Annotated in this window: 52 protein-coding genes and 1 pseudogene (2 of these 53 running past the window's edge); 31 read left to right on the top strand and 22 right to left on the bottom strand. The window is 65.7% G+C overall.

The features are described from left to right. The 3 genes from ABJO18_RS16010 to ABJO18_RS16000 all read right to left on the bottom strand — a co-directional run. Positions 1-955: the 5' portion of a thiolase domain-containing protein gene (locus ABJO18_RS16010; RefSeq protein WP_348509164.1), read on the bottom strand. It extends 200 nt beyond the left edge of the window; 955 of the gene's 1,155 nt are visible here — the first part of the coding sequence; the start codon lies at positions 953-955; its stop codon lies beyond the left edge, outside the window. A gap of 27 nt (positions 956-982) precedes the next feature. Beyond that, the gene (locus ABJO18_RS16005) at positions 983-2,452 is read right to left on the bottom strand and encodes an MFS transporter (protein ID WP_348509163.1); all 1,470 of its coding nucleotides are present in this window, start codon (positions 2,450-2,452) and stop codon (positions 983-985) included. 133 nt (positions 2,453-2,585) lie between these two features. Next, complete coding sequence (locus tag ABJO18_RS16000) at positions 2,586-3,899, bottom strand: acyl-CoA dehydrogenase family protein (protein WP_348509162.1); 1,314 nt, start codon at positions 3,897-3,899, stop codon at positions 2,586-2,588. Positions 3,900-4,259: 360 nt separating this feature from the next. Between ABJO18_RS16000 and ABJO18_RS15995 the strand changes: the two genes are divergently transcribed. Continuing rightward, the gene (locus ABJO18_RS15995; RefSeq protein ID WP_348509161.1) at positions 4,260-5,432 is read left to right on the top strand and encodes an acetyl-CoA C-acyltransferase; all 1,173 of its coding nucleotides are present in this window, start codon (positions 4,260-4,262) and stop codon (positions 5,430-5,432) included. A gap of 84 nt (positions 5,433-5,516) precedes the next feature. Here ABJO18_RS15995 and typA read toward each other — a convergent pair whose 3' ends face one another. The 3 genes from typA to ABJO18_RS15980 all read right to left on the bottom strand — a co-directional run bounded on the left by typA (position 5,517) and on the right by ABJO18_RS15980 (position 9,180). Further along, positions 5,517-7,379: a translational GTPase TypA gene (gene typA / locus ABJO18_RS15990; protein ID WP_348509160.1), complete on the bottom strand. Its 1,863-nt coding sequence runs from the start codon at positions 7,377-7,379 to the stop codon at positions 5,517-5,519. Between the two features lie 61 nt (positions 7,380-7,440). Continuing rightward, on the bottom strand, positions 7,441-8,625 hold the full coding sequence (locus ABJO18_RS15985; protein WP_348509159.1) for a hypothetical protein: 1,185 nt from the start codon (positions 8,623-8,625) through the stop codon (positions 7,441-7,443). Between the two features lie 69 nt (positions 8,626-8,694). Next, a complete protein-coding gene (locus ABJO18_RS15980) occupies positions 8,695-9,180 on the bottom strand; it encodes a MarR family winged helix-turn-helix transcriptional regulator (RefSeq protein ID WP_348509158.1) in 486 nt (161 codons plus the stop codon). Between the two features lie 126 nt (positions 9,181-9,306). Here ABJO18_RS15980 and hppD point away from each other — a divergent pair, with 126 nt between their 5' ends. Together hppD and ABJO18_RS15970 are read left to right on the top strand one after the other, a co-directional pair. Continuing rightward, positions 9,307-10,398: a 4-hydroxyphenylpyruvate dioxygenase gene (hppD, locus tag ABJO18_RS15975; protein ID WP_348509157.1), complete on the top strand. Its 1,092-nt coding sequence runs from the start codon at positions 9,307-9,309 to the stop codon at positions 10,396-10,398. Positions 10,399-10,527: 129 nt separating this feature from the next. Continuing rightward, positions 10,528-11,061 (top strand): VOC family protein, encoded by a 534-nt coding sequence (locus tag ABJO18_RS15970; RefSeq protein WP_348509156.1) that lies wholly within the window; start codon positions 10,528-10,530, stop codon positions 11,059-11,061. Between the two features lie 66 nt (positions 11,062-11,127). Here ABJO18_RS15970 and ABJO18_RS15965 read toward each other — a convergent pair whose 3' ends face one another. Further along, a complete protein-coding gene (locus ABJO18_RS15965; RefSeq protein WP_348509155.1) occupies positions 11,128-12,351 on the bottom strand; it encodes a DUF2254 family protein in 1,224 nt (407 codons plus the stop codon). A gap of 85 nt (positions 12,352-12,436) precedes the next feature. On the opposite strand from ABJO18_RS15965, the gene ABJO18_RS15960 reads away from it, so the two are divergent. Beyond that, positions 12,437-12,904, top strand: coding sequence for a LuxR C-terminal-related transcriptional regulator (locus ABJO18_RS15960; RefSeq protein ID WP_348509154.1), 468 nt, complete (start codon positions 12,437-12,439; stop codon positions 12,902-12,904). Between the two features lie 96 nt (positions 12,905-13,000). Continuing rightward, the gene (locus ABJO18_RS15955) at positions 13,001-13,531 is read left to right on the top strand and encodes a DUF4199 domain-containing protein (RefSeq protein WP_348509153.1); all 531 of its coding nucleotides are present in this window, start codon (positions 13,001-13,003) and stop codon (positions 13,529-13,531) included. 7 nt (positions 13,532-13,538) lie between these two features. Here ABJO18_RS15955 and ABJO18_RS15950 read toward each other — a convergent pair whose 3' ends face one another. Continuing rightward, the gene (locus tag ABJO18_RS15950; protein ID WP_348509152.1) at positions 13,539-14,030 is read right to left on the bottom strand and encodes an SRPBCC family protein; all 492 of its coding nucleotides are present in this window, start codon (positions 14,028-14,030) and stop codon (positions 13,539-13,541) included. A gap of 25 nt (positions 14,031-14,055) precedes the next feature. After that, complete coding sequence (locus tag ABJO18_RS15945; protein ID WP_348509151.1) at positions 14,056-14,400, bottom strand: metalloregulator ArsR/SmtB family transcription factor; 345 nt, start codon at positions 14,398-14,400, stop codon at positions 14,056-14,058. Positions 14,401-14,552: 152 nt separating this feature from the next. Between ABJO18_RS15945 and ABJO18_RS15940 the strand changes: the two genes are divergently transcribed. Next, positions 14,553-14,924 (top strand): BlaI/MecI/CopY family transcriptional regulator, encoded by a 372-nt coding sequence (locus tag ABJO18_RS15940; protein WP_348509150.1) that lies wholly within the window; start codon positions 14,553-14,555, stop codon positions 14,922-14,924. Here the strand turns inward: ABJO18_RS15940 and ABJO18_RS15935 are convergent. The 3 genes from ABJO18_RS15935 to ABJO18_RS15925 all read right to left on the bottom strand — a co-directional run bounded on the left by ABJO18_RS15935 (position 14,921) and on the right by ABJO18_RS15925 (position 19,247). After that, complete coding sequence (locus ABJO18_RS15935) at positions 14,921-15,856, bottom strand: alpha/beta hydrolase (RefSeq protein ID WP_348509149.1); 936 nt, start codon at positions 15,854-15,856, stop codon at positions 14,921-14,923. The genes ABJO18_RS15940 and ABJO18_RS15935 overlap by 4 nt on opposite strands. Positions 15,857-15,969: 113 nt before the next feature. Next, the gene (locus ABJO18_RS15930; protein ID WP_348516006.1) at positions 15,970-18,336 is read right to left on the bottom strand and encodes a TonB-dependent receptor; all 2,367 of its coding nucleotides are present in this window, start codon (positions 18,334-18,336) and stop codon (positions 15,970-15,972) included. Continuing rightward, on the bottom strand, positions 18,333-19,247 hold the full coding sequence (locus ABJO18_RS15925; protein WP_348508535.1) for an alpha/beta hydrolase: 915 nt from the start codon (positions 19,245-19,247) through the stop codon (positions 18,333-18,335). The genes ABJO18_RS15930 and ABJO18_RS15925 overlap by 4 nt, the downstream gene beginning before the upstream one ends. An 83-nt stretch (positions 19,248-19,330) precedes the next feature. On the opposite strand from ABJO18_RS15925, the gene ABJO18_RS15920 reads away from it, so the two are divergent. From ABJO18_RS15920 to ABJO18_RS15900, 5 genes are read left to right on the top strand one after another with little or no spacing between them, the layout of a single operon-like run. After that, positions 19,331-19,939: a TetR/AcrR family transcriptional regulator gene (locus tag ABJO18_RS15920; protein ID WP_348508534.1), complete on the top strand. Its 609-nt coding sequence runs from the start codon at positions 19,331-19,333 to the stop codon at positions 19,937-19,939. Continuing rightward, a complete protein-coding gene (locus ABJO18_RS15915) occupies positions 19,936-20,718 on the top strand; it encodes an enoyl-CoA hydratase/isomerase family protein (protein ID WP_348508533.1) in 783 nt (260 codons plus the stop codon). Before ABJO18_RS15920 ends, ABJO18_RS15915 begins: the two co-directional genes overlap by 4 nt. Positions 20,719-20,741: 23 nt before the next feature. Then, positions 20,742-22,244 (top strand): AMP-binding protein, encoded by a 1,503-nt coding sequence (locus ABJO18_RS15910; protein ID WP_348516005.1) that lies wholly within the window; start codon positions 20,742-20,744, stop codon positions 22,242-22,244. Beyond that, on the top strand, positions 22,241-22,618 hold the full coding sequence (locus ABJO18_RS15905) for a MaoC/PaaZ C-terminal domain-containing protein (RefSeq protein ID WP_348509107.1): 378 nt from the start codon (positions 22,241-22,243) through the stop codon (positions 22,616-22,618). The genes ABJO18_RS15910 and ABJO18_RS15905 overlap by 4 nt, the downstream gene beginning before the upstream one ends. After that, positions 22,609-22,983 (top strand): phosphate acetyltransferase, encoded by a 375-nt coding sequence (locus ABJO18_RS15900; RefSeq protein ID WP_348509106.1) that lies wholly within the window; start codon positions 22,609-22,611, stop codon positions 22,981-22,983. Before ABJO18_RS15905 ends, ABJO18_RS15900 begins: the two co-directional genes overlap by 10 nt. 42 nt (positions 22,984-23,025) lie before the next feature. Here ABJO18_RS15900 and ABJO18_RS15895 read toward each other — a convergent pair whose 3' ends face one another. Next, entirely contained in the window at positions 23,026-23,919 is an 894-nt protein-coding gene (locus ABJO18_RS15895; RefSeq protein ID WP_348516004.1) for a LysR substrate-binding domain-containing protein, read from the bottom strand. A 106-nt stretch (positions 23,920-24,025) separates the two neighbouring features. Here ABJO18_RS15895 and ABJO18_RS15890 point away from each other — a divergent pair, with 106 nt between their 5' ends. The 3 genes from ABJO18_RS15890 to ABJO18_RS15880 all read left to right on the top strand — a co-directional run bounded on the left by ABJO18_RS15890 (position 24,026) and on the right by ABJO18_RS15880 (position 27,279). Further along, positions 24,026-24,889 (top strand): NmrA/HSCARG family protein, encoded by an 864-nt coding sequence (locus ABJO18_RS15890; RefSeq protein WP_348509104.1) that lies wholly within the window; start codon positions 24,026-24,028, stop codon positions 24,887-24,889. 33 nt (positions 24,890-24,922) lie between these two features. Further along, a complete protein-coding gene (locus ABJO18_RS15885; protein ID WP_348509103.1) occupies positions 24,923-25,396 on the top strand; it encodes an AtaL-like protein in 474 nt (157 codons plus the stop codon). A 251-nt stretch (positions 25,397-25,647) separates the two neighbouring features. After that, positions 25,648-27,279 (top strand): NAD(P)/FAD-dependent oxidoreductase, encoded by a 1,632-nt coding sequence (locus ABJO18_RS15880; protein WP_348509102.1) that lies wholly within the window; start codon positions 25,648-25,650, stop codon positions 27,277-27,279. Between the two features lie 199 nt (positions 27,280-27,478). Here the strand turns inward: ABJO18_RS15880 and ppa are convergent, their stop codons facing one another. The 3 genes from ppa to ABJO18_RS15865 all read right to left on the bottom strand — a co-directional run bounded on the left by ppa (position 27,479) and on the right by ABJO18_RS15865 (position 34,105). Continuing rightward, positions 27,479-28,012, bottom strand: a complete 534-nt coding sequence (gene ppa, locus ABJO18_RS15875; protein ID WP_271186169.1) for an inorganic diphosphatase — start codon at positions 28,010-28,012, stop codon at positions 27,479-27,481. Positions 28,013-28,157: 145 nt separating this feature from the next. After that, entirely contained in the window at positions 28,158-32,687 is a 4,530-nt protein-coding gene (gltB, locus tag ABJO18_RS15870) for a glutamate synthase large subunit (protein WP_348516003.1), read from the bottom strand. Beyond that, positions 32,684-34,105 (bottom strand): NAD(P)-dependent oxidoreductase, encoded by a 1,422-nt coding sequence (locus tag ABJO18_RS15865; RefSeq protein WP_348516002.1) that lies wholly within the window; start codon positions 34,103-34,105, stop codon positions 32,684-32,686. The genes gltB and ABJO18_RS15865 overlap by 4 nt, the downstream gene beginning before the upstream one ends. A 408-nt stretch (positions 34,106-34,513) precedes the next feature. Here ABJO18_RS15865 and moaA point away from each other — a divergent pair, with 408 nt between their 5' ends. From moaA to ABJO18_RS15835, 6 genes are all read left to right on the top strand, one after another. Then, positions 34,514-35,533: a GTP 3',8-cyclase MoaA gene (moaA, locus tag ABJO18_RS15860; RefSeq protein WP_348508929.1), complete on the top strand. Its 1,020-nt coding sequence runs from the start codon at positions 34,514-34,516 to the stop codon at positions 35,531-35,533. Between the two features lie 6 nt (positions 35,534-35,539). Continuing rightward, positions 35,540-35,791: a MoaD/ThiS family protein gene (locus ABJO18_RS15855; protein ID WP_348508930.1), complete on the top strand. Its 252-nt coding sequence runs from the start codon at positions 35,540-35,542 to the stop codon at positions 35,789-35,791. 1 nt (position 35,792) lies between these two features. Further along, positions 35,793-36,281, top strand: coding sequence for a molybdenum cofactor biosynthesis protein MoaE (locus ABJO18_RS15850; RefSeq protein ID WP_348508931.1), 489 nt, complete (start codon positions 35,793-35,795; stop codon positions 36,279-36,281). 13 nt (positions 36,282-36,294) lie between these two features. Next, positions 36,295-36,780, top strand: a complete 486-nt coding sequence (gene moaC, locus ABJO18_RS15845; protein ID WP_348508932.1) for a cyclic pyranopterin monophosphate synthase MoaC — start codon at positions 36,295-36,297, stop codon at positions 36,778-36,780. 93 nt (positions 36,781-36,873) lie between these two features. Continuing rightward, positions 36,874-39,363 carry a zinc-dependent metalloprotease gene (locus ABJO18_RS15840; protein ID WP_348508933.1) on the top strand — a complete coding sequence of 830 codons (2,490 nt, stop codon included), beginning with the start codon at positions 36,874-36,876 and terminating at the stop codon, positions 39,361-39,363. Continuing rightward, entirely contained in the window at positions 39,360-40,433 is a 1,074-nt protein-coding gene (locus ABJO18_RS15835; protein ID WP_348508934.1) for an oxidoreductase, read from the top strand. The genes ABJO18_RS15840 and ABJO18_RS15835 overlap by 4 nt, the downstream gene beginning before the upstream one ends. 39 nt (positions 40,434-40,472) lie before the next feature. On the opposite strand, the gene ABJO18_RS15830 is transcribed toward ABJO18_RS15835, so the two are convergent. The 3 genes from ABJO18_RS15830 to ABJO18_RS15820 form a co-directional block, all read right to left on the bottom strand. Continuing rightward, a complete protein-coding gene (locus ABJO18_RS15830; protein ID WP_348508935.1) occupies positions 40,473-41,138 on the bottom strand; it encodes a TorF family putative porin in 666 nt (221 codons plus the stop codon). A 233-nt stretch (positions 41,139-41,371) separates the two neighbouring features. Beyond that, positions 41,372-42,712: an ammonium transporter gene (locus ABJO18_RS15825; protein ID WP_348508936.1), complete on the bottom strand. Its 1,341-nt coding sequence runs from the start codon at positions 42,710-42,712 to the stop codon at positions 41,372-41,374. A gap of 574 nt (positions 42,713-43,286) precedes the next feature. Further along, on the bottom strand, positions 43,287-43,661 hold the full coding sequence (locus ABJO18_RS15820; RefSeq protein ID WP_348508937.1) for a YbaN family protein: 375 nt from the start codon (positions 43,659-43,661) through the stop codon (positions 43,287-43,289). Positions 43,662-44,095: 434 nt separating this feature from the next. Between ABJO18_RS15820 and ABJO18_RS15815 the strand changes: the two genes are divergently transcribed. The 9 genes from ABJO18_RS15815 to leuB are packed head-to-tail and all read left to right on the top strand — an operon-like array spanning position 44,096 to position 54,486. Beyond that, the gene (locus ABJO18_RS15815; RefSeq protein WP_348508938.1) at positions 44,096-45,829 is read left to right on the top strand and encodes a dihydroxy-acid dehydratase; all 1,734 of its coding nucleotides are present in this window, start codon (positions 44,096-44,098) and stop codon (positions 45,827-45,829) included. Continuing rightward, positions 45,826-46,854 carry a ketol-acid reductoisomerase gene (gene ilvC, locus ABJO18_RS15810; RefSeq protein WP_348508939.1) on the top strand — a complete coding sequence of 343 codons (1,029 nt, stop codon included), beginning with the start codon at positions 45,826-45,828 and terminating at the stop codon, positions 46,852-46,854. The genes ABJO18_RS15815 and ilvC overlap by 4 nt, the downstream gene beginning before the upstream one ends. A 21-nt stretch (positions 46,855-46,875) precedes the next feature. Then, complete coding sequence (ilvG, locus tag ABJO18_RS15805) at positions 46,876-48,594, top strand: acetolactate synthase 2 catalytic subunit (protein ID WP_348516001.1); 1,719 nt, start codon at positions 46,876-46,878, stop codon at positions 48,592-48,594. Positions 48,595-48,596: 2 nt separating this feature from the next. Continuing rightward, a complete protein-coding gene (locus ABJO18_RS15800; RefSeq protein ID WP_348508941.1) occupies positions 48,597-48,896 on the top strand; it encodes an ACT domain-containing protein in 300 nt (99 codons plus the stop codon). After that, positions 48,878-50,467 (top strand): 2-isopropylmalate synthase, encoded by a 1,590-nt coding sequence (locus ABJO18_RS15795; protein WP_348508942.1) that lies wholly within the window; start codon positions 48,878-48,880, stop codon positions 50,465-50,467. Before ABJO18_RS15800 ends, ABJO18_RS15795 begins: the two co-directional genes overlap by 19 nt. A 16-nt stretch (positions 50,468-50,483) precedes the next feature. Next, the gene (locus ABJO18_RS15790; protein ID WP_348508943.1) at positions 50,484-51,440 is read left to right on the top strand and encodes a branched-chain amino acid transaminase; all 957 of its coding nucleotides are present in this window, start codon (positions 50,484-50,486) and stop codon (positions 51,438-51,440) included. After that, positions 51,430-52,860, top strand: a complete 1,431-nt coding sequence (gene leuC / locus ABJO18_RS15785; protein WP_348508944.1) for a 3-isopropylmalate dehydratase large subunit — start codon at positions 51,430-51,432, stop codon at positions 52,858-52,860. The genes ABJO18_RS15790 and leuC overlap by 11 nt, the downstream gene beginning before the upstream one ends. Beyond that, positions 52,853-53,431 carry a 3-isopropylmalate dehydratase small subunit gene (gene leuD, locus ABJO18_RS15780; RefSeq protein WP_348508945.1) on the top strand — a complete coding sequence of 193 codons (579 nt, stop codon included), beginning with the start codon at positions 52,853-52,855 and terminating at the stop codon, positions 53,429-53,431. The genes leuC and leuD overlap by 8 nt, the downstream gene beginning before the upstream one ends. Then, positions 53,428-54,486 carry a 3-isopropylmalate dehydrogenase gene (gene leuB / locus ABJO18_RS15775; protein WP_348516000.1) on the top strand — a complete coding sequence of 353 codons (1,059 nt, stop codon included), beginning with the start codon at positions 53,428-53,430 and terminating at the stop codon, positions 54,484-54,486. Before leuD ends, leuB begins: the two co-directional genes overlap by 4 nt. A 17-nt stretch (positions 54,487-54,503) precedes the next feature. Here the strand turns inward: leuB and ABJO18_RS15770 are convergent, their stop codons facing one another. Both ABJO18_RS15770 and ABJO18_RS15765 read right to left on the bottom strand, forming a co-directional pair. Beyond that, a complete protein-coding gene (locus tag ABJO18_RS15770; RefSeq protein ID WP_348515999.1) occupies positions 54,504-54,941 on the bottom strand; it encodes a growth inhibitor PemK in 438 nt (145 codons plus the stop codon). Between the two features lies 1 nt (position 54,942). After that, positions 54,943-55,197 (bottom strand): type II toxin-antitoxin system Phd/YefM family antitoxin, encoded by a 255-nt coding sequence (locus ABJO18_RS15765; RefSeq protein ID WP_348507701.1) that lies wholly within the window; start codon positions 55,195-55,197, stop codon positions 54,943-54,945. A 484-nt stretch (positions 55,198-55,681) separates the two neighbouring features. On the opposite strand from ABJO18_RS15765, the gene ABJO18_RS15760 reads away from it, so the two are divergent. After that, positions 55,682-56,050 (top strand): GFA family protein, encoded by a 369-nt coding sequence (locus ABJO18_RS15760; protein WP_348507702.1) that lies wholly within the window; start codon positions 55,682-55,684, stop codon positions 56,048-56,050. 299 nt (positions 56,051-56,349) lie between these two features. Here ABJO18_RS15760 and ABJO18_RS15755 read toward each other — a convergent pair. Continuing rightward, positions 56,350-56,523 (bottom strand): annotated as a pseudogene (locus ABJO18_RS15755) (DUF3800 domain-containing protein); the annotation flags it as partial. A gap of 204 nt (positions 56,524-56,727) precedes the next feature. Between ABJO18_RS15755 and ABJO18_RS15750 the strand changes: the two are divergent. Continuing rightward, a protein-coding gene (locus ABJO18_RS15750) for a dsDNA nuclease domain-containing protein (RefSeq protein WP_348507703.1) crosses the window boundary here: on the top strand, positions 56,728-56,981 show its 5' end (the start). It continues 1,015 nt past the right edge of the window; only the first 254 of its 1,269 coding nucleotides appear in the window; it begins with the start codon at positions 56,728-56,730; its stop codon lies off the right edge, out of view.

The following is a 56,981-nucleotide window of genomic DNA, read 5'->3' as shown; positions in this document are numbered from 1 at the left end:
TATTGAAGGGCAGTTTGCCGGTGCCGGAGATCAGGTTTCCGTCGGCGACAAATTTGCCGCCCTCGCCCTTGGCGCAGAAGCCGAGATCCTCCAGCTGGATCAGCACGGTGATGGTGAAGCTGTCATAGATGGAGGCGTATTTGATGTCGGACGGTTTCACCCCGGCCTCGGCGAAGGCCGCCGGGCCCGAGCGTGCTGCGGCGGATGTCGTCAGGTCGAGCCCCAGCCCGCCGGACGGTCCTTTCGTCGCCTCGCCGGCCCCGCGCAGGGCGACCAGCGGACGCTTCAGCGAGCGTGCAATCTCCGGCGCCACCACGACCAGCGCGCCGCCGCCATCCGTCGTCACGCAGCAATCAAGCCGGTGCAGCGGATCGGCAATCATCGGGCTTTCCAGCACCTCTTCCACCGTGACCACCTTGGGCAGCATGGCGTGTTCATTGTGCTGGGCATGATGCGAGGCCGCGACCTTGATCCAGGCCAGTTGCTCGGACGTGGTGCCGTGCTCGTGCATGTGGCGCACGGCGCACATGCCGTAGGATGTGTGGTTGGTCAGCCCGACAAATTGCTCGAACTGGCCCTCCGGCGCCCCCGGGCGGAAACGCACGACATTCTCCGAACGCGGCCGGCCGGCCAGGGTGATCAGCGCCACCCTGCACTTGCCCAGCGCGATCGCCTCGGCGGCATGAGCGACGTGCTGGATATAGGTACACCCGCCCATCTCGGTGGAGTCCGTGTGACGGACCTTGAGGCCGAGATAGTCGATCATCGAGATCGGACCGAAGCCTGGCGCGTCGGTGGCGCAGAAATACCCGTCCACATCTTCCAGGCTCAGCCCCGCATCGGCCAGCGCACCGGCCGCGCACTCGGCATGCAGTTGCGGCGTCGACTTGTCCGGCGCCAGGCGGGTGGGGTGTTCGAACGCGCCGGCGATATAGGCGCGGTTACGCAGTGACATGGGGTCTCCCGGTATTCAGTGCGGTGGTCATGAGGTGGTGTTCTCGGTCAGCTGTGCGGCTTCCTTCGCCCGGATCGAGGCCAGGGTCGCCTCATGGCTGGCCCGATCGATCTTGTAGAAGCGCAGGAAGAAAGCCCCGGTCAGGTAGAGCACGGCGATCACAGGGATGTAGAGCTGGACGAGGTGAATGATCACTTCCGGCTCGACACCCGTACGGCGCGCACCATCCGGCATTCCGACAACGGAGAGCATGATGCCGGCGGCGAAAACACCCAGCCCGGACGAGCATTTCTGCATGAAGGAATTGGCCGCATAGAACAGCCCCTCCGCCCGGCGGCCGGTGCGCAGGGAGCTGTCGTCGATGACATCGCCGATCATGGCATGCACCAGGATCGCCGAGGAAATCCCGCACATCGTGTAGATCGCCGACAGGATGAAGAGCGCCGGCAGCAGCATCGGGCTGCCATTCTCAAAAAACAGACCCAGCAGGCGCAGCACATAGGGCGCGCAGGTGAACAGGATCGCGGTCAGCGCCAGCACAAAGGCCGCGCCCTTCTTGCCCAGGGATTTGGACAGGCGGGGCGCGAGGATCAGCGCCAACGTGGCACCCAGCGCCGCGTCGGCCGCCAGGATGGCAAGCTGGCCGGAGGACAGCTCCCAGAACAGCGAGCCGAAATACAGCGCCAGCGCCGAACTGATGCCCAGCCCCGTATATTTCAGCACGCCAAAGCCCAGGATCGCCAGAAAGCCGCGATGCGAGAAAGTCTGGCGCATCAGGTTCAGCGTCTGCAGCGGGTTGCGCCGCTGCGGCGCCGGCAGTTTGCGCATGTACTTGATGCGGTGATGCGTCCCCAGCGTCGACAGGAGCACGGTCGAGATCATGATCCCGGAGCCCAGAATGCCGAAGGGCAGATAGCCGGCCGGATTGGTGATGCCCAGCGGGTGTTCCGGCGTTGGCGGGAACAGCAGGGCCAGCGACAGGACATAAAGACCGATCCCGCCGATATAGCCGAAGAAGAAGCGATAGCCCGCAATCGTGGTGCGCTCGTCGTAATCCGTTGCCAGTTCCGGCGCCAGCGCCGAGCTGGGGATTTCGTAGAGCGTGATGAAGGTGCGCACCGCCGAGGCCAGGATCACCAGATAGAGGAAGAGACCGGTTCCCTCGAGCCCCTCCGGCGGCAGCCACAGGAAAAAGAAGGAGAGCGAGGCCGGGATCGCCGAGAGATACATCAGCGGGTGGCGGCGCCCCCATTTGGTGCGCAGATTGTCGGAGATCTGACCCACGATCGGGTCGGAGAAGGCGTCGATGACCAGCGCCACCATGATCGCCGCAGAGACCAGTGCGGCCGGGGCACCCACCACGAAATTATAGTAGTAGAGAAGGAAGACCCGAAAGGCCAAGTCCTTGATACCATACGCCATCGAGCCCAGACCGTAGAGAAACTTGGTCTGGAACTTCAGGGGCGGCGGCGCCGCGGGTGAAACTGTCTCAGTCATTTGTCCTCCACAGACATGTGCGGAAGGACAGACACTGACGGCCCCGTCATCGGTGTCGCCCTCCTCCCCGTTTCACGTGTCGCGCCGTTTTCGGCGTCTTGGTCGTGGCCGGCCCAGCACCGGCCCTGAAAACTCAGTCGGCGCCGGCTGTTTCCGCGATTTCGCGGACCGTGTCGGCGATATCCCCGTACGTCTCCAGCGCGGCTTCCTTGAGCTGCGGGATCGAGTAATCGGGGAAGATGGGATCGGAAATATTGCGGTATTCGCGCATGTGCTGGCGCGCCACGGTGACCTTATGCACCTCGGTCGGACCGTCGGCGATCCCCATCACGAAGGAGCCGATCACCTGCGCGGCAAACGGCATTTCCGGCGATACGCCCAGCGAGCCGTGAATGTGCAGGGCGCGGCCGGCTATGTCGCGATAGACCTTGGGCATCAGCGCCTTGATGGCGGCGATATCCTTGCGGACCTTCTTGTAGTCCTTGTACTTGTCGATCATCCAGGCCGTCTTGAGCACATAGAGACGGAATTGCTCCAGCTCCATATAGCTGTCGGCGATCTGCATCTGTACGGCCTGTTTGTCGGCGATCACACCGTCGCGCGTGCGCCGGCTGGCCGCCCGGCGGCACATCAGATCCAGCGCCCGCTTGCACGCCCCCACCGTGCGCATGGCGTGGTGGATCCGGCCGCCGCCCAGACGCGTCTGGGAGATCACGAAGGCACCGCCGCGCTCACCCAGGAGATGATCCTTCGGCACGCGCACATCGGTATAGCGGACATAGCCTTCCGACCCCTCCTGCTGGCCGTAGACGGCAACATCGCGCACGATCTCCACGCCGGGCGTCTTCGTCGGAACGATGAACATCGACATGCGGCGATAGGGATCGCCATCGGGGTCCGTCACCGCCATGACGATCAGGAATTCGGACCATTTGGCATTGGTGGAGAACCATTTCTCGCCATTGATCACCCATTCGTCGCCATCCTCGACGGCCGAACAGGTGAACAGAAGCGGGTCGGACCCGCCCTGCGGCTCGGTCATGGAGAAGGCGGATACGATCTCGTTGTTCAACAGCGGCCGAAGATACTTCGCCTTCTGATCCTCGGTTCCGTAGTGGGCGAGGATCTCGGCATTGCCGGTATCCGGCGCCTGGCAGCCGAACACGGTCGGCGCGAAACCGGACCGACCGAGAATCTCGTTCATCAGACCCAGCTTGACCTGGCCATAGCCTTTGCCGCCCAGCTCCGGTCCGAGATGGCAGGCCCACAACCCCTTCGCCTTCACCTCTTCCTGCAAGGGTTTGACGATGGCGCGGTGCTTCGGATTCTTCACATCGGCAGGATGAAAGCCGAGATGAACGAGCGGTTCGACCTTGTGCTTCACAAAGCTGTCGATCCAGTCGAGCTTCTCCTGGAAGTCCGGCTCGGTCTCGAAATCCCATGCCATGCCACCACCTTCACCGATCCGTTTTCGTATCTTGGGTACGAGCATACCTGTTTTTTGAAAACCGGCAAGACCGCCAGGTTTATAGGATTTTGAATGGGCCGGATGCGGATACGCGCAAGGGACTGTTCAATTTTGAAGACACGGTCCGGTTTTTTCTTGCCTGAAGCCGGTCCGGATGACAAAACCCTGACAGTCGCTCGCCCGCCAATCGCATCGGAACCGGTTTTGTTTTCGCACCGCTCTCCCTTCGCCGATCAGCAAGCCAGGTCTTCGAACCCGGTTTTCGAGCACGCCGTCCGCCGCCGGTCGACGCCGGACACCTGAACCCGATCCGATCACACAAAGAACGAGAGAACCTCCATGCGTGATGCCGTCATCGTCTCCACCGCCCGCACCCCGATCGGCAAGGCCTATCGCGGCGCCTTCAATGCCACGCCTTCGCCGACCCTGGCCGGTCACACCATCGCCGCAGCCGTCGAACGCGCCAAGATCGATCCGGCCGAAGTCCAGGATGTGGTCTACGGCGCCGCCCTGCAGCAGGGCGTGCAGCACACGATCGGCCGCACGGCGGCCCTGCGCGCCGGCCTGCCGGTCACCGTGGCCGGCATGTCGATGGACCGCCAGTGCTCCTCCGGCCTGATGACGATCGCGACGGCCGCCAAACAGGTCATCGTCGACCGGATGGACGTCGTTGTCGCCGGCGGCGTCGAGTCGATCTCCATGGTGCAGACCAAGGACATGCGCGTCGCGCCGGATCCGGCACTCGTCGCCATGCACAAGGACATCTACATGCCGATGCTGCAGACCGCCGAAGTGGTCGCCAAGCGCTACGGCATCTCGCGGGACCGCATGGACGAGTACGGCCTGCAGTCGCAGCAGCGCACCGCCGCCGCCCAGGCCGCCGGCAAGTTCGACGACGAGATCGTGCCGATGAAGTCGACCAAGATCGTTGTCGACAAGGCCACCGGCGAAACCTCGCAGCAGGAGGTTTTCCTCGAAAAGGATGAGGGCAATCGTCCCGAGACCAATCTGGAAGGCCTGCAGAGCCTGAACACCGTGGTCGAAGGCGGCACGATCACCGCCGGCAATGCCTCGCAACTGTCCGATGGCGCATCGTCCTGCGTGGTGATGGAAGCGGAACTGGCAGCCAAGCGCGGCCTGGCGCCGCTGGGCCGCTATATGGGCATGGCCGTGGCCGGCACCGAGCCGGACGAAATGGGTATCGGTCCGGTCTTTGCGGTTCCGAAACTGCTCGAGCGCTTCGGACTCAAGGCCGACGATATCGGCCTGTGGGAGCTGAACGAGGCCTTCGCCGTCCAGGTGCTGTACTGCCAGGACAAGCTGGGCATTCCGGCCGACAAGCTGAACGTCAATGGCGGCGCGATCTCGATCGGCCACCCCTACGGCATGTCCGGTGCTCGCATGGTCGGCCACGCCCTGATCGAGGGCAAGCGCCAGGGCGCCAAATACGTCGTCATCACCATGTGCGTCGGTGGCGGCATGGGCGCAGCGGGCCTGTTCGAAGTCCTCTAGGCGCGGCTTCGGCACAAATGAAGAAGGCGCGCGGGTCCGGCCCGCGCGCCTTTTCTTGTTCCTGGGTATGGGAGGGACATCACCCTACCCGGCGCGGCTGGCCTTCTTGCGCTCGTGCTCTTTCAGCCAGACCTTGCGGATGCGGATCGACTGGGGGGTCACCTCGACGAGTTCGTCGTCATTGATGAATTCCAGCGCGTATTCCAGCGTCAGGCGGACCGGCGGGGTGAGGACGATATTCTCGTCGGTGCCCGAGGCGCGCATATTGGTCAGCTTCTTGCCCTTGGTCGGGTTGGCGATCATGTCCTCTTCACGGGCATTCACGCCGATGATCATGCCTTCATAGACTTCCACGCCATGGCCGATGAACAGCTTGCCGCGTTCCTGCAGGTTGAACAGGGCGAAGCCCAGCGCCTTGCCGTCGATCATCGAGACAATCGCGCCATTGTGACGCTGGCCCAGCTCGCCCTGGCTGCGCGGACCGTAATGGTCGAAGGTGTGGAACATCAGGCCGGAGCCCGACGTCAGGGTGAGGAATTCCGAGCGGAAGCCGATCAGGCCGCGGGTCGGAACGATATAGTCGATCCGCACCCGGCCATTGCCGTCCGGCACCATGTTCTTCATCTCGGCCTTGCGCTGGCCGAGGCGTTCCATGACGGCGCCCTGGTTCACTTCCTCGACATCGACGGTGAGGCTCTCGAAGGGCTCCAGCGTCTCGCCATTTTCTTCCTTCAGCACCACGCGCGGCCGGCCCACGGCCAGCTCGAAGCCCTCGCGGCGCATGGTCTCGATCAGGATGGAGAGGTGCAGTTCGCCACGCCCGGAGACGGTGAACTTGTCGGCATCGTCCTGCTGCACGACTTTCAGCGCCACATTGTGGATCAGCTCGCGGTCGAGACGGTCCTTGATATTGCGCGAGGTCACGAACTTGCCTTCGCGGCCGGCAAACGGGCTGTCATTGACCTGGAAGGTCATCGACAGGGTCGGTTCGTCGACCGAGAGCGGCGGCAGCGCCTCGACATGCTCCGGATCGCACACCGTGTCGGAGATTTTCAGATCCTCGATACCGGTGAAGGTGATGATATCGCCGGCCTGGGCGCTGTCGCGCTCGACCTTTTCCAGACCGTGGAAGCCGAAGATCTGCAGGATCTTGCCCTTCACCTTGCGGCCATCGGCCTTGGCGACGGTGACAAGCTGGTTCTTCTTCACCCGGCCGCGGGCAACACGGCCGATGCCGATCACGCCGGTGAAGGAGGAATAGTCGAGCGCCGAGACCTGCAGCTGCAGCGGGCCGTCCGGATCGACATCCGGCTTCGGCGTGTGCGCCGTGATCATCTCGAACAGCGGCTTCATGTCGGTGCCGGTCTCACCGGCCTCGTTCGATGCCCAGCCTTGCAGGGCGGAAGCATAGACGACCGGGAAGTCGAGCTGGTCCTCATTGGCGCCCAGACGGTCGAACAGGTCGAAGGTCTGGTCGACAACCCAGTCCGGACGGGCGGAGGGGCGGTCGGCCTTGTTGACGACGACGATCGGCTTCAGGCCGCGCGCCAGCGCCTTCTTCGTCACGAAGGAGGTCTGCGGCATCGGACCGTCGACCGCATCGACGAGCAGCAACACGCCATCGACCATGGACAGCACGCGCTCAACCTCGCCGCCGAAATCGGCGTGGCCGGGCGTATCGACGATATTGATCGACCAGTCACCCCAGGTCACCGCGGTATTCTTGGCCAGGATGGTGATTCCGCGTTCCTTTTCCAGGTCGTTGGAATCCATCATCCGTTCGGACACATTGGCCCGTTCGCCCAGCGTACCGGACTGTTGCAGCAATTGGTCGACCAGCGTGGTCTTGCCGTGGTCGACGTGCGCCACGATGGCGATGTTGCGCAGCTTGTCGAGGGACGCGCTCATGGGCTCTACTTTTCCTGTGGTGAAAGGGCGCGCCCTCATACGCTGTGAGGCGCGGGCTGGCCAGTGCTTATTCCGTGGCAGGGCTTATCCGGTGCCGGTATTATTCCGGTGTCGCTTCCGTGCGGGCTGCCGGCCGGCCGGGCAGGCGCAGGGCCGGCAGGTAGTGCCAGACGAGGCTGGCCAACGCCGATACGACGAGCGCGGCGAAGAAGACAATCAGGAAGACCCGGCGCGTCCGTTCGGAAACCGTGGCCTCGATATCGGCCAGCGGCACGACAGACACGAAATACCAGTCCGGGCCGGCGACGCGGCTGAAGGCGATCATCTGTCCCAGCGCCTCGGCGCGCACAATGCCGCGCGGCCGCGGATCGTTGGCGAGATAGCCGGCCAGCGCGGCCGGGTCGACGCGGACGTCATCACCCTCTGCAGCCGGACGCCCGCGGGCGATCACCTGGAGTTCCCGTCCCAGCATCAGATTGACACCGCCCGCCGGCGGCTCTTCCAGGGCGCTTGCAAGGTGGTCGTTCATCATGATCGAGGTCCCGAACGCGCCCAGAAGGACATCGCCGTCCAGAACCGGCTTGCGGCAGGCCGTCGCCGAGCGCTCGCCCGCATCACGATAGACGAAGCGCGACAGCTGGGTGCACTGCATCACGCCGTCCGGATTGGTCTCGCGCGAGAACAGGCGCGGATCCTCGTCCGCCTGCAGCGGGAAGTCGGCCGGTGCCTCGAACCGGTAGAATTCCAGCCGGTCCTCGCGTTCGGGCGCAAACATCACCATCCGGCGGTCGGGGGTGAAATAATAGAGGCTGGAGAATTGCTGCAACCAGGCCTCGCCGACCGTACGCACGACATGAAGCCCCGCCAGATACCGCCGCTGCTCTTCCAGGGTCATGGCTTCGCCATCGCCGAGGAAGGCACCGATCCCGTAGGCGTTATCGCCGCCATCGAGATCCACACCCTCGAACAGCTCCGGCGCGCTGCGGCGGGTGCCGTCGCCATGGGGCGGAAAGAAGCGGTCGAACTCGGCCTCGACCTCTTCATCGCCCAGCGTTTCGAGCCGGCGCACAAAGGCGGACTCTGCCGCGAGGATGAAGGTCTCGGCCCGGTCGAACACCGCCTGCTCGCGATCGCCGCGCATGCGGATATAGGTCTGCAGGGTTTCCGCGCGCGCCGCATGCAGCACATCGCCGAGTATGCCCTGAACGCACGTCGCCGCCACAGCGGCAAGAGCCGCTGCGATGACAATATGCATCACAGCGATGACGAGGTTTCTGACCAGCACCGGCGCCTCCAGATATCGTCTATACACAAAGCAAAGCGGCCCGTGCGTGATATTTGATGAGCGCGTTTTTCAGCGGCTTTCGGGCGTGTCGGGCATGGTGTCCGCGAGCCGCCTGACGAGGGCACAAAAATCGGTCTGATCGGACGGCGCCAGCACCGCATTTGCCGCTTGGGCGACCGCTTCAACATGCGGACGCAGGCGCTGGTAGAGCGCGTCGCCCTTCTCCGTGAGATAGAGGTGGCTGACGCGGCCATCGACCTGCGAGGCCTCGCGCACCAGAAGGCCGGCCAGCAGCAGCGCCTTGGTGGCACGGCTGACGATCCCCTTGTCCATTGGCGTCATCGCCACGACCTCGACGGCGGTCCGGCCCGGCCGTTCCGCGATCGCCGCCAGCACCCGCCATTGCGACAGGTTGAGATCGCCCTCGCGCCGCACGATCTCGGCCGTGCGCCGTGAAATCAGGTCGGCCAGCACCGTGACCTGGTAGGGCCAGTAGCTGTCCAGCTGGATGGCATCGCCCGGTGTGGCGGCAGACAGGGATCGCGGTTCACTCATGCCATCATTTTAGTTGCGATCACAACTTGACGCAATAGCAACCAAACGCGTATTGTCCGGCTCCAATGGGCGTCGTGACGGCCTGTCAGGCCTTCGGCGCGGAACCCCAACCCCTGGAGACGAAACATGGCAGACCTGTTCGAAAACCCGATGGGCCTTTGCGGCTTCGAGTTCGTCGAGTTCACGGCGCCGGAACGCGGCCTCATCGAACCCGTCTTCAAGACGATGGGCTTCACCCACATCGCCAATCACCGCTCCAAGGACATCGAGCTGTGGCGCCAGGGCGATATCAATTTCCTGATCAATTACGAGCCCGGCACGCCGGCCGCCTTCTTCGCCGCCGAGCACGGCCCGTCTGCCTCGGGCATGGGCTTCCGCGTCAGGAATGCCAAGCGCGCCTACGCCATGGCCCTGGAAAAGGGCGCCCAGCCCGTCGAGACCGAAACGCGCGTCTCCGAGCTGCGCCTGCCGGCCATCCGCGGCATTGGCGGCGCGACGGTCTATCTGATCGACCGGTTCGAGGACGGCAAGTCGATCTATGACATCGACTTCGAATACATCGAGGGCGTCGACCGCCACCCGAAGGGCTGCGGCTTCAACGTGATCGATCACCTCACCCACAATGTCTACAAGGGCCGGATGGACTACTGGGCGAAGTATTACGAGGACCTCTTCAACTTCCGCGAGATCCGCTATTTCGACATCAAGGGCGAGTATACCGGGCTCCTGTCGCGCGCCATGACCGCCCCGGACGGTCTGATCCGCATCCCGCTGAACGAGGAGAAGTCGGACGGCGTCGGTCAGATCGAGGAGTATCTGCGCGAGTACAAGGGCGAAGGCATCCAGCACATCGCCTTCTCCTGCGACAATCTCATCGAGTGCTGGGACCGGCTGAAGGAATGCGGTGTGGAATTCATGACCCCGCCGCCGGACACCTATTACGACATGCTGGACGAGCGCCTGCCGGGCCATGGCGAACCGGTCGCCGAATTCCAGAAGCGCGGCATCCTGCTCGACGGCACGACCGAGGGCGGCAACCCGCGCCTGCTGCTGCAGATCTTCGGTGAGAAGGCCATCGGCCCGATCTTCTTCGAGTTCATCCAGCGCAAGGAAGACGAAGGCTTCGGCGAGGGCAATTTCAAGGCCCTGTTCGAATCGATCGAGCGCGACCAGATCAAGCGCGGCGTGCTGAAGACGAAAGAAACGGAAAACGCGTAGGCGGGCTTCAGGGACATGTACCTTGGGTACGTGTCCCCGACCCGGCGCGCCCCCCTTTCCCATCAAGGGGAAGGATGAAATGTCCCGGGACACGTACCCCAGGTACCTGTCCCTCATGAGGAGGCAGACATGAGCGTCAATCTCAAGCGCATCCACCACGTTGCCTATCGCTGCAAGGACGCCAAGGAGACCGTCGAGTTCTACCAGCGCGTTATGGGCATGGATTTCAAGCTGGCCATCGCCGAGAACGAGGTTCCCTCGACCAAGGCGCCGGACCCCTACATGCACGTCTTCCTGGACGCCGGCATGGGCAATGTCCTGGCGTTTTTCGAACTGCCCAACTCGCCGGAGATGGGCCGTGACGGCAATACGCCGGAATGGGTCCAGCACATCGCCTTCGAGGTCGAGGACATGGACACCCTGCTGGCCGCCAAGGCGCATATCGAGGCCGAAGGCCTGGACGTGCTCGGCCCGGTCAATCACGGCATCTTCAAGTCAATCTACTTCTTCGACCCGAACGGCCACCGTCTCGAACTGGCGGCCAATACCGGCACCGAAGAACAGATGGCCGAGCTCAAGCGCGTCGCTCGTCCGATGATCGACGAATGGAGCCAGACCAAGCGCGCGCCCAAGCACGCCGCCTGGCTGCACGAACAGGACTAGGGCTCTCTCCAGCCCTGACCCGAAACGCCCCGGTGCCCTCCCGCCGGGGCGTTTTCGTTTCCGGATTTATTTGAACGCCGCCGCCGCTTTCAACGCATCGACATCCGGGGCGTATTGCATGGCGGCCTCGGCCCGGGCCAGCGCCTCGCGGCTCATGGCGCGCGCCGGTTCGCCGAATACGGTCTCATCGACCGCGACAAGAACGCCGAGCGCCCTTTGCAGGCTGATCCCGACTTCCACCCGGTCCGCACCGTCACGGGCGACCGGACGGAAAGCGTTGGTGACCAGCACGGCCGGGTCCGGCGGCGCCATGAAGACACGATCGGCGGGATCGTCCGCGCGCGCATCGAACAGGCCGCACATCCGGGTCAGAAGACGGGTCATGGCCGTGATCGCCGACAGGGCCGAGCCGCTGTCATTGACGGCGTCGGACAGCGCGCGCGAGGCGATCTCCGCCAGCATGTCCAGGCCGAAGGCGGGGTCCTCCTCCAGCGTGCGGCTCGGGGCCGTGATGATCTGTTCCAGCACCGCGTCGCCGATCTCCCCGCCGCCCGTGACATGGGCAGCCGGTTCGCCCGGCCCGACATAGCTGCCCGGAGGCGACAGGATGTAGATGCGCGCATCGGCCTTCTCGGCAATCGCCTGCAGGGCCGCCACATCGATGGTCTGCACATGCCCGGCCCGCGCCGGGCAGAGCGGGCGCGCGCCGTCGGGGATATCGCCAAGCCGGCTGGCACCGAGATTGGGGCAGCCCTCGGCCCGTCCGAGCGCTTTCTCCGTCGCGGCCTCGATCACGGCGATGGCTTCCTCCACGCCGCCGAAACCGGACAGCCGGTGGATCCAGCGGATCAGCATCACCACGACATGGACGACGAGCAGAAGGGTCAGCGCGAGCAGAACGACGACCGCCGCCTCGCCATACAGGCCCGAATTGACGCCGATCAGGCCCAGCAGGCTGAACAGGAAGGCGCCGACAAAGGTCGAGATCGCGGTCTGGGCGGTGCGGTCCTGCGTCAAGAGCGGACGCGCGCGGGGCGTTGCCGAACTGGCGGCCGCCTGGAAGGCGGAAAACATCGTCGCCATCGAGAAGATGGCAACGGCCAGCATGCTGGAGGCCAGGATATTCAGGGTCGCGGCCAGCGCATCGATCTTGACCAGCGCGACCCAGCCATCGGGCAGATAGCCGCCGATCACCGGCGCCACGCCGACCGCCAGAACGGCGGCCACGGCATAGATGGCCGGCAGGAACCAGATCGATTGCCAGATGCGGCGAAGATAGAAGGTCAGCATGCTCCCCACTCTAGCGTAACGCAGCCGCCCACTGCGGGTTCCCGCAAGATTGATCAACCCGCCGCTTTCCGTCAGATTTTCCACTATGTGGCGCACCATCCTCCTCTCGGCCGCAGCGCTCGCGCTGGCGGTCTTTGCCTTGGAATGGCTTGAATACCGGTTCTGGGCACGCACGATCGGTATCGAGGCCTTTATCGCCATTGTCGGCGCGGCGTGTATCACGCTGGGCATGTGGCTGGGCGTGCGGCTGACGCGGCAGGCCCCGCCCGCCCCCTTCCAGCGCAATGACGCCGCGCTGGCCGCGCTGGGCATCACGCCGCGCGAATACGACGTGCTGCTGGCCATGACGGCCGGTGACGGCAACAAGGCAATGGCCCGCACGCTGGGCGTTTCGCCCAACACGGTGAAGACGCATATCGCCCGCCTCTTCGACAAGCTGGACGTCTCCAGCCGCGTGCAGGCGCTGGAGCGTGCCCGGCTTCTCAGACTGATCCCCGGTACCGGCGATGCGCAAGGCGACATGGCGGACAGCAGACCGCATCCGGACGGGTGAATTCCGCCCGATCACCCATCGGGGTGACGACGGGGCGATCCGGCAAAGGCAGGACATCCCGGTCAAGTGAACGCCAGAACCAGGGGGTATCCCGTCATGGCACGCATCGTCCTCACCTTCGGCATCATTGCCGGTCTCATCGTCTCGCTTCTGATGGTCATCGGCATGACCCTCCTGGCCGGCCCCGACGGGGTCGGCTCGGAGACGGCCGGCTATCTGACCATGCTGCTGGCGCTCGCCTTCATCTTCGTGGCGATCAAGCGCCATCGCGACATCAATCTGGGCGGAGTGATCCGCTTCTGGCCGGCGCTGGCGACCGGGCTCGGCGTCGCGGTCATTGCCGGCCTGTTCTACGTCATCACCTGGGAGATCTATTTCAACATGACGGGCGGCGCCTTCATGGACGCCTACATCACCGCCCAGATCGACGGCCAGCGCGAGCGCGGCCTCACCGCCGGCGAACTTGCCGCCTACGAGACCAGCCTGCGCCAGTCGATGGCACTTTATGCCAACTGGTGGTTCCGCATGCCGGTCACCTTCACCGAGATCTTCCCCGTCGGCGTGCTGGTCAGCCTCGTCTCTGCTGCCATCCTGCGCAATCCGAACGTCCTGCCCCGCCGCGCCTGAGACATCCTCAGGCGGTCGCCAAGCCTGCCAGAAGGCTGTCCAGACGGTCATAGCTGGCCCCGGCGCCTTCCCGCATCGGGCTGGCCGCCACGATGTCGCGGGCTTCGGTGCTTTCATAGGTGATGGTGATCTCGAAGGTCGTCACACCGGCCGCCTCGGTCAATCGCGTCGTGACGATGGCCGAGCCAGGATACCAGCTCATGTCGAACTGCTCCGTGTGCACGATCAGGTCCGGCCGCTCGATTTCCAGATAGCGCCCGCCCATGCCCATGTCTTCGCCGCGCTCGGCATGAGTCCAGACATAACGATAGAGGCCGTCCTCCTGCAGGTCGATCTCGCAGACTGACAGGATCCAGCCGTCCGGCCCCAGCAGCCAGCGCTTGACCAGGTGCGGCTCGGTAAGCGCCCGGAAGACCAGCGCGCGCGGCGCATCGAAACGGCGGGTCATGACAAGCTCGCGCTCGCCCTTCGGGGCGACCTCAAGTGTGTGTCGATACATGGGATTTCCTCCAGAAAGTTTGTGATCAGTGGTCGCGGGGGCCGGGCTCGTGGCCGGCCTTCATGTCGTCGAGCAGATCGTCGAGAGCCCGGAAGCGGGCATCCCAGAGCTTGCGGAATTCCTCCAGCCAGTACGTCGCCTGGGCCAGCGTCTCGGGCTGTATCCGGCAGGGACGCCGCGTCCCGTCACGGCTCCGGGTAATCAGCCCGGCCTTCTCGAGCACTTTGAGATGCTTGGAAATCGCCGGCTGGCTGAGCGTGAAGGGCTCGGAGAGCTCCATCACCGTCGCTTCGCCGCTGGCGAGCCGGGCGAGAATGGCCCGCCGGGTGGGATCGGCCAGAGCCGTAAAAGTCGCGTCGAGATCCGACATATTTCACCAATTGGTTATATATCTGATTGGTGAAATATATGACAAGCCTGCATCCGTCAACCCGGTCCGGCCCCGAAATTGCAAACAAAACCTTAACGGCCGCGCGTGTTGCAATTCGGGCCGCGGCGTACAAGGCTAAGGGGATGACGAAGATGGCGAACGAACAGACCCTCACCGAAGACGAGCACAAGACCATGCGCATCCTGTGGGACCGCGGCGGTGCGTCTGTGGGCGAGCTGTCGGTTGCGACCCGCCGTCCGGCCGGCGAGACCCTCGCCATGCTGCAGCGCCTGCGCCGCAAGGGCGCCGTCGACCGGCACCGCACCGCGCGCGAGATCGTTTATCGTCCCTGCCTCAATCGCGAGACCGCCCGCACCCACGCCCTCGGCCGCCTTCTGACGGCCGATGCGCCGGCGAATGATACCGGGCTGGGCGTGGTCGTGCTGCGCGAATGCGATGTCGACCCGCAGGACTGGGCCGACCTGCAGGCCGAGATCGCCGAGAAAGCTGCGGCGCGGCGCTAATTCGCGCTCAGGAAAGCCCGCACATCCTCCAGCGTCCGGTCGGGCGCTTCCTCGTGCGGGATGTGGCCGAGATCGTCATAGACGACGAGCTGCGCATCCGGCATTGCCGCCTCGAAACGGGCGGCGTGATCGACCGGCACCATCGCATCGCGGCCGCCCCACAGGATCATCGCCGGCACCGTCACCCGCGCGAGATCCGCCTCGGGTGCCGGCAGGGTGAAGACTTCCAGCCGCTCGACCAGCGCCTCGCCCACACCCTCGCCCTGCATCAACCCGTGCACACGGCCCGGCAGGTCCGGGTCCATGCGCGTGGGATCGCCGAACAGCGCCGCCGTCGCGCCGGCAACGACCGGCTGCGGGCCCTGGGTGAGGTAGAAGCGCACACCGACCGGCACATCGACCGGTTCCTCGGTAACGCCATTGATCGAGAAACCGCCCGGCGCGACGAGGACGAGTTTCTCGACCCGATCGCCATGATCGGCGGCATAGCGCCAGGCGACCAGACCGCCGAGTGAATTGCCCACCAGCGTCGCGCGATCGATATCCATCGCGTCCATCAGACCGCCCAGGAATTCGACCGTTTGCGGCACGGAGTAGCGCGCCTGCGGATCCGGGCCGGTCAGGCCATGGCCCGGCAGGTCCATGCGCACGACGCGGTAGTTGGCGGAAAGCGCGTCCGCCCAGTCATCCCAGCTCTCCAGCGAGAAAGAGAAGCCGTGGATCATCACGAGGACCGGTGCGTCGTCCGGTCCCTCGACGCGCACCCGCGCCGTGACACCGTCAACATCGACCAGCCGGTCCTGCGCACTCCACCAGGGCGAGTCGATCGCCGCTTCCGGGGCCGGCTCTGAGCCGCCACGTCCGAAGACGAACCAGGCGATCCCGGCGACCAGGGCCAGCAGGAGAAGAATGAGACCAAGCGTGCGCATCATGACGGGAGCTCCGGGCGGGAGAAAGGGAATGGCCGGCACTGCAGATCGCAGCGCCGGCCCAGTCTGGCAGCTTTCGGGCGAGCCGGGGAGGGATCGGCCCGCCCTGGCTGTGCCTAGTAGCGGAACGCGATGGTTCCGGTGATCGTCATCGGATTGCCGTAGTAGGCGGTCAGCGTGCCCGCCTGACCCAGCTCCGGTGCAAAGGTCGTGTTGTTGACGAAGTCATAGCCGGCGACGATGTATTCCTCGTCCGTCAGGTTGCGGCCATGAATGCCCAGCTGCCAGCGATCGTCGGCGCTGTCCCACACCACGGAGGCGTTGAACAGCGTGTAGGCTTCCTGGTCGAGCGCCTCGAAAGGCACTTCGAACTGGGTCGAGTCGCCGCGATGGCTCACCGTGCCCAGCATGGTCAGGTCGCCGCCCGCGAACGGCGTCATGTAGGTCAGCGTGGCGCTGGCCGTCATGTCCGGCGTGTTCTGGATTTCCACATCGTCGGAAATGTCGACACCGAAGGCGTTGATGAACTGGTCGTACTGACCGTCCAGAATACCGACGGCCCACACAAGGTTCAGATTGTCGCCCGGGGTGAAGAGATCGTCGGCAATGTCCAGCATGCCTTCATACTCGATGCCCTGGATGGTGGCGGCACCGGCATTGGTCGTCACGCCCGTGAAGGAGTCGTTGATACCGTCCCCATCCGTGTCGATCCCGACCGAACCCGGCACCTGTACGTCGGTATAGTCCATGTAGAAATAGGCCAGCGCGTGACGGTAGCGGCCATTCTCGTACTTCCAGCCGATCTCGTAGCTATTCACGATCTCCGGGTCGAAGCTCATGAACTCGTAGATGTCGTCCTCGTCTGCAGCCACAGTCACGCCGGACGGGCAGTAGCTCGGCGGCGCCAGGGGATTGAGCGTCAGGCCGACACAATCCTGGTTCAGGTCCGGTGCACCCGTGGTCTGGGCGCGCGGGTCGAAACCGCCGCCCTTGAAGCCGCGGCTGAAGGTTGCGTAGAAATTATTCTCCGCATCCGGCTGCCAGGCCAGCGAGACCGACGGGCTGAAATCATCCCAGGAATTGGTATCCAGGAAGTCAGAGGTCGGATTTCCGAACTGGACGCCCGAACCGCCGAAATACTCCGAGAAACCGCCCAGATAGGTGCGGCGCAGAACGCGCGAGGTGCGCTCGTCTTCGGTGTAGCGGCCGCCCACCGTCAGGCTCAGCTGGTCGGTGAGATCATAGGTGAAGTTGGCGAACAGCGACCAGGTCTTGGTGTCCACATCGCCATAGGTCTGGGCGTTGAGGCCGGCTATCGTCGTGTCCAGCAGCACGTCGAACACGGTGTAGGCGCTGGCGTCGAGATAGTAGTAGCCGATCACACCGTTCAGGCGCTCGCTGGAATAGAGCAGCTGGAGTTCTTCGGAGAACTGCTCGTTCTCGTAGATCGCCGGCACGTCGAAATCGCCTTCCGGCAGGCTGTCGAAATCGATCGGCGTGACCGAAGCATCTTCACGGCTGGACAGGATATTGCGCACCGTGAAGTGCTCGTTGATTTCCCATTCCGCCGTCAGCGAGAGGCCTTCGGCCTCGACGCTCTGCCGGACCACATCCAGACCGGCGCGGGTGTCGAAAACATCGTCCAGCACCGGATAGCTCGGCGTATAACCCGTCGCGGTCGGGATCAGGCGGTGGCCGCCGCGCGGATTGGACTCGTCCTCGACGCGGTCATAGGCGAGACGGAAGAACAGGTCGGGCGCCGGCTCCCATTCCGCGCTGACGCGATAGCCCAGCACGTCCTTGTTGTAGTTGTCCTGGCCGGTATAGAGATTGTCGCCGAAACCGTCGCGCTGCAGGTTGGCCACGGCGCCGCCGACGCGGAAGGTGTCGGTCAGCGGTACGCTGCCGGACACGATCTGGTCGAGCTGGTTGTAGGAACCGACATTGACGCGGGCATTCAGGGTCGGTGCATCCGGATCGAGGCGGCTGGTGACGTATTTGACGGCACCGCCGACCGTGTTGCGGCCGTACAGGGTGCCTTGCGGGCCGCGCAGCACTTCGATCCGCTCGACATCATAGATGTCCAGAACGGCCGATTGCGGGCGGTTGAGATAGACGTCGTCGACATAGATGCCGACACCGGCCTCGAAGCCGGCGACCGGGTCCTGCTGGCCGATACCGCGGATGAAGGCGGTCAGCGTCGAATTGGTGCCGCGGGAGACTTCCAGCGTGACGTTCGGCGTGACTTCCGCCACGGCGGTAATGTCGATGGCGCCGGTGCGCTCGAGCTCGGCACCCGACAGGGCGGAGACCGAAAGCGGCACATCCTGCAGCGTTTCCTCGCGGCGGCGGGCGGTGACGGTGATGACGTCGCGGGTTTCGGCCGCGCCGGCATCGTCCTGGGCCAGGACCGGCGCCGAAATCAGCGCGGCCGAGGCGACCGTGCTCGCAAGGAGGACGGCTTTGGTGATCGTTTTCTTCATGACGAGAAACTCCCCTCGATATGTTCTGGGTGGGTGACGCCGGCCTGGACCTGGCTGGCGAATTGCTGGACCGCTTCGGCGAACTCTTCGGGTTGCTCGAGATGCGGTGCGTGCCCGGATTGGGCGAAGGCCTTGCCCTGCGCGTTCGGCAAGGTGTCGACGAGATACCGGCTCGTGGCGGGGTCGTAGGCCTGGCTGGCCTCTCCCCAGGTCACGAGAACCGGCAGAGACATGGCGGGCAGGGCCGGACGGAAATCCTGTCCAGCCATGGATTCCCAGAGGGCCGCCATGGCTTCGGCGTCGCACTGGTGCAATTCCACCAGCACGCGCTGAATGAGATCCGGATCGCGGCTGGCGCGATCGCGGGAGAAGATGTGGCGCACAAAGGCGGCCGCATAGGCCGGCCAGTTCGAGCGCATCGCCTCGAGCGCGCGCTGGCTGCCGGCCGTATCCATGCCGCTGGACATGCCCAGCGACCAGTCGTCCGTGTTGAGAATGCGCGGGCTCATATCCTCGACGACGAGGCCGGCCAGTCGTGCAGTTCCGTGCCGTGCAATCAGGCTCCAGAGCACCTGGGCCCCCATCGACCAGCCCAGCGCGACAACGCGGGTCACCTCCAGCGCGTCCAGCAGCACGACGAGGTCGTCGGCCAGCGCGTCGATATCCGGACGGCCGGGCCCTGCCGGCGTCTGCCCGTGGGCCCGCAGGTCCGGAACGATGACGCGGAAATCCTGTTTCAGGAGGTCGACGACGGGATCGAAAAACCGTCCGGAAGCCGCCCAGCCATGCACGAGCAGCAGGACCGGCCCCTGCCCGGCATCCCGGTAGGCCATGTCCGTCCCATCCGGCAGTGCGAGGCTTTTCAGCACCCCGTCACGGCCGGCCGGATTGTCCGAGCGGATATTCAGCACGGTTCCGACAACTCCTGGATCCTCCCCCGCCCTGGCTTTCATGCCATATTGCGTGGGAAGCAATTTTGTGAAAACTGAATCATATGTCAACTTTGAACACGACACCGACGGCGAAAAAGCCGAAGACCGCGCGCGGCCAGCGCACCCGGGCGAAGCTGCTGGATGCGGCTGAAGGGGCTTTCGGGGAAGGCGGATTCCACACCACATCGATCGGCGACATCACGCGCCGGGCGTCGGTGGCTCTGGGCACCTTCTACGTCTATTTCGATTCCAAGGACGAGATTTTCCGCGCCCTCGTCGCCCATATGGGCGAGATGGTGCGCGGCTGGATCGCCGAACGGGTGAAGGGGGCAAAGGACCGCATGGAGGCCGAGCATCTCGGCCTGGTCGCCTATATCGAGTTCGCCCGCGCCCACCCCAATCTCTACCGCATCATCGAGGAGGCCCAGTTCGTCGCGCCGGACGCCTACAAGGCCCACTATGACAGCTTTGCCGAGCGCTATTGCCGCAACCTCACCGAGGCCGCCGAGCGGGGCGAGATCCGCGAGGGCGACGAGACGGTGCGCGCTTGGGCGCTGATCGGGATGAGCGTGTTTCTCGGTCTGCGCTATGGCATCTGGGACACAGACAGCAGCGCCGAGGACGTCGCCCGCAAGGCCGCCGACCTGATCCGCCGGGGTCTGGAAGCGTGAGCGCGGCCGCCGCGACATCGACCGGCACGGTCCGGACAGAGGTGCGCGGTGGCGTTCTGCGGCTGGTGCTCGACCGGCCGCACCGGGGCAATGCGCTCATCCCGGACCTCTTGGACGCCTGTCTCGATGCGCTGGACACCGCCGGCGATGTCCGCGCTGTCGTGCTGACGGGTGCCGGACGGGCCTTTTCCTCCGGCGGCGATGTCGGGGAATTCCGCGCCCGCGCGGACGACCGCGAGGCGCTGCTGGCCTATTCGGAGCGCGTGGTCGGCACGCTGAACCGGGTGATCCTGCGCCTGCGCACCATGCCCTGCCCGGTCATCGCCGCCGTCAACGGACCGGTGACCGGCGGATCGGTGGGCCTGATGCTGGCCGCCGACATGATCCTCATGGACGCGGCCGCTTTCATCCAGCCCTATTATGCCAGGATGGGCTTTGCGCCGGATGGCGGCTGGACGGCCCTGATGCCGGAGCGTATCGGCCGCGCCCGCACCGCACGCTGGCTCGCCTTCGACGAACGCCTGGACGCCCGCGAGGCGCTGGCCATCGGTCTCATCGACCGGGTCGTGGAAACGGGCGGCATGGATGCGGAGATCGACCGGCAACTCGCCCCGCTCGATCCCGGCCTTGCCCTGACATCCCGGCGCCTGCTCGACGCGCAGATTGCCGGACCGGACCTGGCCGGGCGGCTGGACCACGAAAAACGCGAATTTCTCGACCGTATCGCCCGCGAGGACACAAGAGCGCGCATGAACGCTTTCCTCGCCGGCGCGAAATAGCATGCCCATTCGGGAGGACTGGCATGGACATACTGACCGACATCACGGCGCGCCGCGCCGCGCTGGCCCCTGACGCGACCGCCTTCCACATCGTGGAGACCGGCGAGACGCTGAGCTATGCCGCGCTCGACCGGCGCAGCGCCTGCGCCGCCAGCCTGCTCGCGGCCGACGGGATCGATGCGGGCGACCGCGTCGCCATCCTGTGCCGCAACCGGGTCGAGTTCTTCGAGCTGCTGTTCGCCTGCGCCAAGCTGGGCGCCATCCTGGTGCCGCTGAACTGGCGCATGCCGGCCAGCGAGCTGGACGGGCTGGTTGAAGACTGCACGCCGAAGCTGATCGTTTTTGGCGATGAGGATCGCGAGACCGCGGCGGCACTGGCCCGCACGCACAGCCTTGCCAGCCTCGATCTGGAAACCGGTTATGCCGGCCGCCGCGATGCGCTGGAACCCCATGCCGGCCGCACGGCCTGGCCGGGCGAGGAGCCCTGGTATCTGATCTACACCTCCGGCACGACGGGCCGGCCCAAGGGCGTGATCCAGACCTATCGCATGGCGCTGGTGAACGCGATCAATATCGGCCAGGCGATCGGCCTGCGTCCGGGCGATGCGACACTGAACTTCCTGCCGCTCTTTCACACCGCCGGCATCAACCTTCACACCCTCCCGGTGCTGATAAGCGGCGGCAAGGTGCACATCCTGCCCGGCTTCGACCCGGCCGCAACGCTGGCCCTGATCGATGCCGGCGAGCTGGATGTCTTCATCGGCGTGCCGGCGGTCTATCGCGAACTGACCCTGCATCCCGATTTCGAAACCACCGAACTGACCCGGCTGCGCCACTGGTCCTGCGGCGGCGCACCTCTGCCGGACGTGCTGGTCGAGGCGATGGCCCGCAAGGGGGCGCTGGTGTGCAACGGGTTCGGCATGACCGAGACCGGCCCCACCGCCTTCCTCTCCGACGAGGCCAACGCCCTGCGCAAGATCGGCTCGGTCGGCAAGGCCCAGGTGCTCGTCGAGGCGCGCATTGCCGGACCGGACGGCCGCGCCCTGCCGCCCGGCCAGACCGGCGAGATCCAGTTCTTCGGCCCCGGCCTCACCCCGGGCTACTGGCAGCGCCCGGAGGAAACCGCCGCCCTGTTCACGCCCGATGGCTGGCTGAAGAGCGGCGATCTCGGGCGCTTCGACGATGAGGGCTATTGCTATGTCGCCGGCCGGATCAAGGAGATGTACATCTCCGGCGGCGAGAATGTGTATCCGGCCGAGGTCGAGAATGTGCTGTCCCTCCACCCGACCGTCCAGGAAGCCGCCGTCGCCGGCGTGCCGGACGAGAAATGGGGCGAGGTCGGCTGCGCCCACATCATCCTGCGCCAGGGCCAGAGCGCCGATGCGAAAACCCTGTCGGACTGGTGCCGCGAACGGCTGGCCGCCTACAAGGTGCCGCGCCATTTCCGCTTCACCGACGACCTGCCCCGCACGGCTGCCGGCAAGGTCCAGAAGCATCTCCTGCCCGTGCCCGAGGCGCTCACATGAGCCGCCGCGCCACGCTGGAGAAGACCTTCACCCAGGCCGATTTCGACGCTTTTGCCGCTCTCTCCGGCGACGATAATCCGATCCATGTTGACCCGGACTTCTCGGCCCGCACCCGGTTCGGCCGCACCGTCGCGCATGGCGCGCTCCTGTGCTCGGTGCTGCGCGGCCTGGTCGAGGAGATCGTGCCGGGCGGGCGTCAGATCCGCCAGGCGACCATGTATCCCGCCCCCTCGCCCGCCGGCGAAGCCCTGCGCTTTGAAGCCGAGACGACAGGCGAGACCGCCGACCGGATCACCCTCGCCCTCACCGTGACGCGGCTGGCCGATGGCGAAGTGACCTGCCGCGGCGAAACGGAGGTGGCCCCATGCCGCTGAGCGAAGGCCAGAGCGCACAGACCACGCGCACATTCACCCGCGCCGATATCGACGCCCTGCAGCGCCTGACAGGTGCACCGGACAGCGGCGCCAGCGTCCCCGAAGCGCTGATCAACGGGATGTTCTCCTACCTCCTGGGCGTCGACCTGCCCGGCCAGGGCACGAACTATCTCAAGCAGGAAACCGAGTTTCTCGCCGATGCCCCGCTGGACGCACCGGTGACCGCGACGGTCGAAATCACCCGCCTGCGGCCGGACAAACACCTCGTCGACCTCGCCACCACCTGCCACACCCACGACGGCAAACTGGTCGCCCGCGGCCGCGCCCTCGTGCTGGCCCGCGATGTCGCCGGCGCCTTTGCCTGACTGTCGCTTCTCATCACACTATTCATCACGCTGAGGCGCGCTCTATCTTCCAAGGTAGGCGGCGAGCTCGTCCGGCGTTCCCTTCGGGAAGGCTTCTCTCAGATGGTCGAGGAAGGCCGACACGCGGGCGCTCAGCAGCCGGCGCGTCGGGTAGAGCGTCCACAGCGAGATCTCCGATGCTTCGACATCGGCCCATTGGACCAGCGTACCATCGGCGAGATCGTGGCTGACAAGGGATATCGGCAGGCGTGCGGCTCCCACCCCCACCCGGACGGCATCGCGAACCATGACAAGCGATGACAGGCTGAGGACCGGACTGACGGAAATGCTCGCTCGGCCTGCCTTCGTCACCACGTTCCAGGACCGGGCCTCACTGTCCGGCCCGCGGATGACGGCGGGAACAATCCGGCCATCTGCCGGTCGCGGCAGATCGGGGCTTGCCACAATTACCAGCCGGTCGCGCAGGAAGATCCGGCCGACGAGGCTCTCATCCGGCTCCGGGTTGACCCGGATCACCAGATCATAGGCTTCCTCCACCATATCGACGGCCCGGTCCTCGGTCGTCACCTCGAGCCGGACCTCCGGGTATTTCAGCGCGAAACCGGCCGCCAGCTTTCCCATCGCGGTTTGAGAGAAGAGCAGAGGTGCGCTGATGCGCAACCTGCCGCGCGGACTGTGCCCACCCGAGGCGATCGCGGCGGTCGTCTCATCGATCTCCGTGAGCAGCTTGCTCGTCCGCTCGAACAGCGCGCGCCCCTCCTCGGTCAACTTCAGATCACGCGCACCCCGTTCGAACAGCCGCAGGTCGAGACCCGCCTCCAGTTCCGCCACGCGGCGGGACAATGTCGCCTTGGGACGCCCCGCGGCCCGGGAGGCCTTTCCGAACCCGCCGTGGCGGGCGACCAGATTGAAGTCGGCGAGAGCAAGAAGGTCCATAAACGTTCCACAAATGAGACAGTCTGTCTAAATATAGCGCCTATTGGTGTGAATATGGATCACTAATTTGAGGTCAGGCAAACACCTGAACTCAAGGATCAACACCATGACCATTCTCGTAACCGGCGCGACCGGTAATGTCGGAAGCAATGTCATCGAACAACTCGTTAACCGCGGCGCCGATGTCCGCGCCCTCGTGCGCGAGCCTGCAAAGGCCAGCTTTCCGGCTGGTGTCGATGTCGTCCAGGGCGACCTGCTCGACGTCGGCTCGCTGCGCACCGCCATGAAGGGCGTCTCGACGCTGTTCCTGCTGAACGGCGTCGTCGCCGACGAATTCACCCAGGCGCTGATCGCGCTCAACGTCGCCCGCGAAGCCGGGATAGACCGGATCGTCTATCTCTCGGTGATCCACAGCGACATCTATGTGAATGTCCCGCACTTCGCGGGCAAGTTCGGCGTCGAGCGGATGATCGAGCAGATGGGGATGGGCGCCACAATCCTGCGCCCGGCCTACTACATGGACAACGACATCACGATCAGGGACGCGATCACCGGCTATGGCATCTATCCGATGCCGATCGGCGGCAAGGGCCTGGCGATGATCGACGCGCGCGATATCGGCGAGATCGCCGCGATCGAGCTGATCCGGCGCGTAGCATCCCCTACGCCGCTCCCGCTTTCGCGCATCAATCTGGTCGGGCCCGATGTGCTGACCGGCGCGAGCGCGGCTGCCATCTGGAGCGACGTTCTCGGCCGCGAGATCGCCTATCCGGGCGACGACACTGCCGGCTTTGATCAGAACATGCGTCAGTTCATGCCGGGGTGGATGGCCTACGACATGCGCCTGATGGCCGAGCGTTTCGTATCCGACGGCATGCTGCCCGAGGCCGGCGATGTGGACCGGCTCACCGCACTGCTCGGCCGCCCGCTGCGCACCTACCGCGATTACGTCGCGCAGATCGCCGGCTGACGCCGCGAAGCCTCACCGACAAGGACCGAAATCATGATCTATTCGACTGCAACCGTTCCGGTGAACCCGGAAGGCGAAACCCCGCTCACCCGCGAGCAGGTCTGGAAGGGCCTTGAGCTGAAAGCGCGCGACGCCCGGCTCTTCCTCCCGCCCGGCCTGTGCACCCGCTGCCGCGTTACCGAGGAGAGCGCCACGCACTTCGTCCGCGACGCCACGATCGCCGGGGCCGATCTGCGCGAGATCATCGTGCTCGAGCCGCAGCGCAAGGTCACCTTCTTCCAGGCGACCGGCCCGCGCGAAGGCGCCATCGTCAACGAATTGTTCGAAGACGAGGCCAGCGCGCTTCAGCTCAAATTCTATTGCTACCTCGGACTGCGCGGCAAGGAAGCGAACGGCCCCGAGGAACAGGCCGAGCAGAAACAGTTCGACAGCGACAAGGGCTACAAGGCCGCCCTGCTGTCCACGTTGAAGCGTACTCGCGAGTTACTCGCCGAAAGCAAGTTGTGAAGCTCGCGCCCGCCAGCCCGGCGCCGGGCTGGCGGATTGCAGACCGTGCGAACCGGTATCCCCAAGGCTGCCGCGATGCCCTGCACGAGCTCACCGGCTGTATGATGCTCGACAGTCAGAGCTCGCGCATACGGCGTGGTTCTGTCATTCCTGTGAGCGTTCATCCGGGCTCTCCTTGCTGACGGCGGTGTCGCAACCACAACCTGCGCGCGGGATTGCGCTTTTTGCGGCGGCGTGGAAACTCGCCGCCCATGAACGCCCTGCCAAAGCCCGCCGCCCGGACCGCGCCGGACACCGATATCGTGATGATCGGCGGCGGCCATAACGGCCTCGTCTGCGCGGCCTATCTGGCTGCGGCCGGTCTCAAAGTCACCGTGCTGGAACGGCGCGACGTGCTGGGCGGGGCGGCGGTCACCGAGGAGTTTCATCCCGGTTTCCGCAATTCTGTCGCCGCCTACACTGTCTCCCTGCTCAATCCGAAAGTGATCGCCGATCTCGACCTGCACCGGCACGGCCTCAGGGTCGTCGAGCGCAAGGTCGGTAATTTCCTGCCGCTGGAAGACGGCTATCTGCTCGCCGGGCCTGGTCTGACGCATGACGAGGTCGCGAAATTCTCCACCCGCGATGCCGCCCGCCTTGGCGAATACGAAGCGCGTCTGGAGACCATCGCCGACACGCTGCGCCAGCTGGTGCTGGAAACCCCGCCCAATCTGCGTGAGGGCAGCCTGACCGGCGCCCTGCCCGACCTGTTCAAGGCGCTGGGACTGGGAGGCCGGCTGGGCGGGCTGTCGATGACCGCCAAGCGCGACCTGCTCGACCTTTTCTCCAAATCCGCCGGCGACTGGCTGGACGGCTGGTTCGAGAGCGCACCGATCAAGGCGCTGTTCGGCTTTGACGGCATTGTCGGCAATTTCGCCAGCCCCTACACGCCCGGCAGCGCCTATGTGCTGCTGCATCATCTGTTCGGCGAGGTGAATGGCAAGAAGGGCGCCTGGGGCCATGCTATCGGCGGTATGGGTGCGATCACCCAGGCGATGGCCGCCTGCTGCCGCGAGCGCGGCGTCGTGCTGCGCACCGGCGCCGCCGTGCGTGAAGTGATCGCCGAAAAGGGGCGGGCCCAGGGCGTGGTGCTGGAAAGCGGCGAGACGATCCGCGCCCGCGCCGTCGTCTCCAATCTCAACCCGAAACTCCTGTTCGGCAGCACCATGGTCGACGACGCCCAGCTGCCCGCCGACTTCCGTGAACGCATCGCCCATTATCGCTGCGGGTCCGGCACATTCCGGATGAATGTCGCGCTGAAGGACCTGCCGCGTTTCACCGCCCGGCCCGAACCGGGCGACCATCTCACCGCCGGCATCATCATCGCCCCCAGCCTGGACTATATGGACCGCGCCTGGAGCGATGCCCGGCGCGAGGGCTGGTCGCGCGAGCCGGTGATCGAGATGCTGATCCCCTCGACACTTGACGACACGCTCGCCCCGCCGGGACAGCATGTCGCCAGCCTGTTCTGCCAGCATGTCGCCCCCGTCCTGCCCGGCGGGCGCGACTGGGACGATTGCCGCGACGCGGTTGCCGATCACATGATCGCCACGGTGGAGCGCTGGGCGCCGGGTTTTTCCGATCTCGTTCTCGGCCGGCAGGTGCTGTCACCGAAGGATCTGGAGCGCACATTCGGCCTGGTCGGCGGCGACATCTTCCACGGCGCGCTGAGCCTCGACCAGCTCTTCTCCGCCCGTCCCGTGCTGGGCCATGCCGATCATCGCAGCCCGGTGAAAGGCCTCTACCAGTGCGGCTCCGGCACCCATCCCGGCGGCGGCGTCACCGGCGCCCCCGGCCACAACGCCGCGCGCGAGATCCTGCGGGATTTCCGGCGGCGGATCTGAGGCCTCGCCCTCACGCCAACGCCATTTTCCATGGACCTGTTCCGGGGCCTCGCGAAGCAGACAATGATTCACCGCCGCGGGTATTCGCCGGATCAACCAGGCCCCGGAACAGGTCCGGGGAAAGCAGGTATATCGAGGAGAAACAAAAAAGCCCCGGCCTTCCGACCGGGGCTTCTGACTGTCAGCGTCGAGCTTGTACCTACGCGTCCGGACCGGCGCGTTCGATCGATTCGAGGATCAGCTGGCGGGCCTTGGCGCTGTCGCCCCAGCCGGTGACCTTCACCCACTTGTTGGGCTCGAGATCCTTGTAGTGCTCGAAGAAATGCTTGATGCGCATCAGCTGCGGCTGGGCGACATCGCCATATTCCTTGATCTCGTCATAGAGCGGCGACAGCTTGTGGTGCGGCACGCAGAGGATTTTCTCGTCCAGACCGCTCTCGTCTTCCATCATCAGAACGCCGATCGGACGGGCGCGCACGACACAGCCCGGCACCAGCGTGGTGTGACCGATGATCATCACGTCGATCGGGTCGCCATCCTCGGACAGGGTGTGCGGCATGAAGCCGTAATTGCACGGATAGCTCATCGGCGTGTGCAGATAGCGGTCGACGAAGAGCGTACCGGCGTCCTTGTCCATCTCGTATTTGACGGGCTGGCCGCCCACCGGGACTTCGATGATGACGTTGATGTCCTCGGGCGGGTTCTCACCCGCGGAGATTTTGTCGATCCGCATCGCATGCTCCTTACGGCCGGTCGATCGGGGCCAGACGGGCACGCCGGCAAGCCGGCGCGCGAGGCCACGAGAAAAACTGGCGACCTCTTACGCTGTTCCCGGGCCGGAACCAATGCCTCTGCTGCACCGCAATACAGGTTTTTCGTCAGGCCGAGCGGCTCTCATTGGCCGGGGTCAGGCGGACACGTTCCCGCTTGACCACTTCCTCGCCGCGCAGGTGCACGAAATAGCCGCGCTCGGCCTCCCAGGCCGCCAGCAGACGGGCTGCCACGACCGATCCGGTGGCCTTCGCATGGGCCTCGATCAGCGCCAGGCAGCGCTGTTCGGCCTCGCCCTCCAGATCGAAGGCCAGCACGGTTTCCGGGTTGAGCCGGGCATCGAGCCGTCTGTCCGGATCATAGACGAAAGCATCGCCGCCGGTCATGCCGGCCGCGAAATTATCGCCCACCGGACCGAGGATCACGGCCGTACCGCCGGTCATGTATTCACAGCCGTTTGTGCCGCAGCCCTCGACCACCGTCTCGGCGCCGGAATTGCGCACCGCAAAGCGCTGGCCGGCACGGCCCGCCGCAAACAGGCGGCCGGAGGTGGCACCGTAAAGACAGGTATTGCCGATGATGGCGTGGGCCTCGTTGGCCGGGCTGGACCCGCCATAGGGCCGCACGATCAGGGTCGCGCCGGACAGGCCCTTGCCGACATAGTCATTGGCATCGCCATCGAGCTCGATGCGCAGGCCGCGGGCCGCGAACGCCCCCAGCGACTGGCCGGCCGAACCGCGCAGGCGCAGGGTGAGATGATCCTCGCCCAGACCGTCCGGCCCGAAGCGCGTGACAATCTCCGATGAGGTGCGCGTCCCCACCGTGCGGTCGGTATTCTTCACGCCATAGTCCAGCTGCATCTTCTCGCCGCGGTCGAAGGCCGGGGCGGCGTCGGTGATGATCTGCTCGTCCAGGCTGGGCGTGACTTCATTGCGCTGGCTGCGGGTCGAGCGGGCAGGCCGCTCCACCGCGTCGGCGCGCGACATGATCAGCGACAGGTCGAGATCGTCCAGCGATTCCGAGCCGCGCGAGACCTGGGCGAGAAGATCGGAACGGCCGATCACGTCTTCCAGCGAGGCCGCGCCGAGACCCGACAGGATCTCGCGCACATCCTGCGCCAGGAAGGTCATCAGATTGACCACATGGTCCGGGAAGCCGCCGAAGCGCGCGCGCAGATCCTCGTCCTGGGTGCACACCCCGACCGGGCAGGTATTGGAATGGCACTGGCGCACCATCAGACAGCCCAGCGCCAGGAGCGAGGCGGTGCCGATACCGAATTCCTCGGCGCCGAGCATGGCAGCGATCACCACGTCGCGGCCGGTGCGGATCCCGCCATCGGCCCGCAGGGTGACGCGTTCGCGCAGCCCGTTGAGCGACAGCATCTGATGCGCCTCGGCGAGACCGAGTTCCAGCGGTCCGCCGGCAAACTTGATCGAGGTCAGCGCCGCAGCGCCGGTCCCGCCGACCGAGCCGGAGATATTGATGATGTCGGCATTCGCCTTGGCGACACCCGCCGCGACGGCGCCGACGCCGGCCGCCGCCACCAGTTTCACACCGACGCGCGCTTTCGGATTGATCTGCTTGAGATCGTAGATCAGCTGCGCCAGGTCCTCGATGGAATAGATATCATGGTGCGGCGGCGGCGAGATCAGGCTGACGCCCGGCGTCGCATGCCGCATGCGGGCGATAAACTCGGTCACCTTGAAGCCGGGCAATTGCCCGCCCTCGCCGGGCTTGGCGCCCTGGGCGACCTTGATCTCGAACTCGCGGCACTGGTTGAGATATTCCGCGGTCACACCGAAACGGCCGGAGGCGATCTGCTTGACCGCCGAATTCATGTTGTCGCCATTGGGCAGCGGCTTGTAGCGGACCGGGTCCTCGCCACCCTCGCCGGACACCGATTTCGCACCGATCCGGTTCATCGCCACATTCAGCGCGCCATGCGCTTCCGGCGACAGGGCGCCCAGCGACATGCCCGGCGTCACGAAACGCCGGCGGATACCGTTGATCGATTCCACCCGGTCGAGCCCGATGCCCGGCCCCAGCGGACGCATGTCGATCAGATCGCGCAGATGGATCGGCCCCTGGGCGGTGACCGCTTCGCGATAGCGGCTCCAGGCCGCGGCATCGTTTTCCTTCACCGCCGTCTGCAGCTCGTCGATCACGCGCGCCGACAGGGCGTGCCGGTCGCCGGAGGCCCGCTGGCGGTAGAAGCCGCCGATCGGCAGGCGCGCCGCGCCCGCCCAGGCCTTGCGGTGCAGGTCGACCGTGCGCGCTTCCAGGCCCGGCAGGCCGATCCCGGAGATCCGGCTGACCACGCCCGGCAGATAGGCTTCCACCAGGGCACGCGACAGGCCCAGCACCTCGAAATTGCAGCCCCCGCGATAGGAGGAGATGATCGAGATGCCCATTTTGGACAGGATTTTCAGAAGCCCGCCATCCAGCGCGTTCTTCAGCCGGCGCGCCCGGCCCTGGGCCCAGGGGTCGCCGCCCACGGTCTCGCGTCCCGCGGTGACCGTGTCGAAGGCGAGATAGGGGTTCACCGTCGTCGCACCGAGGCCGACCAGCACGGCAGCGTAATGGGAGTCGAAACACTCCGCCGAACGCACATTGATCGAGCAGAAATTGCGCAGCCCCTCGCGGGTCAGCGTGGAATGCACCGCGCCGGCCACCAGGATCATCGGCAGCGCCGCGCGCATGTCGTCCTGGCGGTGATCGGTCAGCACCAGATGCGCCGCGCCGTCGCGCACGGCAGCGACCGCCTCGGCGATCACACCGTCCAGCGCCTTGCGCAGGGTGTGGCCATTGCCCGTCGCACCCTCGACCGGCAGCAGGCAGTCGATCTCCTTGACCGCCCCGCCCATATGCTCGCGCCAGCGTTCATAGGCGCCATTGGTCAGGATCGGACTGTCGAGCACCAGCACGCTGGCACGCGCCTCGCCCTGGGCCAGGATATTGCCGAGATTGCGGAAGCGGGTTTTCAGCCCCATCACCCGGCCTTCGCGCAGCGGGTCGATCGGCGGGTTGGTGACCTGGGAGAAATTCTGCCGGAAGAAATGCGAGAGCGGCCGGTAGTTTTCCGACAGCACGGCCAGCGGCGCATCATCGCCCATCGAGCCGACGGCTTCCTTGCCGTCCTCGGCCATGGCGTTCAGCACCAGCTCGATCCCCTCGAAGGAGAAGCCGGCGGCGGCCTGGCGCCGCGTGCGCTCGTCATCGCTGTAGGCTTGTGTTTCGGCACCCGGGCCGATCACCGGTTCGATGTCTTCCATCTCGCCCAGCCAGCGCGAATAGGGATGCTGTTCGCTCAGCTCGTCGAGGATTTCCTGCTCGCGGTAGAAACGGCCGTTCTCGATATCCAGCGCGATCAGCCGGCCCGGCGTGATCGAGCCGCGCTCGACCACTTTGGACTGGTCGATCGGCGCCATGCCGGTCTCCGACCCGGCGACCAGGACACCGTCCTGCGTCGTCGCATAGCGCATCGGCCGCAGCCCGTTGCGGTCCATGCCGGCGATGGCCCAGCGCCCGTCAAAGGCGGCGATCGCGGCCGGCCCGTCCCAGGGCTCCATCACGGCATTGCAGTATTCATACATGCGCGCCCAGCCTTCCGGCATCACATCGGCACGCTTGGACCAGGCCTCGGGGATGAGGATGGTCTTGGTCATCGGCGCCGAGCGTCCGGCCCGCACCAAGATCTCGAAGGCCTGGTCGAGCGCCGCACTGTCCGACGCGCCCGGCTGGATCACCGGCCGCACATCGCGCTCCTCGCCCGGGAAGGCGGTCTCGGCGATGTGGATCTCGTGGCTCTTCATCCAGTTGGTATTGCCGCGGATCGTGTTGATCTCGCCATTGTGCGCCAGCATGCGGAAGGGCTGGGCCAGGCGCCATTCCGGGAAGGTGTTGGTGGAATAGCGCTGGTGGAAAATGGCGAAGGGCGAGATGAAATCGCGGTGCCGCAGATCGTGGAAGAAGCCGTCAATGTCCTGGGCGCGGAACAGGCCCTTGTAGATCACGTCGCGCGAGGACAGGGAGCAGACATAGAGATCGCGCAGATTCTCCTCACGCGCCCGCCGCTCGATGCGCCGGCGCACGATGTAGAGCATGCGCTCGACCGTATCGATGTCGCGGCCGCGCGGATCGCGGAACAGAACCTGCTCGATTTCCGGCAGGGTGGCGCGCGCCTTGTCGCCGAGCACCGAGGTGTCGACCGGCGGCTGGCGCCAGCCATAGAAGGCAAATCCCTCGCGCAGGATTTCCGCCTCGATGATCGCGCGGGCGCGTTCGCGGGCGGCAAAATCGGTGCGCGGCAGGAAGACCATGCCAACGATGACATCGCCGCGCTCCGGCTCGTGACCGGTGCGGGCGACAGCCGCCTTGAAGAAGTCCTGGGGCACACCGACGCGCAGACCGGCCCCGTCGCCGGTCAGCCCGTCGGCATCGACCGCGCCGCGGTGCCAGACTGATTTGAGGGCGTCGATGGCCAGTTCCACAATGTCGCGGCGGGCACGGCCCTGCATGTCGGCGATCAGGCCGACGCCGCAGGCATCGCGCTCGTCTTCCGGACGCCACAGACCCGTGCTTTCGAGCAGGGACAAGCCGGCCCGCGTGCGGGCCTCATTCCAGGTTTGGTGTGTCATTCGGCAGCTCCCAGAACCTGAAGACGGTTCGACAGATAGCTCTCGATGGAGCGGGCGGCATCCATGCCGTCGCGGATCGCCCAGACGACCAGCGAGGCACCGCGATGCAAATCGCCGGCGACAAAGACGCCGTCCAGGCTGGTCATCTTGGTGGCCAGATCGCCATCGATACGGCCATCCCGGTGGGTTTCCAGATCCGGCGCCTGGAACAGCGCCGGAATGTCTTCCGGCGAGAAGCCCAGGGCCGAGATCACCATGTCGGCGCCGACATCAAAGGTGCGGCCCGGTTCCGGCTCCGGTGCGCGGCGGCCGGACACGTCCGGCGCGCCCAGACGCATGCCTTGTACGCGCACGGCGGTGATCGCATCGCCCTTGGTCAGCACGGCGAGCGGCGAGGACAGCCATTCGAAAACGACGCCCTCTTCCTCGGCATGTTTCACCTCGCGGGCCGAGCCCGGCATGTTCTCGCGGTCGCGGCGATAGAGACAGGTGACGGAAGCCGCACCCTGGCGCACGGCCGTGCGCACACAGTCCATCGCCGTATCGCCGCCGCCGATCACCACGACACGCTTGCCCTTGGCCGACAGGCGGTCGCCGCTGTCCGGCGCATCGCCCAGATCATTGCGATTGGAGCGGGTGAGATAGTCCAGCGCCGCGATGACACCGTCGCCCGCACCCGGACAGGTCAGCTGCCGCGCGGCATAGACGCCGGTCGCCAGCAACACCGCATGATGCTCATTGCGCAGATCGGCCAGCGTCGCATCGCGGCCGACCTCGAAACCGGTACGGATATTGACGCCCGCATCCGTCAGCCGGTCGAGCCGGCGCTGCACGACGGCCTTGTCCAGCTTGAAGCCGGGAATGCCGTACATCAAAAGCCCGCCGGCGCGGTCGGAGCGCTCATAGACCGTCACCGCATAGCCGGCCTCGCACAGCTTTTCCGCCGCCGCCAGGCCGGCCGGGCCGGACCCGACAATACCGACACTTGCGCCGCGCGGCGCGCCCGGGCGGATCGGCTTCACCCAGCCTTCTTTCCAGGCCGTATCGGTGATGTATTGTTCGACCGCGCCAATGGTCACGGCACCATGGCCGGACTTCTCCACGACGCAGGAGCCTTCGCACAGCCGGTCCTGGGGACAGATGCGGCCGCAGATTTCCGGCATGGTCGAGGTCGCCGAGGAGATCTCGTAGGCCTCTTCCAGCCGCCCCTCGCCCGCCAGCATCAGCCAGTCGGGGATGTTGTTGTGCAGCGGGCAGCCGGACTGGCAGAAGGGAATGCCGCATTGCGAACACCGCGACGCCTGGTCCTTCGCTTTCACAGGGTCGAACGGACGGTAGATCTCGTTGAAATCCTGCCGTCTTTCCGCCTCGGAACGCTTCTCCGGATAGGCCTGGTCGATGTCTACAAATCTCAGCAAGCGATGCCCCTCATCTGGTCACGAATTCGCTAGTGCAGCACAGACCCCGCCGCCGCACAAGATGGCGGCCACGCGATCTTTTAGCACTTTTTGCCCGATATCCCGATTTGAAGGGATGCTTATGCCTTGTCAGAAACGCAACAGCACATCAACTGCAATTTTATTCCTCGACCCGGCCGGCGGCGCTGCAGCGCAACACAAGATGGTTGGGTAATCTCCCGGTCACAGAGAACATTCGTTGAAACTTATCCCCGGTCACACCAGATCATGCGAGAATGGCAGTGCGCGCCGGAAAATCCTTCAGCGCGATCACACTTGCCGGAGGACGGCGTGAGGCCGGTCGTCAATCGCCGGCGCACCCGATAGGGTCAGGACCGGATACTCAAGCCAGGGCGAAAGACACAGGATTTGGACCGCACCCCCGCCTTTACCCCCGCCAGCGAGACACTGACCGACCGCTTCGGCCGCCGGATCGAGTATCTGCGCCTGTCGGTGACCGATCGCTGCGATTTGCGCTGCGTCTACTGCATGGCGGAACGGCCGGACTTCCTGCCCAAATCCGAACTCCTGACGCTGGAAGAGCTCACCAGCGTCGCGGAAACCTTCATCCGCCGCGGCATCCGGAAAATCCGCATCACCGGCGGCGAGCCCCTGGTCCGGCGCGATGTCGTCCGGCTGATCGAAAATCTCGGCCGGCATGTCGGCGGCGGGCTCGACGAGCTCACCCTGACAACGAACGCAACGCAGCTGGAACGTCACGCCAATGCGCTCGCTATGTCGCACCTGTGTCGCATCAATGTATCACTTGACACACTACAAGGTGACAGGTTTGCACGCCTCACCCGCGGCGGCGACATCGCCTGCACACTCAGGGGGATCGAGGCCGCCCGGCGCGCCGGAATCGGCATCAAGATCAACACGGTCGCCCTCAAGAACGAAAACGAGGACGAAATCCCCGCGATGATCGAATGGGCCCATGACCAGGGCTTCGACCTCACCCTGATCGAGGTCATGCCGGTCGGGGATGTGGGATCGGACCGGGCCGACCAGTTCCTGCCGCTCACCGCGATCCGCGACCGCCTGGAAGAGCGCTGGACCCTGACCGATCTGCCCGACAGCACAGGCGGTCCGGCCCGTTACGTCCGCATTGCCGAGACCGGCGGGCGGGTCGGTTTCATCACGCCGCTGACCTCGAATTTCTGCGCCGGCTGCAACCGGATCCGCATGACCTGTACCGGCACGCTGCACACCTGTCTGGGCCATGATGACGATCTAGACCTGCGCGGCGCTCTTCGCACCGGCGGCCTCGATGCGGTCGACCGGCTGATCGACACGGCGATGGCGATCAAGCCGGAAGCCCATGATTTCTCGATCGCCCGCGGCACCGCCCCGGCGGTCGCCCGCAACATGGCCCGCACCGGAGGCTGACCGCGCATGCAGATCACCGTCAGATATGTCGCCGCCCTGCGCGACCGGATGGGCCGCCCCGGCGACACGATCACCCTGCCCGCCGATACTGCCGACAGCGAGGCGGTGATCGCCCGCCTCCGCGAGACCGACGCCGCCGCCGAAGCCCTGGCACATCCCTCCGTCAGACTGATCCTGAACGACACCATCGTGCCGCGTCCGGCCATGCTGGCCGACGGCGACATGCTGGCCTTCTGCCCGCCCTTCACGGGAGGCTGAATTGGCGGGCATCGACACCGGCATCATCGATACTGGCATATTGGATACCGCCCTCGATCCGGCCGCCGAGCTGGCGCGCCTGGCCGGTGCGGATTTGTCTGCCGGCGGTGTCGCGAGCTTTCTCGGCCAGGTGCGCCAGGAAGACGGGCTGACCGCACTTGAACTGGAACATTATCCCGGTGTCACCGACCAGGCCCTCGCCCGGATCGCACAGACCGCCGCGGAGCGCTGGCAGCTGGACCGGGCCGTGATCCACCACCGGGTCGGCCGCATGACACCGGGCGAGCCGATCGTCTTCGTCGGTGCCGCCGCCCCGCATCGCCGGGCCGCCCTCGACGCGGTCGGCTATATGATCGACCTTCTCAAGACCGAGGCGCCCTTCTGGAAGCGCGTGCACACACACAGCGGCAGCCACTGGGTCGACGCCGCGGATACCGATCGCCGGGCCACCGATTTCTGGCTCGACCAGATGGCCAGCGAAGACGCATAGGAGCTGGAGCACGATGAGCGGACTGACACATCAGGACAAGGACGGACGCGTGCGCATGGTCGATGTCGGCAACAAGCCCGTCTCGGCCCGGCTCGCCATCGCCTCGGCCCGCGTTTTCATGAACCAGGCAGCCTTCACGGCGATCCGCGACGGGGCCGGCCCCAAGGGCGATGCGATCCGGACGGCCGAACTGGCCGGCATCATGGCATCCAAGCGCACCTCGGACCTGATCCCGCTCTGCCACCCCCTGCCCCTCACCCGCGCCCGCGTCGCCATCGAACCGGACGACGACGCACAGGCCTTTCTGGTGCGGGCCGAAGTCGCGACCGACGGCAAGACCGGCGTCGAGATGGAAGCGCTGACGGCCGCCTCCGTCGCCGCGCTGACGCTCTATGACATGGCCAAGGCGCTCGACAAGGCGATCCGCATCACCGACGTCCAGCTGGAGGAAAAGCGCGGCGGCAAGTCCGGCGACTATGTCCGCGGCACAACAGGCTGATCCGTGCCGGATCCCGGCGCGCGCCCATGGTGACAGGCGTCCGGCCAGTCGCTAGCGTGAGCGCCGAACAGGGGATCAGGAGACTTCAAGATCATGAAAACCGTTAGCCTTTGGCGCGCCGCCGGCTGCGCGCTCGCCTTCGCCATGGCCCCGGCCGCCCTCGCCCAGGACTGGTCGGAGGAAACCGATGGCCTCGAGCGCCGCGACGGCTTCTTCCCGCTGCATGTCGACACAGGCGACGGCCGCATCCTCGCAGAGTTCTCCGAACAGGAAGACGGCTCGCTGGGCCGCATGATCTACACCGCCCGCCTGACATCCGGCCTCGGCTCCAATCCGGTCGGCCTTGACCGCGGACTGGGTACGTCGTCCGAAATCCTGCGCTTCTTCCGCGTCAATGACCGAGTCTTCGCCGAGTTCGAGAATACCGGCTACCGCACGCTGGGTGCCGGTCCCGACGAAGCCCGCGCGACCCGCCAATCCTTCGCCCGTTCGGTCATCTGGAGCACCGATATCGTCGCCGAGGATGGCGAGCGCGTGCTGATCGACCTGTCCGGCTTCCTGACCCGCGACCCGGTCGGCACGGCCGGCCAGCTCTCCGATACCGGTCAGGGCAATTTCTCGATCGACAGCGATCGCAGCGCCCCGCTGACCGATCAGGCGCTGGCATTTCCGCTGAATGTCGAGATCGACGCCCTCCTGACCCTGTCCGGCGGCGATCCGGGATCGGAAGTCCGCGCCGTCACGCCCGACCCGCGCTCGGTGACACTGACCGTGCACCACTCCTTCTCGGCCCTGCCCGAGGCCGGCCAGGAAATCCGCGTGGCCGACGACCGCTCCGGCGCCATCACGCTCGACTTCTACGACATGGCTGCACCGCTCGACGAACCGGTCCGCCGCGCCTACGCGATCCGGCACCGGCTGGAACGCGTCGACCCGGCCGCCCAGAGCGGTCCTGTGGTCGAGCCCATCGTCTACTATCTCGACCGCGGCACCCCGCCGCTGATCCGCGACGCCCTGATCGAAGGCGCGTCCTGGTGGGCCGAGGCCTTCGAGGCGGCCGGCTATGAAGACGCCTTCCGGGTCGAGCTTCTGCCCGAAGATGCCCATCCTCTGGATATCCGCTACAACATCATCCAGTGGGTGCACCGCCAAACCCGCGGCTGGTCCTATGGTGCCTCGGTTGTCGATCCGCGCACCGGCGAGATCATCAAGGGGCATGTCATCCTGGGCAGCCAGCGCGTGCGGCAGGACCGGATGATTTTCGAAGGCCTGCTTGGCGCAGACGGTACCGGCTCCGGCGCGGCGGACGATCCGCTCGAACTGGCCCTGGCCCGCATCCGCCAGCTCTCCGCCCACGAGGTCGGCCACACGATCGGCCTTGCCCATAATTTCGCGGCCTCGGTCTCTGACCGCGCATCGGTGATGGACTATCCGGCCCCGCTCGTGACGCTGGACAATGCCGGCGAGATCGACACTTCGCGCGCCTATGACACCGGCATCGGCGAATGGGACAAGGTGGCGATCACCTGGCTCTATGGCGAATTCGGCGATGGCGATACCGAAGCTCACGCGCTGGACCGCATCCTCACCGAAGCGCGCGCCGACGGCCTGCTCTACATCACCGACCGGCATGCCCGCGGCAATGACAGCGCCCATCCCCAGGCCAATCTCTGGGACAATGGCCCCGATGCGGCGGAGAGCCTGACGGAGACCCTCGCTGTTCGCGCAGCCGCGGTCGAGACTTTCGGACCGAACGTGCTCGCCGAAGGCCTGCCCGCCAGTTCGCTGCGCGACGTGTTCTCGCCGATCTATCTCTACCATCGCTACCAGGCCGAAGCGGCTGCCAAGGCGATCGGCGGCGTGGTGTTCGACTATGAGCTCAACAGCGGCAGCCAGAACGGTCTGCGCCCCGTCGCACCCGCCGACCAGCGCCGCGCGCTGGACGCGCTTCTGGCGACACTCGACCCGCAAACGCTGGATATCTCCGACCGCATCCTGGCGCTGATGGCCCCGTCGCCCTTCTCCGACTATGACGCGGCCGCAACACGCGAACTGTTCGACAGCCCGGCCTATCCGACCTTCAGCCGTACGGCTGCCGCCGGCGCCGCCGCGCGGATCACCCTGGACGCCATGCTGGCACCGGGCCGCATGGCCCGCCTTGCCGATCAGCATGCACGCGACAATAGCCAGATGTCGCCGGCAGACCTGTTCGACCGGATCGAAGCCCAGCTCATGCAGACCCCGCGCGGGGAAGCCGGCCGCCTGCAGCCGGTCCGTTTCGCGATCCAGACCGAGTATGCCGACCAGCTGCTCGACCTGGTCGCCCAGGGCTCGCCGGCTGTTGCCGCACTGGCCCGCCAGCGCCTGGAAGCCCTGGCCGCCGAAGCCCCCGGCCGGCGCGATAGCGGCGCCGAGGCGGCGCACCGTCTCTGGCTGGCCCGCGCGATCGAGGCCGGCCTGGACCGGTTCGACCGCGGCGAGACGCCCAGCCTGACCAGCACCGACATCCCGCCGGGCAGCCCGATCGGTGCCGACACGTGCTGGCATTGCGACAGCGCCACGCTGCTGGGACTGGACGAATGAAACCGCTCCGCACGCTCCTCGCCACGAGCGCCCTTGTGTCCGCAGCGGCCTGCTCGCCCGGCGGCACGCCGCCGGCCCGTCTCGATGCGCAGGTGATTGCCCAGCACAGCGGGACCGACGCCAGCCTGCGCGGCCTTTCAGTGGTCGACGCGCAGACCGCCTGGATCGGTGCCCCCGACGGGCAGGTCCTGCGCACCACCGATGGCGGCGTGAACTGGACGCTGACCCGCATTCCGGGCGCTGAGGGTCTCGACCTGCGTTCGGTCCATGCCTTCAGCGCAGACCGCGCCCTGTTCTTCACGGCGGGGCAACCCGCCCGGCTCTATCTGACCGAGGATGGCGGGACGAGTTTCGAAACGGTCTGGGAGGACCCGACCGGTAAGGCCTTTTTCGACGGGCTGGACTTCTGGAACGATATCTACGGTATCGCCTTTTCCGATCCGGTCGATGGACGCTTCCTGATCCTGCTGACCGGCGATGGCGGTGAAACCTGGCAGGCCGTCGAGGACGCGCCGGAAGCCTTGGACGGCGAAGCCGGCTTTGCGGCCTCCGACAGCGCCATGGCCCTGACATCTTCCGGCTGCGCCTTTGTCGGCACCGGCGGAGCAGCGACGGCGCGCATGCTACGCAGCTGCGATTTCGGGGAAAGCTGGAGCGTCGCCGATACGCCCCTCGCGGCCGGACAATCAAGCGCCGGCGTTTTCTCCATCGATGCGACCGGCGAGCGGATCGTCATCGTCGGTGGCGATTTTTCGGCTGAGGACGACCGGACCGGCAATTTCGCCTGGTCCGACGATGGCGGCAACAGCTGGGACGGGGCCCTGGAGCCCCCGCTCGGCTATCGCTCGGCCGTCACCCACCTGCCGGGCCATCCGGACACCCTCATAGCGACCGGCCCCAACGGCACGGATATTTCCCGCAATAGCGGCGAGATCTGGGTGTCCTGGGATGCGGTGGAAGGCCATCACGCGATTGCCTTTGCGCCGGATGGCACCGCTGGCTGGGCGGTCGGGTCCGAAGGCCGGATCACACGGATCGAACTGGAAACCGCCCCGGACCGGACGGACTGACAGGAGCGGCGGGCAGGACTGTCCTGCCCGCCGTCCGTCTTATCCGCCGAAGGATTGCGAGATGGTGGCGAAAACGCCGTCATCACCGCCATCGGAAGCGCTGAAATAGCGGACGTCCCAGCCGACATTCTCGAACACCGTGCCGGAGATACCGAGCTGATAGTCCTCATAGTCGGCCGAGGACAAATCGTCGAACCGGCTGGCGCCGACGCGGGCATCGATCGAGACGGTGTCGTTGATCGGCAGGGCGAGACCCGTCGACACATACCAGCCCGGACCGATCTCGCCGTAGAATTCCGGCGAATAGGCCAGGCTGGCGTCCCATTCGAGCGGACCGAGCGCGTGACTCACACCGCCGTAGATTTCGAGAAAGTTCTGACCATCGGGACTGTCAGGATAGAGATAGTAGATGCCACCGACATCGAAGCCGAAGCCGGCCGCCTCCCAGCTCTGTCCGATATAGAGATCCAGCTCCATCGTCGTGTCGTCGGAGAAGTCGACACTGGATCCCCAGACGCCGGCATAGAGCCCGCTTTCCGCGGCAATGTCGAAGCCGCCGGAGACCGCGGGACCGTCGCCGGTCTGGGAAATGCCGCGGAAGACGTAATTGGTCGTCAGGGCGACATTGCCTTCAATGGTCTGGGCCGCGACCGGACCGGTCAGGGCAGCAAGGGCCAGGGCGGCCGTCAGGAAGTTCGCTTTCATCTCGTTACTCCTCGTTGATGTTCAGGCCTTGCTCGGCGGGCCATCGGCCGGGCGCGAGCGCAGCATTCCGGGTGCGCGCAGCTTGACTGGCGCGGATTTCAGGGACCGCGGCGGTCCGGGTCTGGACCGGAAGATGTCCGCGGCATTTCGGGATTGGGGTTCGGTCGGTTCGGCCCCGGGCAGACCGGCCGGATCGGCGACCGCACGGGTCGCCTCACCAGCCGGAATCCCCGCTACTCGGCCGGGGCCGTCGGCTTTCCCGGGTCGATCGCGGCGAAGATCGATCCAGCCGGATGACCCAGCTCGGACAGGTCGCCGCCGACATTCTCGGCATCCGGCGACAGGCGGATACCCACGGTGATCTTCAGGATCAGCCAGACCACGAAGCTGGACAGGAAGACAAAGGCACCGACGGCGCCGACGCCGACCGCCTGACCGAAGAAGGAGGCTTCGGTATTGGTCAGCGGAACCGCCATCGTGCCCCAGATGCCGGCGAAGAGGTGGACCGGAATGGCGCCCACCACGTCGTCAATGCGCACGGCCTCCAGGAATTTGGCACCGAAGGTCGCGATCACCGAGCCCACCGCGCCGATGGCAAGCGCTTCGAGGATGGTCGGCGTCAGGGGTTCGGCCGTGATCGAGACCAGGCCGGCCAGCGCGCCGTTCAGGCAGTAGGCGAGATTGGCCTTGCCACCGCCGAGCGCCATCGACAGGAGATAGGCCGTCACCACACCGGCCGCAGCCGCCATGTTTGTATTGGCGAATATCTGGGAGATTGCGACCGCATCGGCCGCCGAGCCCATCGCCAGCTGCGAGGCTCCGTTGAAACCGAACCAGCCGAACCAGAGGATGAAGGTCCCCAGCGTGGCGAGCGGCAGGGAGGATGGCACCATCGGTGTCGCGTTCGGACCGAAGCGGCCTGTACGGGCACCCAGCAGGATCGCGCCGGCGAGCGCGGCCCAGCCACCGGTGGAGTGAACCAGCGTCGAGCCGGCAAAGTCTGAGAAGCCGAAATCGCTGTCGAGCCAGCCGGCACCCCATTCCCAGGAACCCTGGACGGGGTAGATCACGGCGGTGAGCACCACGACGAAGATGAAGAAGGGACCGAGTTTGACGCGTTCCGCGATCGTGCCGGAGACGATCGAGGCCGCGGTCGCGACGAACACCATCTGGAAGAACCAGTCGGACGCTGCCGCATACCCGGTCTCCAGCGAGATTTCGGCGTCGCCGGCCAGTTCGGACGGCCCCCAGACTGCCGGCATGCCGAACCAGGGCGTCTCGCCGCCATACATGATCTGGTAGCCCACCAGATAGAACATGATGCCCGCGATCGAGTAGAGCGCGATATTCTTCAGGCAGATCGCGGCAGCGTGCTTGGTCCGCACGAAGCCGACCTCCAGCATCGCGAACCCGGCCGCCATCAGCATGACCAGGAAGCCGCCGATCAGGAAAAGCAGCGTGTTGAAAACGAATGCGGTTTCTTCGGACACCTCGGCCTGGGCCGGCCCGGCGACCAGGGCGCCGGCAGCCAGCGCGACAAGCGCGCCGCCAAGAAGTGTCTTTCGTGTCTTCATTGTGCCAATCATTGGGATCCCCCCGCTCTGGCAACCATCCCTTGAACCGCCTGCGGGTGAGCCTCGCGCACCGGTCGCATGCGGTGAAACCGTTCTTGATTGAACGGTCCGCTTGTTCGACTCGGATCGGACTTGTGCACGAATATTGCGCGCAATGGCGAAACACCTGTTTCGCCGGGCAAGTTGACCCTCACTACCCTCAGGCAGCGACGGACCCCATCAACGCGCTCTGTGATATGGCCGCGTCATCGCGGCTCGTTGTTTGACAACCCTATGACACCGAATGCTGCACCGCAACATTTTTCTTCAAGGCGACTTTTTAGGAGTTATTCGTGCGTATTTTTGACCATCTGGTCATTCTGCGGGATATTTTCCCGATCTGGGGAAAAGAGCTGGCGGCCGTCGCCGCCAGCAGTTCAATCCACAGAGTCGCGACATGATCGGATGCCGCGGGGAAATCAGCAGCCCTCGCCCGAAGCACGGTCAACCGGTTTCATGCAATTTTTTGCCGCAACACCACCATTGCCCGGAATTGAGACAGGCTGCCCGGATTTCGAGCAAGATGAACGGCGCATCAGCTTTCCGGGTGCCGCGGGCCGTCCGGACGGGTGAGAATGAAAGTCGCGGATGCGCCCAGAACCAGCGCCTGGATGAGCAGCAGGCGGGGGCCGACACCGACAGCCCAGCTGACCAGAAGCGCCACCAGCATGGCGGCGACGGCGAGCAGTTTAGAGCGGCGGTCAATTCCGCCATGCTCGCGCCAGTTCCGGATCATCGGGCCGAAATGCCTGTGATCGACCAGCCAGTCGTGCAGCCGCTGCGAACTCCGCGCGAAGGCGAAGACCGCCAGAAGCAGGAAGGGTGTCGTCGGCAAAAGGGGGAGCGCAGCACCGGCAATTGCCAGTCCGACGCACACACCTCCGAATGCCAGCCACAACAAGCGAACCATGATGCGTCAGCCTACCGCGAAACGCACGATTCTGCGCCTTGAAATTCCATTGCGCGGGAACCCTCGCCTTCGCTGTTTTTTGCTCGCACCGACCCCGATATGCGATTTGATGCAGAAATTTTCCAATTGAGGGGTTGCAATCGTAATCGAGTGCGGTCACGCTGCAGCGCAATAGGAAACGGGATCACCCCTGTCATGTCGATGAACGCCACTGCTCTGCCGGTTCTTCCGGCCGCCGCCCTTGAGGGCGCGCGGGCAGGTTCGCTCGGCCTCCTCCTTCTCGTACTCGTACTCGTACTTATTATCACCCCCATAACGGGAGTGGCGTACGCGCCTGCCGGCTAGGTAAAAACCAACGCAAAGGCAGACACGAAAAACCCCGCTCCCGGAACCTGGGAGCGGGGTTTTTCGTGTTCGCCGCACGGAAAGCTTCGATGACACAGAGTTCGAAAAAAACGTCAGACGCGATCACCAAGGGGCCGGCCCGCGCCGCCGCCCGCGCCATGCTGCGCGCGACCGGCATGCAGGACGCCGACTTCGACAAGCCGATGATCGGCGTCGTGAACACCTGGACCACGGTGACGCCCTGCAACATGCACCTGGCGGACCTGGCGGTTCCGGTGCGCGAGGCCGTGAGCGAAGCCGGCGGCTTCCCCGTCGACTTCAACACGGTCGTCGTCTCCGACGGCATCTCCATGGGGTCCGAAGGCATGCGCGCCTCGCTGATCTCGCGCGAGACCATCGCCGACTCGATCGAGCTGGCCGTTCGCGGGCACTGCCTGGACGGTGTGGTGATCCTGGTTGGCTGCGACAAGACGATCCCGGCGGCTGCCATGGCGCTGGCGCGCATGGATGTGCCCGGCTGCATCCTCTATGGCGGCACGATCATGCCGGGCCGGCTGGGCGAGAAGGACCTGTCCGTCCAGGACGTGTTCGAGGCAATCGGCGCACACGCGGCCGGAACGCTGGACGATGAGGGCCTGAAATCCGTCGAGAAAGCGGCCTGCCCGGGTGCCGGCGCATGTGGCGGCCAGTTCACGGCCAACACGATGGCGACCATCCTGTCGGTGATGGGCCTGTCGCCGATGGGCGTCAACGACATCCCGGCGCCGCATCCCGACAAGCCCGCTGCCGCCGCGCGCTGCGGCAAGCTGGCGGTCGAGCTGGCCAAATCGGGCACGCGGCCGCGCCAGTTTGTCAGCCAGGCCTCGCTGCGCAATGCCGCCATCGCGGCCTCCGCCAGCGGCGGCTCGACCAATGCCATCCTGCACCTGGCCGCGATTGCGGCCGAGGCGGGCGAGCCCTTCACGATCGATATCTTTGACGAGGTCTCCGGCATCGCACCGGTGATCACCGATCTGAAGCCCGGCGGCCGCTTCCTGGCGCACCACATGTTCCTGGCCGGCGGCACACGCCTGTTCGCCCAGCGTCTGGTTGAAGCCGGCCTGCTGGCCGACACGCCGACCGTGACCGGCCGCAGCCTGCACGCGGAAGCCGCCGAAGCGGTTGAGTCGAAAAACCAGCGCGTCATCAAGACCGTCGCCGATCCGGTGAAGCCCGATGGCGGTTTCCGCATCCTCTATGGCGAGCTGGCCCCTGAAGGCGCCGTGCTGAAAACCTCCGGCCATTCACGCACCGCCATGGAAGGTCCGGCGCGCGTGTTCGAGAGCGAGGAAGCCGCTTTCGCCGAAATCGAGAACAACAACGTCAAGGCCGGCGACATCATCATCATCCGCAATGAAGGCCCCAAGGGCGGCCCCGGCATGCGCGAGATGCTGGGGGTCACGGCGGCTCTGGTCGGACAGGGCCTGTCCGAGGACGTCGCCCTGATCACCGACGGCCGTTTCTCCGGCGCCTCCAAGGGCTTCGTGATCGGCCATGTCAGCCCGGAGGCCGCCGCCGGCGGTCCGATCGGCCTGATCGAGAATGGCGACATCGTGCGCATCGATGTTGGCGCCCGCCGGATCGATGTCGACGCCGATCTGGCCGCGCGCCGCAAGGACTGGGTCCGGCCCGAACCGAAATCTGTCGGCGGCGTGTTCGCCAAATATGCCGCGCTGGTCTCCTCGGCCTCGCGCGGCGCCGTCACCATTCCGGCCGGAGCCGACACTCCGGCCGCCCCGCAATCCACCGACAACGCGACATCCAAGCAGGAGATCACCGCATGACCGCGTCCGCTTCCAAATCGACTTCCCGGCGCGCCGCCTTCGAAGTCGACACCACCGAGTTCAAGTCCAGGCCGATTGCGGTCATCGGCTATGGCAGCCAGGGGCGTGCCCACGCCATGAACCTGAAGGATTCCGGCTGCGACGTGATCGTCGGCGTGCGTCCCGGCGGCGCCGGCGAGAAGAAGGCCAAGGCTGACGGGCTGAAAACGGCGACGCCGGAAGAAGCCACCAAGGCCGCCCATGTGATCGCCATCCTGACCCCGGACATGACGCATGAAGCCGTCTATCGCGAGATGGTCGCGCCGAACCTGGACAAGGGTGATGCCATCCTGTTTGCCCACGGTTTCTCGGTGCATTTCGGCCGGGTTCATCCGGATCCGGATACCGACATCATCCTGGTCGCCCCGAAAGGCCCAGGCGATCTGGTCCGCCGCGAGTTCGAAATCGGCCGCGGCGTGCCCTGCCTGTTTGCGGTCAACCAGGACGCCACCGGCAAGGCCCGCAACCGCGCCCTGAGCTACACCGCCTGCATCGGCGGTGCGACGGCCGGCGTGATCGAGACGACTTTTGCCGAAGAGACCGAGACCGACCTGTTCGGCGAGCAGGCCGTTCTGTGCGGCGGCACGACCGAGCTGGTCATGGCCGGCTACGAGACGCTGGTCGAAGCCGGCTACCAGCCGGAAGTCGCCTATTTTGAATGCCTGCACGAGCTCAAGCTGATCGTCGACCTGCTCTACGAGGGCGGCATGGCGAAGATGCACGAATTCATCTCGGAAACCGCCATCTACGGCGATCTGCGCTCGGGCCCGCGCGTCATCAATGACGAGACCAAGGCCCGCATGCGCGAAGTGCTGCGCGACATCCAGGACGGCACGTTTGCCCGTGACTGGATCACCGAGAACCAGGCCGGAAAGCCGCAATACCAGGCCCTGCTGCGCAAAGATCTGGAACACCCGATCGAGAAAACCGGTGCCGAACTGCGCGCCGACATGCCGTGGCTGCAGCCCGGCGCCAACACGCACTGACGACAGGAAAGCTCCAGGATCATGACCGCCCTGCCCGCCAATGACAGCCTGACCGAAGCAGAGACCGCTCCGGCACCCAAGACAGCCAAGCAGACCGGCGCGCATGCCGTCGTACGCACGCTGGAGGCCCTGGGTGTCGAGCGCGTGTTCGGCTATCCGGGCGGGGCGATCATGCCGGTCTACGACGCCCTGACCGGCTCGAGCCTGCAGCACATCCTGGTCCGCCACGAGCAGGCGGCCGCCTTTGCCGCCGACGCCCAGGCGCGCATCACCGGCAAGGCCGGTGTGTGCCTGGCCACGTCCGGTCCTGGCGCGACGAACCTGCTGACCGGCATCGCCAATGCCTACATGGACTCTGTCCCCATGATCATCCTGACGGGCCAGGTCCCGTCGGGCCTGATGGGGACGGACGCCTTCCAGGAAGTCGATGTTTTCGGCATGTCCATGCCGGTCGTGAAACACTCGATCATCATCCGCGATCCCATGCGGATACCGGAGATGATCGCCGAAGCCTTCGAGATCGCGGAAAGCGGGCGTCCCGGCCCCGTCCTGATCGATCTGCCGAAGGATGTCCTACAAGCCGAGGCGTACCCCACCTTACCCCCAGAGCCTCGGCCTGCAGCAGGGCCGTCCCGTGCCAGTGACGCCGATGTGGCTGCGGCGACGGCCCTGCTGACTCAATCCAGACGCCCCGTTCTCTATATCGGCGGCGGTGTTGCCCTGGGCCGCGCCGTCGATGCGGTCCGGGACTTCATGGGCCGCACCGGCATTCCCGCCGTGGCGACTCTGAAAGGTCTGGGCTGCCCGCACCCCGATGCCGAGAATTTCCTGGGCATGCTGGGCATGCATGGCGGACGCGCGGCCAATGTCGCCGTGGACGAGTGCGACCTGCTGGTGTGCTGCGGTGCGCGGTTCGACGACCGGGCCACCGGCCGGCTGGACAGTTTCGCCAAGGGCGCCCGCATCATCCACATGGATGCGGACATCGCCGAGATCGGCAAGCTGCGCGCCGCCGATGTGGCGATCGCAGGCGATATCGGCGACGCGCTGGCACGCATGGATCCGGGCTATCTGGACATCGACCCCTGGCGCGAGACCTGCCGCGAACGCAAGGCGCGCCATGCCTTCCGCTATGACGCGCCGGGCAATGGCGTCTTCGCACCCGCCATGCTGAAGGAATTGTCCGAAGCGGCCGGCGACGATTTCATCGCCGCCTGCGATGTCGGCCAGCACCAGATGTGGGTGGCCCAGCATTGCCGTTTCTCGCGTCCGGAATCCCACCTGACTTCTGCCGGGCTGGGCGCGATGGGCTACGGCCTGCCGGCCGGTATCGGTGCCGCCATGGAGCGTCCCGACGCCAAGGTCGTCACGATCTCCGGCGACGGTTCGATCATGATGAATATCCAGGAGCTGGCGACCGCGCGGCGCTACAGCGTGCCGATCCGCATCCTGCTGCTGGACAATGCCTCGCTGGGCCTGGTGCGCCAGTGGCAGGAATACTTCTTCGACCAGAATTTTTCCGAGATCGATCTCTACGACAATCCGGATTTCGCCGAGGTGGCGCACGCCTTCGGCATCGAAGCCTTCACGGTTCACAGCCGGGACGAGGTTCCCGGCGCAATCGACCGTTTGCTGAACGCGCGCGGCCCGATCCTGGCCCATGTGCTGATCGACCCGCGTGAAAACGTCTGGCCGCTGGTGCCGCCGGGCGCATCCAATGCCGACATGATGGAGGACTGATCATGCTCAACACGCTCATCATCGAACTTGCCGAAGCCGAAGGCGCCCTGATGCGCCTCATCGGACTTGTCGAGCGCCGTGGCTACACGATCGGCACGCTGGACAAGAGCGAAGCGCGTGAAGGCCAGTCCACCATCACCTTGCAGGTGACGCCGCGCGATGCGGCGCGTCAGCTGGATGTGCTGATCCGCCAGATCGGACGCCTGATGGATGTACGCGCCGTCTTCACCCCTGAAATTGCGGCCGCCGAAGCGGCTCACGCCTCATATCACTGGAGACAGGCATGTCCGCCCCGAAATTGAGCCCCGTACCCAGCAGCCAGCCAGAACGGCTGCACATTTTCGACACGACGCTGCGCGACGGCGAACAGGCCCCCGGCTTCTCCATGACCGCGCCTGAGAAGCTGGAGATGGCACATCTCCTGGCCAATCTGCGGGTCGATACGATGGAGGCCGGCTTTGCCGCCGCATCGCCGGGCGATGCCGAAGCCATCCGCCTGATCGCCCAGGAAGTCCGCGGCCCGACGATCTGCTCGCTGGCGCGGGCGACGGAGAAGGATATCGACGCGGCGGCCTATGCGCTGGAACCGGCGCAGCGCAGCCGGCTGCATATCTTCATCGCTACCAGTCCCATCCACCGTGAAGCCAAGCTGCGCCTGTCGCGCCGCGAGGTGATCCAGACCATCGAGCGCTGCCTGAAGCACGCTGCGGGCCGGTTCGACGAGATCGAATTCTCGGCCGAGGACGCCCTGCGCACGGAACCGGAATTCCTCATCGAAGCCCTGAGCTGTGCCGCCCGGAACGGCGCCGACGTGCTGAACGTGCCGGACACGGTGGGATATTCCGAACCGGACGAGATCTATCGCGTCTTTGCCGACCTGGTGGCGAAGGTGGAACGGCCGGACCATGTGATCTTCTCGGCTCATTGCCACAATGATCTGGGCCTCGCCGTCGCCAACTCGCTGGCTGCCGTGAAAGCCGGCGCGCGCCAGGTCGAGTGTGCCATCAACGGCATTGGCGAACGGGCGGGCAATTGCTCGCTCGAGGAGATCGTCATGGCGCTGCAAGTGCGGGCCGACATCTTCCCCGCCGTCAGTCATGCCGACGCGACCCAGATCTGGGCCGCCAGCCAGCGCCTGTCCCGCATGACCGGAACGGCCGTGGCACCCAACAAGGCCATCGTCGGCAAGAATGCCTTCGCCCACGAGGCCGGCATTCACCAGCACGGCATGATTGCCGACCGGCGCACCTACGAGATCATGACCCCGGAGAGCGTCGGCGTTCCCGGCTCCTCGCTGGTGCTGGGCAAGCATTCGGGCAAGCACGCCCTGTCGCAGCGCCTGGCCAAGCTGGGCTACCAGCCCGATCCGGAACGGCTCAACGAGATCTTCGCCCAGTTCAAGGCCGCGGCCGACCTGCATGGCGAGATCAATGATGCCGATCTGGTTGCGATGATGGAGGGCTATTCGGCCTCCGGTTCGCAATGGACGGTACTGCGCACCGAGCTGCGCACCACGGCCGGCCGCAGGCCCAAGCAGTTTGCCCGTATAGAGCTGGAACACCCCGTGCGGGGCCGCATCTCCGACATCGCCTCGGGCGACGGACCGGTTGCCGCGGCTTTTGCGGCCGTCCAGCGGATCACCGGCACCGATGTCGATGTCATCAGCCTGGAAACCCGCATGCGGGCCAATGGCACGGGCCGCGAATTCGTGGCCGATATCGAGGTCGAGATCGACGGCCGCCGCTTCTCCGGCCGGGCCCGCGGGCCGGACATCGTAACCGCAGCCATCGACGCCCTTCTGTTCACCCTCGATCGCGGCGAAGCCTACGACCGGGCCGAGGCCAACCAACCCACACCGGCACACGCCGTCTGATCAGGACACCAAGACCATGGCTATTTCCGAAACCGACTTCATCTGGCGCAATGGCGAACTCATCGACTGGCACGAAGCCCAGACCCATGTGCTGAGCCACGCCCTGCATTATGGCACCTCGGTGTTCGAGGGCATCCGCTGTTACGACACGCCGTCCGGCCCGGTGATCTTCCGGCTCACCGACCACATCCGGCGCCTGTTCGATTCCGCGCGCGTCTACCACATGCCGATCCCCTACACGCAGGAGGAGATCGAGGCCGCCTGCCGCATGGCGGTGCGCGCCAATCATCTCAAGAATGCCTATATCCGGCCGATCGCCTATTTCGGCTATGGCGGGATCGGCGTCCTGCCCGGCAAGGACACCAGTATCGATGTCTGCATCGCGGCCTTCCCCTGGGGCGCCTATCTGGGCGAGGAAGCCCTGTCCAAGGGCGTGAATTGCTGCATCTCCAGCTGGAACCGGGCCGCACCCAACACCATCCCGACCGGTGCCAAGGCCGGCGGCAACTACCTCTCTTCCGTGCTGATCAGCCATGAAGCTCACTCGCGCGGCTTCGACGAAGGCATCGGCCTGGACGTCAACGGCCTGGTGTCCGAAGGCGCCGGCGAGAACATCTTCGTCGTCTCCGACGGCATCATCCGCACGCCGCCGACCTCGGCCTCCATCCTGTCCGGCCTGACCCGCGACAGCGTGATCAAGCTGGCCGAGGCGGAAGGCTATGACGTGCGCGAGCAGACCCTGTCGCGCGAAAGCCTCTATGTCGCCGACGAGATCTTCTTCACCGGCACCGCCGCCGAGATCACGCCGGTGCGCTCGGTCGACGGCCATATCGTGCGCTGCGGCGGCCGTGGCCCGGTCGCGGAAAAGATGCAGGAGCGCTTCTTCGGCCTGTTCACCGGCGAGACCCCGGACCATCACGGCTGGCTGCAGCCGGTGCAGGACAATCCGATGGAGGTCCAGCATGTCGCCTGATAGCGGGCGTCCGCGATCCCTGTTCGAGAAGGTCTGGGACGCCCACCTGGTCAAGGCGGAGACGGCCGACACGCCGGCCATGCTCTATGTCGACCTGCACCTGGTGCATGAGGTCACCTCGCCCCAGGCCTTTTCGGTGCTGGCCGGGCGCGGCCTCAAGGTGCGCCGGCCCGACCGCACCCTGGCGACGATCGATCACGCAACGCCAACGCTGGATTTCGCCCCCGGCGAGACCCCGCCCTATGCCACCGAGGCCGCCCGCAAGCAGGTCGAGACCCTGCAGGCGAATGCGTCGGCGCACGGGATTACCCTGCATGGCTGGGATAGTGAGCATCGCGGTGTGGTGCATGTGATCGGGCCGGAACTGGGGGCGACCCAGCCGGGCATGACGATTGTGTGCGGTGACAGCCATACCGCCACCCATGGCGCTTTCGGAGCGCTGGCCTTCGGGATCGGCACGACGGAAGTCGGCCATGTGCTGGCGACGCAATGCCTGTTGCAGCGCAAGCCGAAATCCATGCGGATCACACTGGACGGCCCTACTGCGCCAGGCGTTTCGGCCAAGGATATCATCCTCGCGGTGATCGCCGAGATCGGTGTGGATGGCGGTACGGGATGCGTGATCGAATATGCCGGCGAGGCGATCGAGGCGCTCGACATGGAGGGCCGGATGACGGTCTGCAACATGTCGATCGAGGCGGGCGCGCGCGCGGGGATGATTGCCGCCGACGAGACCACATTTGCGTGGCTTAAGGGTCGCGAACATGTGCCGTCAGACCCCGATAAGTGGGACATGGCGGTGACACGCTGGTCACATTTCCGCTCCGATCCGGGCGCGCGCTTCGATCGTGAGGTGATGATCGACGCGACACAGATCCGGCCGATGGTCACCTGGGGCACGGCACCGGATACCGGCATCGCCGTCGACGCCCCGGTTCCGGCCGCACGGTCGGCCTCCCATGCCCGCGCGCTGGGCTATATGCAGTTCGAGGCGGGAAAGCCGGTTTCCGGCGCGAAGGTCGACCAGGTCTTCATCGGCTCGTGCACCAATTCGCGCATCACAGACCTGCGCGCTGCCGCCGCGATCATGAGCGGACGCCGGGTGGCGCAAGGCGTGCGCGCCCTCGTGGTGCCCGGCTCGGTCGCCGTGCGCAAACAGGCCGAGGCGGAAGGGCTGGACCGGATCTTCATCGAGGCCGGCGCGGAGTGGCGCCAGCCGGGCTGTTCCATGTGCATCGCCATGAATGGCGACAAGGGCGAGCCGGGCCAGCTGATCGTCTCCACCTCGAACCGCAATTTCGAGGGCCGCCAGGGTCCCGGCGCGCGCACCGTGCTGGCCAGCCCGGCCACGGCCGCCGCAGCCGCGATCGCCGGCCATGTCATCGACCCGGCCACGCTGATGGAGCCCGCCCATGCCTGAACGCTTCACCGCGCTGACCAGCCGCACTTTCGTGATCGACCAGGAAGACATCGACACCGACCAGATCATCCCCGCGCGCTTCCTCACCACGACCTCGCGCGACGGGCTGGGCGACAAGGCCTTCCACGACTGGCGCTATGACAGTGAGGGCAAGCCGCTGGAGACCGTCGCCCTCAACGCGCTGGACACGGAAACCCACCGCATCCTTGTGGCAGGGCGCAATTTCGGCTGCGGCTCCTCGCGCGAGCATGCGCCCTGGGCGCTGCACGATTTCGGCTTCCGCGCCGTCATCTCCTCGGAGATCGCCGACATCTTCCGCTCCAATGCGGCCAAGAACGGCCTCCTGCCGATCCTCGCCCCGAAAGAGGCGCATGACTGGCTGCTGGCCCATCCCGATGTCGAGATCACCGTCGACCTTGCCGCCCAGCGCGTCGAGATGGGCAACGGGCCCGGTTTCGACTTCACGATCGAACCCTTCGCCCGGCACTGCCTGATGGAAGGCACCGACCCGCTCGGCTTCCTCACCGCCAACGAAGACGCCATCACCGCTTACGAGACACAGACCGCATGACCTATCGCATCGTCCTTCTGCCCGGTGACGGGATCGGCCCGGAAATCACCCGCGTCGCCCGCGCCGTCATCGAACGGGCTGCCGCCCTGTCCGGCTTTTCGGTCCGGTTCGAGGAGCACGCTTTCGGCGGCGCCTCGATCGACCGCTATGGCGAACCCCTGACCGACGAGACCCTGGCTGCCTGCCAGGCCGCCGACGCGGTCTTCCTCGGCGCAGTGGGCGGACCCAAATGGGACCAGGCCCCCTCGCGCCCCGAAGCCGGCCTTCTGGCCCTGCGCAAGGCGCTCGGCGTCTATGCCAATCTGAGACCTGCCAGCGTGCACCCCGCGCTGGCGGACAAGTCCCCGCTGCGAGCCGATCTCGTAGCGGGGACGGACCTTTTGATCGTGCGCGAACTGACCGGCGGCATCTATTTCGGCCTGCGCGAGCGCACGGACAGCCAGGCCTCCGACACCTGCACCTACAGCCGCGCGGAGATTGCCCGCGTCGCCCGCGTCGCCTTCGAACAGGCCCGCCTGCGCCGCGGCCGTCTCACCTCGGTGGACAAGGCCAATGTGCTGGAAACCAGCCGCCTGTGGCGCGAGACCGTCTCGGAGATGGGCGCGCGCGACTATCCCGATATCGCCCTCGACCACATGTATGTCGACGCCGCGGCGATGCACCTCTTGCGCGCCCCGGCCAGTTTCGACGTCATCGTCACCGAGAACATGTTCGGCGACATCCTGTCCGACGAGGCCTCCATGCTGCCCGGCTCAATCGGCCTTTTGGGCTCCGCCTCGCTGGGCGAGGCCCGTCCCGGCATTTTCGAACCCATCCACGGCTCGGCCCCCGACATTGCCGGCCAGGACAAGGCCAACCCGTTCGGCGCCATCGAAGCCGCCGCCCAGCTCCTGGAATCCTTGGGCGAAACCGACGCCGCCGCCCGCATCCGCAAGGCGGTCAACGCCATGCACGAGGCCGGCGAATGGACCGGCGATCTGGGCGGAGACCTGACGTGTTCAGGCGCCGGTGTGAAGCTGGTGGAACGGCTGGAGGCGGAGGCCGTGGCGGCTTAGGGCTGCCACGATACGCTTCACGATGCGGGATCGCGGACGGTCTTGTCCGCCGCCTGGCTCTCCCAGGCGGAGCGCAGCGCGATTTGCACCTGCCTGAGCAAGGCAGGCGGCACGAAGCCGATATCCATAACACCATCGCGTTCAGGATATCGGTTCAGGTCGGCGCCCGGCCAGACAAACACATTGATCTGCGAGGCGATGATGTAGGAGGCATCCCGGGTGAGGCCGAGATGCGCTTGCACACGTGGCGGCACGGCCACCGCGTGCGGTGTCTCCGCGTGATCCTGCCCTGTAAACGGCACGACCCAGACCTCACGGCCGGCCGTGATCTCCCGCACTGCGAGGATCAGGACAGGCCGCGCCTTGCGCCCGGCGCTCTCGCCCGCATCGCGCTCATGGCTCCAGAGAAAATTGTATCCGATGACCCGCCCCGTTTCGGGTTCGGGAAAGGCCATGCTAATCGTCCATCAGCCTGTCGAGATGGTCGTGCCGCGTGTCCATCCGCGCGCCGGTCAGCCGGTCGACCGTTTCGGCATCGAGCTCGCCGGCCTCGCGCGATCTCTGGTTCTTCACCAGCTCGGCATAATGACGCGCCGAGACGATCACCACACTGTCCCGGCCATGCTTCTGCACATGCACCGGGCGATGCTGCGCCTCTTCGACATAGCGCCCGAAATTCTGCTTCACATCGGTCGCGGGAACATAGGTCATGGCTCGCCTCGTAATGTCCAATTGGCACAAAATAGACAAAACAGGCGAAATGTCAAGATTCGGATGGGGACTGGGTGGGTGAAGAGGCGGGGTGAAGACACGGGGGTGACAACGCCATGCATGAGGCCGGCGAATGGACCGGCGATCTCGGCGGGGATCTGACGTGTTCGGGCGCCGGGGTTAAGCTGGTGGAGCGGCTGGAGGCGGAGGCCGTGGCGGCTTAGGGCTTACCGGCCCCCTTCGACCTCAACCGGCACAAGGCCGGGCTCGGCCACTTCCCCCGCTACGCAGGGAAAGCCTGATCAGGGCTCGCCCCGCTTGCGGGGGAGCTGTCCGCGAAGCGGACTGAGGGGGCGGCGCAAAGCGCCGCGGAGCGCGCACGTTTGCTCTGACAGCTCAGCCCGGGAAGATCCTCACCGCAGCAGTGGCCGGATTGCGCCTTCGCGGTGTAAGCCTTCCCGCCTGGCCAGGACGGAGAGGTCTCATGGAGAAGATCACCGGCGGTTGCCTTTGCGGCAAGGTGCGGATCGCGGCGTCGGGGCGGCCCGACCGGGTCGGCGTGTGCCACTGCCTCGACTGCCGCAAGCATCACGGCGCACTCTTTTATGCTGCCGCAATCTTCCCGGAGGACGCCGTCACCGTCGACGGCGAGACCCGCAGCTATCAGGGCCGCCACTTCTGCCCCGATTGCGGCGGCTCCGTCTTCGCCCGCACCGGAAACGAGACCGAGATCCATCTCGGCACGCTGGACCGCCCGGACCAGCTTGCGCCGACCTATGAATGCTGGGTGGAAAGGCGGGAAAGCTGGCTGCCGGAGTTTGCGGTCGAGGCGCGGTATGCGCGGGATCGGTAAGTGTCGCAGTCTTCGCCGGACAAGGCCAACCCGTCCGGTGCCGTGGGAGCCGCCGCCGCGCCGCGGATACGCAAGGCGGTCAACGCCATGCACGAGGCGGGCGAATGGACTGGCGATCCCGGCGGGGACCTGACGTGTTCAGGCGCCGGGGTTAAGCTGGTGGAGCGGCTGGAGGCAGAGGCTGTGGCGGCTTGGGGGATATTGCCCTGGCCGCCCTGCCTCATTATATTGGTTGCATCGGACTGGGGGTTGTTCCCGGTCGGCGACTGGCTCTGGGGTTTCCCGGAGCCTTTTGCTTTTCAGGGGAATATTTTCAGCCCCCAGCCCGCAACAGCACCTGTCGGGCTGCGACGGAGTTTCGGCTCGATAATGTCCCAGGCCCTGTTCGGTTGACCCTGGTCGAGAACGTACCGCCCTATAGGCCGGGCAGTGAGGTCCGCGAGCTGAAGCCCGGCCGAATTGGTCTTCTTGTCGGCGAAGATGGGCCCCGTCGTCTCTCGGGAGAACGGCGGAGATGAAATACAAATTCATCTTCTCGTCCGGCCTACTCGCCCCCAGCTCTGGTCGTTTTGCCAGCATTTAGATACCAGCTTTCAACCCAGCTCAGAGGTTCAGCGCAAAATTGCATATATCGCGCAGGTGCACTAATGAGTGTAGAGGGGACAGTGAGGTGTTTGATGGGGGACAAAGAACAGACGATCCATCTCGGGGAGGTGCTGGATAGTTCAGACCCTGGAGATGCGGTCGGTTCGCGCTTTCGTTACCAGTATGCGTACGCCGCGTTTAATGCGCTTCGGTGCGTGACCACCCCGGAAAAAGTGCGCAGCGTGATCTGCGAAAACCACGAAGACTTCATCATCGAAGAAGCTTCGGGGAAGTACGTTGCCGTGCAGGTAAAGACGCGAGAACTTCGCCTCGACCCACTAAGGCT

The organism is Maricaulis sp. (genome assembly GCF_039978735.1).
Lineage (GTDB): Bacteria > Pseudomonadota > Alphaproteobacteria > Caulobacterales > Maricaulaceae > Maricaulis.
Note: the sequence above shows the minus strand (reverse complement) of the source record. Positions and strands in the feature narration are given on the sequence as shown.

Coding starts and splice junctions, on each gene's coding strand:
- ABJO18_RS15770 (WP_348515999.1), bottom strand. CDS start 54,941: ATGGCCTTTCCCGAACCCGAAACGGGGCGGGTCATCGGATACAATTTT.
- ABJO18_RS15930 (WP_348516006.1), bottom strand. CDS start 18,336: ATGAAGAAAACGATCACCAAAGCCGTCCTCCTTGCGAGCACGGTCGCC.
- ABJO18_RS15960 (WP_348509154.1), top strand. CDS start 12,437: ATGTGGCGCACCATCCTCCTCTCGGCCGCAGCGCTCGCGCTGGCGGTC.
- ABJO18_RS16005 (WP_348509163.1), bottom strand. CDS start 2,452: ATGACTGAGACAGTTTCACCCGCGGCGCCGCCGCCCCTGAAGTTCCAG.
- ABJO18_RS15885 (WP_348509103.1), top strand. CDS start 24,923: ATGATCTATTCGACTGCAACCGTTCCGGTGAACCCGGAAGGCGAAACC.
- ABJO18_RS15800 (WP_348508941.1), top strand. CDS start 48,597: ATGCTCAACACGCTCATCATCGAACTTGCCGAAGCCGAAGGCGCCCTG.
- ilvG (WP_348516001.1), top strand. CDS start 46,876: ATGACCGCCCTGCCCGCCAATGACAGCCTGACCGAAGCAGAGACCGCT.
- ppa (WP_271186169.1), bottom strand. CDS start 28,012: ATGCGGATCGACAAAATCTCCGCGGGTGAGAACCCGCCCGAGGACATC.
- ABJO18_RS15765 (WP_348507701.1), bottom strand. CDS start 55,197: ATGACCTATGTTCCCGCGACCGATGTGAAGCAGAATTTCGGGCGCTAT.
- ABJO18_RS15920 (WP_348508534.1), top strand. CDS start 19,331: ATGTCAACTTTGAACACGACACCGACGGCGAAAAAGCCGAAGACCGCG.
- ABJO18_RS15900 (WP_348509106.1), top strand. CDS start 22,609: ATGCCGCTGAGCGAAGGCCAGAGCGCACAGACCACGCGCACATTCACC.
- ABJO18_RS16000 (WP_348509162.1), bottom strand. CDS start 3,899: ATGGCATGGGATTTCGAGACCGAGCCGGACTTCCAGGAGAAGCTCGAC.
- ABJO18_RS15835 (WP_348508934.1), top strand. CDS start 39,360: ATGAAACCGCTCCGCACGCTCCTCGCCACGAGCGCCCTTGTGTCCGCA.
- ABJO18_RS15830 (WP_348508935.1), bottom strand. CDS start 41,138: ATGAAAGCGAACTTCCTGACGGCCGCCCTGGCCCTTGCTGCCCTGACC.
- ABJO18_RS15820 (WP_348508937.1), bottom strand. CDS start 43,661: ATGGTTCGCTTGTTGTGGCTGGCATTCGGAGGTGTGTGCGTCGGACTG.
- ABJO18_RS15825 (WP_348508936.1), bottom strand. CDS start 42,712: ATGAAGACACGAAAGACACTTCTTGGCGGCGCGCTTGTCGCGCTGGCT.
- ABJO18_RS15790 (WP_348508943.1), top strand. CDS start 50,484: ATGGCTATTTCCGAAACCGACTTCATCTGGCGCAATGGCGAACTCATC.
- ABJO18_RS15995 (WP_348509161.1), top strand. CDS start 4,260: ATGCGTGATGCCGTCATCGTCTCCACCGCCCGCACCCCGATCGGCAAG.
- hppD (WP_348509157.1), top strand. CDS start 9,307: ATGGCAGACCTGTTCGAAAACCCGATGGGCCTTTGCGGCTTCGAGTTC.
- ABJO18_RS15970 (WP_348509156.1), top strand. CDS start 10,528: ATGAGCGTCAATCTCAAGCGCATCCACCACGTTGCCTATCGCTGCAAG.
- ABJO18_RS15945 (WP_348509151.1), bottom strand. CDS start 14,400: ATGTCGGATCTCGACGCGACTTTTACGGCTCTGGCCGATCCCACCCGG.
- ABJO18_RS15895 (WP_348516004.1), bottom strand. CDS start 23,919: ATGGACCTTCTTGCTCTCGCCGACTTCAATCTGGTCGCCCGCCACGGC.
- ABJO18_RS15815 (WP_348508938.1), top strand. CDS start 44,096: ATGACACAGAGTTCGAAAAAAACGTCAGACGCGATCACCAAGGGGCCG.
- moaC (WP_348508932.1), top strand. CDS start 36,295: ATGAGCGGACTGACACATCAGGACAAGGACGGACGCGTGCGCATGGTC.
- ABJO18_RS15795 (WP_348508942.1), top strand. CDS start 48,878: ATGTCCGCCCCGAAATTGAGCCCCGTACCCAGCAGCCAGCCAGAACGG.
- ABJO18_RS15855 (WP_348508930.1), top strand. CDS start 35,540: ATGCAGATCACCGTCAGATATGTCGCCGCCCTGCGCGACCGGATGGGC.
- ABJO18_RS15965 (WP_348509155.1), bottom strand. CDS start 12,351: ATGCTGACCTTCTATCTTCGCCGCATCTGGCAATCGATCTGGTTCCTG.
- ABJO18_RS15840 (WP_348508933.1), top strand. CDS start 36,874: ATGAAAACCGTTAGCCTTTGGCGCGCCGCCGGCTGCGCGCTCGCCTTC.
- ABJO18_RS15940 (WP_348509150.1), top strand. CDS start 14,553: ATGGCGAACGAACAGACCCTCACCGAAGACGAGCACAAGACCATGCGC.
- ilvC (WP_348508939.1), top strand. CDS start 45,826: ATGACCGCGTCCGCTTCCAAATCGACTTCCCGGCGCGCCGCCTTCGAA.
- leuC (WP_348508944.1), top strand. CDS start 51,430: ATGTCGCCTGATAGCGGGCGTCCGCGATCCCTGTTCGAGAAGGTCTGG.
- ABJO18_RS15950 (WP_348509152.1), bottom strand. CDS start 14,030: ATGTATCGACACACACTTGAGGTCGCCCCGAAGGGCGAGCGCGAGCTT.
- ABJO18_RS15760 (WP_348507702.1), top strand. CDS start 55,682: ATGGAGAAGATCACCGGCGGTTGCCTTTGCGGCAAGGTGCGGATCGCG.
- ABJO18_RS15880 (WP_348509102.1), top strand. CDS start 25,648: ATGAACGCCCTGCCAAAGCCCGCCGCCCGGACCGCGCCGGACACCGAT.
- leuD (WP_348508945.1), top strand. CDS start 52,853: ATGCCTGAACGCTTCACCGCGCTGACCAGCCGCACTTTCGTGATCGAC.
- ABJO18_RS15980 (WP_348509158.1), bottom strand. CDS start 9,180: ATGAGTGAACCGCGATCCCTGTCTGCCGCCACACCGGGCGATGCCATC.
- ABJO18_RS15910 (WP_348516005.1), top strand. CDS start 20,742: ATGGACATACTGACCGACATCACGGCGCGCCGCGCCGCGCTGGCCCCT.
- ABJO18_RS15935 (WP_348509149.1), bottom strand. CDS start 15,856: ATGATGCGCACGCTTGGTCTCATTCTTCTCCTGCTGGCCCTGGTCGCC.
- ABJO18_RS15890 (WP_348509104.1), top strand. CDS start 24,026: ATGACCATTCTCGTAACCGGCGCGACCGGTAATGTCGGAAGCAATGTC.
- gltB (WP_348516003.1), bottom strand. CDS start 32,687: ATGACACACCAAACCTGGAATGAGGCCCGCACGCGGGCCGGCTTGTCC.
- leuB (WP_348516000.1), top strand. CDS start 53,428: ATGACCTATCGCATCGTCCTTCTGCCCGGTGACGGGATCGGCCCGGAA.
- ABJO18_RS15955 (WP_348509153.1), top strand. CDS start 13,001: ATGGCACGCATCGTCCTCACCTTCGGCATCATTGCCGGTCTCATCGTC.
- typA (WP_348509160.1), bottom strand. CDS start 7,379: ATGAGGGCGCGCCCTTTCACCACAGGAAAAGTAGAGCCCATGAGCGCG.
- ABJO18_RS15905 (WP_348509107.1), top strand. CDS start 22,241: ATGAGCCGCCGCGCCACGCTGGAGAAGACCTTCACCCAGGCCGATTTC.